This is a genomic window from Streptomyces sp. NPDC060366, from assembly GCF_042725135.1.
Lineage (GTDB): Bacteria > Actinomycetota > Actinomycetes > Streptomycetales > Streptomycetaceae > Streptomyces.
In genome coordinates, this window is record NZ_JBHXDC010000021.1 from 57,672 (window position 1) to 115,342 (window position 57,671).

Consider the following 57,671-nt stretch of genomic DNA (forward strand, 5'->3'; position numbering starts at 1 on the left):
GATCCCAGCGACAAGGGCACCGTGCCCTTCCGGGAGTACCGCACCTGGTACCGGGTGACCGGCGACCTCAAGGCCGGCCGGCCCGCGCTCGTCGCCGTGCACGGCGGCCCCGGCAGCACGCACGACTATCTCCTCGCCCTGGCAGCCCTCGCCGACGAGGGCTGGCCCGTCGTCCACTACGACCAGCTCGGCAACGGCGGCTCCACCCATCTCCCCGGCGAAGGCGCCGACTTCTGGACGGTGGACCTGTTCCTCGCCGAACTCGACAACCTCCTCGACCGGCTCGGCATCGCCGACGACTACGTCCTGTTCGGCCAGTCCTGGGGCGGCCCGCTCGCCGCGTCGCACGCGATGAACAACCCGGCCGGGCTGCGCGGACTCGTCGTCGCGAACGCACCCGCCTCCATGCCGCTGTGGCTCAGCGAGATGGCGGCGCTGCGGGCTGAGTTGCCGCCCGAGGTGCAGGCGAGCCTGCTGCGCCACGAGGCGGCGGGCACCACCGACACCGACGAGTACTACGCCGCCATGCGCGTCTTCTACGACCGTCATGTGTGCCGGATCCAGCCGTGGCCGCAGGACTTCCTGTCCTCGTTCATGGAGATCTACAACGACCCGACCGTCTACTACACGATGAACGGGCCGAACGAGTTCCATGTCATCGGGACCCTGCGCGACTGGTCGATCATCGACGATCTGCACCGGATCCGGACCCCGACGCTGCTGATCGGCGGCCGGCACGACGAGGCGACGCCCACCGTCATGCGGCCGTATGCCGACCTGGTACCCGGCGCGCGCTGGGAGATCTTCGAGGAGTCGAGCCATCTGCCGCACCTGGAGGAACCCGAGCGGTTCACCGAGGTGATGGTCGACTTCCTGAAGAGTCTGTAGAGCGACGGCGCGGCGCGTCCCTACGGCCCCTGCTCGCTCCCGTACGACGCCACGAGAGGGCCGTACGACCGCTGTTGAACCGCCGCACGACGCCGGGCGGCGCCACGTGCCGAGCCGTGGCCCCGTACGACCCGACCCATCACACGATCCGGTACGCGCCCCGACGCGCGCCCGGCAAGGGGAGGCCATGAAAAGCACAGCGAACGACGGCACGGCCGGCCCGGACGCCACCGCCATGGTGTTCCCCGGCATGGGCCCGTCGCCCTTCTCGGACGTGGGCCGCTTCATGGTGGTCAACCCGGAGGCCAGAGAGCTGGTCGCGATCGCCGACGACGTACTCGGCTACTCCCTCGTGGACACCTTCCGCGAGGCGGAGGGCGACTACTCGGAGGCCGCGCAGGTCGCCTTCCTGGTGAACTGCCTGGCGTCCGCGCGGTGGGCGGAGCGTGAACTCGGCATCGTCCCCGCGGTGGTGACGGGACCGAGCTTCGGCGAGAAGGCGGCCCTCGCCTACTGCGGCGCGCTCACCGTGCCCGACGCGATACGCATGACCGCCGAACTCGCCCGCTGCATGGACGACTACTTCCGCCACGCCCACCAGGACATCGTCACGCTGTCCTTCGTCCGCGCCCCGGAGGAGGGCCTGACGGCGATCTTCGCCGACCTGGACGCCGCGGGGGAGTGGCACGACATCTCCTGCTACATCGACGACGGCTTCTACATGGTGTCGCTCAGCGAACACCGGGTGGACTGGTTCCGCTCCCGGCTGCGCGACGTCGGCGCGCTGTCGCTCTACACCATGCGCCCGCCCATGCACTGCGCCGCGTTCGCCCCGCTCCGTGACCGCGTCGAGCGCGAGGTCCTGGCCGGTCTCGACTTCGCCGACCCGCGGCTGCCGGTCGTGGCCGACCAGGACGGCGCGCTCGTCGAGACCGGCGCCGGTCTGCGGGCGATGCTGCTGGACAGCTTCACCCGCCCCCTGAACTGGCCCGACGTCATCGACGGGCTGCGGTCCTTCGGCACCCGCCGCGTCTGCGTCGCCGGCCCGGACAACCTGTTCGGCCGGGTCGGCCGTACGACGGAAGCCTTCGAGGTCGTGCCCGCCAACCCGCGCGCCGCGATGACGCCGCGCCGTACGAACACCCGCCGCACGCACCAACGCCGTACCCGCGTCGGCGCCGCCTGAGCGACAGACACCGCCCGAGCGAGCGTGCGGCGCGGGCGACCGAGCCCTGGGCGGCAGCGCCGCCTTCGCGAGCGGCCGTACGACGACCACCCCTCACGACACCTTGGAGTCACCGTGCAGGACGACCGATTCGCGCCCCTGCTGCGCCAGTTCCTCCCCTTCGCGGCCCCCGACGAGCCGCTCGACGACGACGTCAAACTGCGCGACCTCGGGCTCGACTCGCTGGGCATGGTGCAGCTCCTCGGCGCGCTGGAGGACACCTACCAGATCCGCTTCCTCGGCGACGAGCTCACCATGGGGTCGTTCGAGACACCCGGCATCCTGTGGAAGACCGTCGACAGCCTGACCCAGCGCGACGCGGGCTGAGGGCGGGGCCCACCGTGAACACCTCCACCCTCACGACGGACGCCACGCTGCCGGGGCGGTTCCTGCGCGGCCTGGCACGCTCCGCCGACAGACCCGCCTTGCGGACGGGCGCCGGCACCCTGACCTACCGGGAACTGCACGAACGGGCACTGGGGCTGGCCGGTTCGCTGCTCGCCGCGGTGCCCGCCGGACCCCGCGCGGTCGGCGTACTCGTCGGCAAGGGCGTCTCCGCCTACCCGACGCTGCTCGCCGGCCTGTACACCGGCGTCACGACGGTGCCGCTCCAGCAGACGTTCCCCGCCGCCCGCACCCTGCGGATGATCGAGGCGAGCGGGGTGGATGCGCTGATCGCCGACGACGACTCGCTCCCCGCCCTCCTCGAACTCGCCGCCGTGGGCGCCCGCCTGCCGGTGCTCTTCCGCGCCCACACCGAACTGACGGCGGGCACCGAGGGCCTCGGCGGCAGTGAGGGGCCCGGCGGAGGCGAAGGCGTCGGCGGCGCGGCGGTACGGCCGGCCCTGATGCCGTGGATCCCCTACCGCGCGGACGCCGCCCTGGCCGAGCCCGTGCCCGCGCTGCCGCAGGACGTCGCGTACGTGCTCTTCACCTCGGGCTCCACCGGGCGGCCCAAGGGAGTGCCGGTCACCCACGCCAACACCGACCACTACTTCCGGCTGCTCGACGCGCGCTACGACTTCGGGCCGGGCGACGTCTTCACGCAGAACTTCGACCTCAACTTCGACTGCGGCATGTTCGACCTCTTCTGCGCCTGGGGCTCCGGCGGCACGCTCGTACCGCCGCCGGCCGCCGCCTACCGCGACATGCCCGCGTTCGCCGCCGAGCACGGCCTGACCGTCTGGTTCTCCACACCGAGCGCCGTCGCCCTGATCCGCCGCATGGGCGGACTGCGGCCCGGCGCCATGGACACGCTGCGCTGGAGCTTCTTCGCCGGCGAGGCGCTGAGCAGCCGCGACGCCGACGACTGGGCCGCCGCCGCACCCGGATCCGTGGTCGAGAACCTCTACGGGCCCACCGAACTGACCATCACCGTCAGCACCCACCGCTGGACGCCAGGACAGGACCGCGGGCTCAACGGCATGGTGCCGATCGGCGCCGTCCACGAGGGCCACGGCGTGCTGCTCCTGGCACCGGACGGCGAACAGGCCCCACCAGGCGGCCCCGCCTCCGAAGAGGGTGAACTCTGCATCGCCGGACCGCAGTTGACGGCCGGATACCTCGACCCGCAAGACGACGAGGGCCGGTTCTTCGACCGCGACGGGCACCGCTGGTACCGCACCGGCGACCGCGTCAGGCGTGACGCGGACGGTGTCCTGCACTACCTCGGCCGGGGCGACTCACAGGTCCAGGTTCACGGCGTACGGGTCGAACTCGCCGAGGTCGAGGCCGCGGCGCGGGAGTGCGACGGAGTCCAGGACGCGGTCGCCGTGGCCGTACCGAGCGGCGGCACGGTCGAGCTGGCCGTCTTCTACACGGGCCGTCCGAGCCCACCGGCCGAACTGGCCCGGGAACTGCGCCGGACGCTGCCCGTCGCCGTCGTACCCAAGCGCTACACGCATCTCGACGCTTTCCCGCTCAACTCCAACCGGAAGACGGACCGCAGGCAACTCGCCGTCCTGGCGGCGGGCGCCCCGGCGCCGGCCGCCGCGAACACCGGGACACGCGAGGAAACCCAAGAAAGGTCGTACGGGGCGAAGTGAACACTCAACGGGGCATCGGGGCCCGCTCGGACGTCATGGTGCACACGCTGCTCGACGAGGCCGTGGCACAGGCCGCGGACGCGTGGGCCGTACGTGACGCGGCCGGACGCTGGACCTACAGCCAACTCGACGATCACAGCCACGCGTTCGCCGCCTGGCTGGCCGCACGGGGAATCCGGCGCGGCGAGCGGATCCTGGTCCAGGTCCCCAGTACACGGGAACTGGTCGCGCTCTTCTACGGCGCGGCGCGCCACGGCGCCGTCCTCGTACCGGTGAACACCGGCATGAAGGACTACCACCTGCGGTCCGTGACCGAGAACTCCGAACCGGCCCTGGTCGTCGTCCCCCGCGACGCGGTGGAGCGGATCGACGCACTCGCGGACGCGCCGGTACTCGCCCTGGAGACCGTCTGGGACGAGGTGACCGGGCTGCGCGAGCGCGGAGCACGCGGACCGGCCACGCAGGAGTCCGCCGACGACATCGCCGTCCTCGTCTACACCTCCGGCAGCACGGCGGCGCCGAAGGCCGTCGTCTGCCCCCACGGCCGGATGGTCTTCGCCTCGGAGGCCATCCAGCTCGAACTGGGCTACCGGCCCGACGACGTCGTCTTCTGCCGCTTCCCCATCTCCTGGGACTACGGCCTCTACAAGATCCTGCTGGCCACCCTCGGCCGCAGCGAACTCGTCCTGGCCGACGGCGAGTCGGACCTCGTCCTGCTGGAGAGCATCCGCGAGTGCGGCGCGACCGTCGTACCGATCGTGCCGTCCCTGGCCGCCATGATCTGCGCGCTCGCCGAGCGCGAGCCGTACACGCGCGCCGACGGCCCCTCGCGCGTCAGGATGTTCACCAACACCGGCGCCGCGCTGCCCAAGACCACGGCGGACGGCCTGCGCGCCGCGTTCCCCTCGGTCGCCGTGGTGCGCCAGTTCGGGCAGACCGAGTGCAAGCGGATCTCCGTGCTGCCCCCGGAGTTCGAGGACAGCAAGGGCGGCTCCGTCGGCCGGCCGCTTCCCGGCACCCGGGTACGCGTACTCGGCGAGGACGGAAGCGAGCTGCCCACCGGCGCCACCGGCGAGATCGTCGTGGAAGGGCCGCACGTGATGCCCGGCTACTGGCGGGCCCCGGAGGTCACCGCACGCACCTTCCGCACCTCGCCCAGCGGTGAACCACGCCTGCACACCGGTGACTTCGGCCACCTCGACGAGGACGGATTCCTCTACTACGAGGGCCGGCGCGACGACATGTTCAAACGCCGGGGCGTGCGGATGAGCACCATCGAGATCGAGGCCGCCGCCACCGACATCCCCGGCGTGCGCGCCGCCGTCGCCGTACCGCCCGAAGGGGCCCGCGATCTCGCCGTCTTCGTCGAGGGGGAGATCGCGCCGCACACCGTCCTGCGCGAACTCTCCCTGCGTCTCGAACTCGCCAAGGTCCCCGCGACCTGCCAGGTCCTGGACGAGCTGCCGCTCACCCAGCACGGCAAGCACGACCGCAAGCAGCTCACCCGCCTCCTCGAAGGGACCCCGCGGTGACCGGCACCGACTTCCACGAGCTCGCCAAGCACTTCGGCACCCCGAGCTATGTGTACGACCTCGAACGCGTCGCCACCGCCCGCCGCGACCTGCTCGACGCGCTCCCCGAGGAGGTCGCGCTGTACTACGCGGCGAAGGCCAACCCGCACCCCGAGATCCTGCGGGAGATGCGCGGGGACGGCGGGCGCGGCTGCCGGGCCGAGATCAGCTCGACCGGCGAGCTGGACGCCGTGCTCCAGGCGGGCTTCCCCGGCTCCGACATCCTGTACACCGGCCCCGGCAAGACCGACGAGGAGCTGACCGACGCGCTCACGCGTGGCGTCGCCAAGTTCTCCGTCGAGTCCCTCGGCGACCTCCGGCGCATCGGCGCGCGGGCCGACGCGCTCGGCCTCGTCGCGGAGTGCCTGCTGCGCGTGAACAGCGCCGCGGCGAGCGCCCCCACCAGCATCAGGATGACCGGCGTCCCCTCGCAGTTCGGCTTCGACAGCGAGACGCTCCCGGAGCTGCGGCACGAGGTGACGGACGTGCCCGGCACGGTCGTGGAAGGTCTGCACTTCTTCCCGCTCAGCAACGCGGGCGACGAGTCCAGCCTCATCGCGGAGTTCCGCAACACCATCGAGACCGCGGCGCACCTCCAGCGCGAACTCGGCGTACCGCTGCGCTTCCTCGACATCGGTGGCGGATTCGCCGCACCGTACGCCGTCAGCGGTGAACGGCCCGTCTACGCGAACCTGCGCGCCGCGCTCTCCGCCGACCTGGACGAGCACTTCCCCGGCTGGCGCGACGGCGCCCCGCGCATCGCCTGCGAGTCGGGCCGCCATCTCGTGGGCGACAGCGGGTCGTTGCTCCTCGGCGTCGTCAACCTTAAGGAGAGCCGCGGCCGGCGCTTCGCAGTACTCGACGGCGGCATCAACGTCTTCGGCGGGATGTCCGGCCTCGGCCGTATCTTCCCCGTCACCGTCGGCCCGCTGGAGGCCGACCCCGCCGCCGAGCACACCACCAGCCTCGTCGGACCCCTGTGCACCCCCGGCGACCTGCTCGGACGTGATCTGCGCCTGCGGGAGCTCGCACCCGGAGACCTTGTCACCATCCCCAACTCCGGTGCCTACGGGACCACCGCGAGCCTGCTGATGTTCCTCGGCAGGCCGGCACCCAAGGAGATCGTCGTACGCGGTACGGAGCTGGTCTCCGTCTCCCGGATCGAACACATACGCGGCTACGAACACGGACAGGCCCTGTGACCTTGATGAGTACAACGACAGAGACCACCACCCCCTCACCCGCCGTCCCCGCCGGCGACGCGTCGACCACCGTCGTCGTCGCGGGCGCGATGTCCGACTCCCACACCTGGGGTCTGGTCTTCCTGCAACTGCTGCTGGAGGAGCACGGCCACCGCGTCGTCAACCTCGGCCCGTGCGTCCCCGAGGACCTCCTCATCGGCACGGTCCGCGCCGAGCGGCCCGCGCTCGTCGTCATGAGCAGCGTCAACGGCCACGGCTACCGGGACGGCATGCGCGCCATCACCGGCCTGCGCGAATGCGCCGACCTGGCGGACGTACCCGTCGTCATCGGCGGCAAGCTCGGCATCCACGGCGAACAGAGCGCGGACGAAACGGTCGGACTGATGGCCGCCGGTTACGACGCCGTCTTCGACGACACCGCCGAGGGGATCGTCACCTTCCGGCGCATGCTCACCTCGATGCCGCAGCGGGCCGCGGTGTGAACGACGCCGGGTCCGGTGCGCACGACCCCGGGCCCGGCGCGAACGACGCCGGATTCGGCGCGTTCGTCCACCGGGCCCACGGAGCGGGACGACTGGTGGTCCAGCCGCGCATGGGGATGAGCGACCCGGCCGTCATGCGGGCTGGCCTGCTGGCCACCAGGCAGGCGCGGGCCACCACGGTCGGCACCCTCACCCTGGACAGCTACACCAGGGTCGGGGATCTGGAATCCGCCGAACTGGCCCTGCTCGAAGGCGTCGCGCTCAACGGCTACCCCATCGTCAGCCACGGTCTCGACACCACCCACGGCATCCTCGACGGCATTCGCGACGAGGACTTCCCCGTCCAGGTCCGGCACGGCTCCGCCGTCCCCGAGGACATCTTCAAGGCGCTCATGGCGGCGGGCCTCGACGCCTCGGAGGGCGGCCCCGTCTCGTACTGCCTCCCCTACGGGCGCACCCCGCTCGCCCAGTCCGTCGCCAACTGGTCCCGCTCGTCCGCGCTGTTCGCCTCCGCCCGGCGCCCCGGCCTCGAACCGCACCTGGAGACATTCGGCGGTTGCATGCTCGGCCAGCTCTGCCCGCCCAGTCTGCTGGTCGCCATCAGCGCCCTGGAGGCACGGTTCTTCTACGAATACGGGCTCCGCAGCATTTCCGTCAGCTACGCACAGCAGACCCACCGCGGCCAGGACGAGGAAGCCGTCGCCGCGCTGCGCCGGCTGTGCCGGGAATTACTTCCCGGCGCGGAATGGCATGTCGTCGTCTACGCCTACATGGGGCTGTATCCGCAAACACCCGTCGGCACCTTCGCGTTGCTCGGACAGGCGGCGGAACTGGCGGTCACCACCGGGGCGGCACGGCTCATCGTGAAGACCGTCTCGGAATCCCTGCGCATTCCCACCATCGAGGAGAACGTCAGCGCCCTGGAACACGCCTCGGCCGTGGCCGCGAACACGGCGCGCGGCCCGGAGCCGGCGGCCGACTCCGAGACCTACACGGAGGCGTCCGCACTGGTCGAAGCGGTGCTGAACCTCGGATCCGACGTCGGACAAGGGCTGTTGACGGCGTTCGGACGCGGCTATCTCGACGTCCCGTACTGCCTCCATCCGGACAACGCGGGACTCAGCAGGAGTTATCTGGACGACGAAGGACGGCTCCGCTGGGCGACCACCGGGAAAATGCCGCTTCCCCGGCGCGCCGGGGCGGGCGCGGCGCGCGCGGTCTCGTCGACGGAACTCCTCTCCTCGCTGTCCTACATTCGCCGGACGTTCGATTCCGAACCCCCCGGTGATTCACCTGCCGACGAGCGGGTCACGCCCGGGGCCTCTCCGCGAGATCCAAGAGAAAGGCCCTAGGGGGGCGTAAGGGGTTATGGGCCCTCTTCGCGCGTAATTACGGTTCACGTCAAACAGGTGTCGACCGATTTGGACATGTGTCGATGAATGGAGATGCGTCGATGAACACGACCGGTTCGGGCTCGGCACTGTCACGGCTGCTGGCCGCCACTCCACCGTCGGAGCGCCGCAGGCTGGTCCTCGAACGGGTGAGCGCGCACGTCACTGCCGCGCTGCGGGCCGCCCGCCCCGAACTCGGCCGGATCGACACCTCCCTGCCGTTCGCGGACCTCGGCCTCGACTCGCTGGCCTCGGTCGACCTGCACCGCAGGCTGACCGCGGAGACCGGTCTGCGGCTGCCCGTGACCGTCGCGTACGACTGCCCCACCACCGAAGTCCTCACCGACCGGCTGATCGCGGAAGTCCTCGGCACCGCCGCCGACGAGCGGGTCGCCGCCGAGCACGTTGGTGACGACGAGCCGGTCGCCGTCGTGGGCATCGGCTGCCGCTTCCCCGGCGGTGTGAACACGCCCGACGACCTGTGGCAGTTGCTCGACCGGGGCGGCGAGGTGCTGTCCACGTTCCCCGACGACCGCGGCTGGGATCTGGGCTCGCTGTTCGAGGACGACCCCGAGAAGCCCGGCAGCAGTTACGCGCGCGCCGGCGGATTCCTGGACACGGCCACCGAGTTCGACGCCGACTTCTTCGGCATCAGCCCGCGCGAGGCGCTCGGCATGGACCCGCAGCAGCGGCTCGTACTGGAGACCGCCTGGCACGCCCTGGAGGACGCGGGCATCGATCCGCGCACCCTGCACGGCAGCGCGACGGGTACGTTCGTCGGCGCCGAGGTCCAGGAGTACGGGCCGCGTCTGCACGACGCCCCGGACGGACTCGACGCCTACCTGCTCACCGGCAACGCCTCCAGCGTCATCTCCGGCCGGGTCGCCTACGTCCTGGGCGCCGAGGGCCCCGCCGTGACCGTGGACACCGCCTGCTCCGCCTCGCTCGTCGCCCTGCACCTCGCCTGCCAGTCGCTCGCGCGCGGCGAGTCCACGCTCGCGCTCGCGGGCGGTGTGGCCGTGATGGGCGGGCCGGGCGTGTTCACCGCGTTCAGCCGGCAGCGCGGGCTCGCGCCCGACGGGCGCTGCAAGGCCTTCGCCGCCGGCGCCGACGGAACCGGCTTCGCCGAGGGCGTGGGCATACTCGTCCTGGAACGGCTCTCCGACGCCCGCCGCAACGGTCACCAGGTCCTCGCCGTCGTCCGGGGCTCCGCCATCAACCAGGACGGCGCGTCCAACGGACTGACCGCCCCCAGCGGCGCCTCCCAGCAGCGGCTCATCCGGCAGGCGCTCGCCAACGCGGGCCTGACCACCGCCGATGTCGACGTGGTCGACGCCCACGGCACCGGGACCAGGCTCGGCGACCCCATCGAGGCCGACGCGATCCTCGCCACCTACGGCCAGGACCGGCCCGAGAACGCGCCGTTGCTGCTCGGCTCCGTGAAGTCCAACCTCGGACACACCCAGGGCGCGGCGGGCGTGGCCGGGGTCATCAAGATGATCCTCGGCATGCGGCACGGCCGGGTGCCCCGGACCCTGCACATCGACGAGCCGACACCGCACGTCGACTGGGCCGGCGGCGCCGTGGAACTCGTCACCGAGGCACGGGCGTGGCCCGCCGCCGGCCGGCCCCGGCGGGCGGGCGTGTCGTCGTTCGGCGTCAGCGGCACCAACGCCCACCTCGTCCTGGAGGCCCCGGAGGCACCCGAGATCTCAGAGGCCCCCGAGGCCTCAGAGGCTCCCGGTGACGCCTTGTCGGACGAGAGCGGAGGGACGGACGGCGGGCCCGGTACCGACGTGCCCGCCGTGCTGCCGTTCGTGCTGTCCGGCCGGGGCGAGGAGGCGCTGCGCGCCCGCGCCGCCGACCTCCTCCCGCTGCTCGACCACGCCGCGTCCGCCGATCTCTCCGACCTCGCCTTCTCTCTCGCCACCACCCGTGCCGCCCTCGACGAGCGGGCCGTCGTCGTCACCGACGACCGGGAGGAGCTGCGCGCGGCGCTGGCCGCGCTCGCCGACGGCAGCGCCCCCGTCACCACGGCAGTTCCCGGAAAACTGGCGTTCCTCTTCACCGGCCAGGGCAGCCAGCGCCTCGCCATGGGCGCCGAACTCGCCTCCATCTACCCGGTGTTCGCCGACGCGCTGGACGACGCCTGCGCCTATCTCGACATGCACCTCGACCGGCCGCTCGGCGACGTACTGTTCGCGGATCCCGCCGACGAGGACGCGGCGCTGCTGCACCGCACCGATTACGCGCAGCCCGCCCTGTTCGCCGTCGAGACCGCCCTCTACCGGCTGCTGGAGAGCTGGGGGCTGACCCCTGACTATCTGGCGGGCCACTCCATCGGCGAGATCACCGCCGCGCACGTCGCGGGCATCCTCTCCCTGGAGGACGCGGCGATCCTCGTCGCCACGCGCGGCCGGCTCATGAGGGAACTGCCCGCCGGGGGAGCCATGGTGGCCGTACGCGCGACGGCCGACGAGGTCGAGCCGCTGCTCACCCCACGTACCGGCATCGCGGCCGTCAACGGGCCCGACGCGGTGGTGGTCTCCGGCGCCGAGGACGAAGTGCTCGCCATCGCCGGGCGGTTGGCGGAGCAGGGCCGGAACACCAAGCGGCTCAGGGTCTCCCACGCCTTCCACTCCCCGCTCATGGAACCGATGCTGGAGGAGTTCCGCCGCGTCGCCAAGGCGCTGAAGTACACCGAGCCCGCGCTCCCGGTCGTGTCGACCGTCACGGGCCGCCTCGCGGGCGAGGAGATGCTCGACCCCGAGTACTGGGTCGACCACGTCCGCGCCCAGGTCCGCTTCCACGACGCCGTCGGCGCCCTGGAGGACTCCGGCGTCACCACGTTCCTCGAACTCGGCCCCGACGCCGTCCTCAGCGTCATGGGCCAGGACTGCGCGCGCCACGAGGACGCCGCCTTCGCACCGCTCCTGCGCCGCGACCGGCCCGAAGTGCCGGAGGCCGTCGGCGCGTTGGCGTTCGCGTACGGCCGGGGCGTCCCCGTGGACTGGCGGCGCTTCTACGCCGACGCGGGGGCCCGGCGGATCGCGCTGCCGACCTACCCCTTCCGCCGCAGGCGCTTCTGGCTCGAACAGGGCGCGGGCACCGTGGACGCCGCCGGGCTCGGCCAACTGCCCGCCGGTCACCCGCTGCTGGGCGCGGTCGTCGCGGTCGGCGCCGTGGGTGTGGTCCTCACCGGACGCCTCTCCACCCGTACGCAACCGTGGCTCGCCGGCCATGTCATCGACGGGCGCCTCCTCTTCCCCGGCACCGCGTTCGTGGAGCTTGCGCTGCACGCCGCCGGTCACGTCGGAGCCGCGTCCGTCGAGGAGTTGACGCTCGGCGCGCCACTCGTCCTGTCCCCGGAGGGGACCGGCGTGGCCGTCCAGGTGGCGGTCGGAGAGCAGGACGCGAGCGGCCGGCTGCCGCTGACGATCCACTCGCGCCCCGAGAACGCCGCGGCCGAGCCGGGCTCCTGGACCCAGCACGCCGCGGGCGTCCTCGCCACGGCCCCGGCACCGCGCCCCGCCGGACTGGAGTCCTGGCCGCCGCCCGGCGCCGAACCCGTCGACGTGAGCGGCCTGTACGGGAAACTGGCCGGCCAGGGATACGCGTACGGTTCCGCCTTCCAGGGCGTCACGGCCGCCTGGCGGCTCGGCGACGAGGTGTACGCGGACGTCACCCTGCCGCCCGGAACCGCCGACCCCGCGGGCTTCGGCCTGCACCCCGCGCTGCTCGACGCCGCCCTCCACGCGTCCGACCCGGACACGTACGGCGCGGATACCCACGGCACGGACACCCACGGCTCTGAGACACCAGCCAAGGGCGGCGACATCCTCGTGCCGTTCGCCTGGACGGGCGTGACGCTCCACGCGTCGGGCGCCGCCGCCGTACGCGTACGCATCACCCGCACCGGCGACGACTCCCTCGCCCTGCTGCTCGCCGACGGCACGGGCGCACCGGTCGCCGAGATCACCGGCCTGGTGTCGCGACCCGTCCCGGGCGCCGACACGATGTACACGCTCCGAAGGCTCCCGGTCCCCGCCCCGGTGGGCGCGGACTCCGACCACCTCGCCGAACTGGACGCTCCGCACGACGAGTTGGGGGAAAGTGCGCCGTCCGCCGTTGTTTTCCGCGTCCCACTTGGCGACGAGGATCCCCTTTCGGGCGCCCGCGCCGCGACCGCCCACACCCTGCGGGTGCTCCAATCCTGGCTCACCGACGACCGGTTCGGCGCCGCGCCCCTCGCCGTCGTCACCTCGGCGTCCCTCGCACACGCGCCGATCGAGGGCCTGGTGCGCTCCGCCCAGGCCGAGAACCCCGGCCGTTTCGTACTCGTACGGCACGAGGGCGAGCTGCCCGACGCCCTGCTCAAGGCCGCCCTGGCCACCGGGGAACCGGAAGTGTTCGTCTCCGAGGGTGAGTTGACCGTCCCTCGGCTCGCCGCGCTGCCGGCGGGCACCGAGGCGCCGCCGGTCTGGGGCCGTGTCCTGATCACCGGTGGCACCGGTGGACTGGGCGGACTGCTGGCCCGCCACCTCGTCACCCGGCACGGCGTACGCGACCTCGTCCTCGTCGGCAGGCGCGGCAGCGCGCCCGAACTGGAAGCGGAACTGGCCGGGTTGGGGGCCGCCGTCACCGTCGCCGGCTGCGACGTCGGCGACCGCGCGGCCCTCGCCGAACTGCTGGACCGGCACCCCGTCGACTCCGTCGTCCACGCGGCGGGCATCGTCCACGACGGCGTGATCGGCACGCTCACCGACGAGTTGGTGGACGAGGTCTTCCGCGCGAAGGCCGACGGGGCGTGGCACCTGCACGAACTCACCCGCGACCGGCCCCTGTCCGCGTTCGTGCTCTTCTCCTCGCTGGCCGCCGTCCTGGACGGCGCGGGCCAGGGCAACTACGCCGCCGCCAACGCCTTCGTCGACGCGCTCGCCGAACACCGCGCCGCCCGGGGCCTGCCCGCCACCGCCCTGTCCTGGGGCCTGTGGGCGACCGACACCGGCATGGGCGCCGCCCTCGACGCCACGGCCCTGGAGCGCATCGCCGGCCACGGCCTGCCCGGACTGAGCGCGGCCCGGTCCCTCGAACTCTTCGACGCTGCCGTACGGACCGGCGAGGCGCGCGTCGTGCCCGTCGAGGTCGACGCGGCGGCCGTCCGCAGCCGCGCGGGCGGCGTACCGCCCCTGCTCAGCGCGATCGTCCGGCCGGCGCCCCGGCATACCACCCCCGTCGCCGCGCCGACCACGCACGGCGGCCCGGCCACCGCGTCACTGCCGCCCCAGGAGCGCGACCGCGCCCTGCTGGAGCTGGTGCGGACCGAGGTCGCCGCCGTACTGCGCCACGACGGCGCCGCCGCCGTCCCGCCCGGCCGCGCCTTCACCGAACTCGGCTTCGACTCCCTCGCCGCCGTCGAACTGCGCAACCGGCTGAACACCGCCACCGGGCTCCGTCTGCCGTCCACCCTGGTCTTCGACCACCCCAACCCCAAGGCGCTCGCCGCCCATCTCCGCGAAGCGCTGTACGGCACCGAGGACGACACGCCCGACGCGCCCGCCGCCACCACGTCCGCGCGGACGGACGAGCCGATCGCGATCGTCGGTATGAGCTGCCGCTTCCCCGGCGGCGTACGGTCCCCGGAGGAGCTGTGGCGCCTGGTCGCCGAGGGGACGGACGCGATCGGTGACTTCCCCGCCGACCGGGGCTGGGACGCCGAGGCGCTGTACGACCCCGAGCCCGGCAAGCCCGGCAGGACGTACGCCCGCGAGGGCGGATTCCTTTACGACGCGGCCGAGTTCGACGCGGACTTCTTCGGCATCAGCCCCCGCGAGGCCGCGGCCATGGACCCGCAGCAGCGGCTCCTGCTCGAAGTGTCCTGGGAGGCGTGCGAGCGCGCGGGCATCGACCCCGACACCCTGCGCTCCACCGACACCGGGGTCTTCGCCGGCGTCATGTACCACGACTACGCGAGCCGGCTCACCGACGTGCCCGACGACGTGGCCGCCTACCTCGGCAACGGCAGCCTGGGCAGCGTCGTATCGGGCCGGGTCGCCTACGCGCTCGGGCTCGAAGGGCCCGCGCTCACCGTCGACACGGCCTGCTCCTCCTCGCTCGTGACCCTGCACCTGGCGGCGCAGGCGCTGCGCGGCGGCGAGTGCTCCCTCGCACTGGTCGGGGGAGTCACCGTGATGTCCACGCCCGACACGTTCGTGGACTTCAGCAGGCAGCGGGGTCTCGCGAGCGACGGACGCTGCAAGTCCTTCGCGACGGCGGCCGACGGCACCGGCTGGGGCGAAGGCGTCGGCATGCTGGTGATGGAGCGCCTCTCCGACGCCCGCCGCAACGGGCACCGCGTACTCGCGCTGGTCAGCGGCTCCGCCGTCAACTCCGACGGCGCGTCGAACGGCCTCACCGCGCCCAACGGCCCCTCCCAGCAGCGCGTCATCCGCGCCGCCCTCGAAGCGGGCGGACTCCGGCCCGGCGACGTCGACGCGGTCGAGGGACACGGCACGGGCACCACCCTCGGCGACCCCATCGAGGCGCAGGCCCTGCTCGCCACGTACGGCCGGGACCGGCCGGCCGAGCGGCCCCTGTGGCTCGGCTCGATCAAGTCGAACATCGGACACACCCAGGCCGCGGCCGGAGTGGCCGGCGTCATCAAGATGATCATGGCGATGCGGCACCGTACCCTCCCGCGCACCCTGCACGTCGACGCCCCGTCGGACCAGGTCGACTGGGACGCGGGAGCGGTCCGGCTGCTCACCGAGGACCAGGCGTGGGACAGGCCCGAGGGGCCGCTGCGCGCGGGCATCTCGTCGTTCGGCATCAGCGGGACGAACGCCCATGTGATCATCGAGCAGCCCGGCGCCGAGCCGGAGCCCGAAGTCCTGGAGCCGGCCCACCCGGACCTCGTACCCATGCCCGTCCCGGTCCCCGTCTCCGCACGCTCCGCCGACGCGCTGCGCGGCCAGGCCACCGCCCTGCTCTCCGTCGACGCCGGCCCCGCCGACCTCGGCCCGGCCCTCGCCACCACACGCGCCACCCACCCGCACCGCGCCGTACTCCTCGCCGCCGACCGCGCCGAGACCGCCGCCGCGCTCGACGCGCTCGCCGGGGGACTCGACCACGACGGACTCGTCACCGGAACCGTCACCGAGGGCGGCACCGCGTTCCTCTTCTCCGGCCAGGGCGCCCAGCGCCCCGCCATGGGGCGCGCCTGGTACGACAACTGGCCCGTGTACGCGGCCCACTTCGACGCGGCGGCCGCCCTCCTCGACCGGGACCTCGAACACCCCCTGGCCGACGTGGTGTTCGGCGCCCGCTCCGATCTGCTGGAGCGGACCGCGTACACCCAGGCCGCCCTCTTCGCGACCCAAGTGGCGCTCTACCGCCTGCTGGAGTCCTGGGGCCTGCGTCCCGACGCGCTCGCCGGTCACTCCGTGGGCGAGTTCGCCGCCGCGCATGTCGCGGGGGTCTGGTCGCTGGAGGCCGCCGCCACGGCCGTCGGCGCCCGCGGCCGCCTCATGCAAGCGCTGCCCGAGGGCGGCGCGATGGTCGCCGTCCGGGCCACCGAGGAGGAGGTACGCCCCCTGCTCGACGGGCGCACGAGCATAGCCGCCGTCAACGGCCCCCGGGCCGTGGTCGTGTCCGGCGACGAGGACGCGGTCCTGGACATCACCGCACGCCTGGAGTCGCCCAAGCGGCTGCGGGTGTCCCACGCCTTCCACTCGCCGCGCATGGACGCCATGCTCGACGACTTCCGCGCTGTCGTCGCGGCCCTGCCGACCGCCGAGCCGAGCATCCCGGTCGTGTCCACCCTGACCGGCCGGACCGCGAGCGCCGAGGAACTCCGCTCCGCCGACTACTGGGTCCGGCACATCCGGGAGACGGTCCGCTTCGCCGACGCCGTCGCCACACTCCACGCACAGGGCGTCGACACCTTCCTCGAACTCGGCCCCGCCGCCGTCCTCACGGCCCTCGGCCCCGACTGCCTCCCCGAGACGGCGGAGACCGCCTTCGTCCCCGTCGCCCGCAAGGACCGCGACCCGCTGCGCGAACTGCTCGCCGCCGTGTCGTCCGTCCACACCCGCGGCATAGACGTCGACTGGCCCGCCCTGTACGGGGACCACCGGCCCCGGCCCGTCGAACTGCCCACCTACGCCTTCGCGCACCGCCGCTTCTGGCTCGACGCCCCGGCGGCCAGGGGCGACGCGGACGGCTTCGGACTGACCCCCGTCGACCACCCGCTGATCGGCGCCGTGGTCCGGCGGGCCGGCTCCGACGACGTCCTGCTGACCGGCCGGATCTCCACCGCCACCCACCCCGTGCTCGCCGAGCACGCCGTACTCGGCACGACCCTGCTCCCCGGCACCGCCCTGGTCGACCTCGCCATCCGCGCGGGCGACCTCGTCGGCCTGCCGGTGCTCGAGGAGCTCACCCTCCAGGCGCCGTTGGTACTGCCCGGAGCGGGCGCCGTGAAGCTCCAGGTGGCGGCGGGCTCCGACGGGACCGTGGAGATCTTCTCCCGCGCCGAGAGCGCGGGCGAGGACGCCGAGTGGACCCGGCACGCCACCGGCACCCTGACCCGGCAGACCACCCCCGCCGAACCGCTCGGCTCCTGGCCGCCGCCCGGCGCGACCGCCGTCGATGTCGGCACGCTGTACGAACGCATGGGCGCCGACGGCTACGACTACGGCCCCGTCTTCCGCGGCGTCGGCGCGGCATGGCGCAGGGGCGAGGAGGTCTACGCCGAACTCGCGCTCCCCGCCGACGCCCGCCCCGACGCCGCGCGCTTCGGGATCCACCCCGCGCTGCTCGACGCCGCGCTGCACGTCTCGTCGTTCCTCGACGCGGACGACGAGGGGCCCGGCGGCGAAGGGAACGGCGCCGAAGAGGGAGGCGTGCAGCTGCCGTTCGCGTGGAGCGGTGTCACACTGCACGCGGCCGGAGCGTCGGCGGCGCGCGTCAGGCTCGTACGGACCGGGAAGAAGGAGCTGCGGCTCGACCTCGCCGACGCCGACGGCGTCCCCCTGGTGTCCGTCGCGTCCTACCTCACCCGCCCGGTCACCGCGGGCGCGCTCACCGGCGACACCGACTCCCTCTACACCGTCGTCCCGGTACCGCTGCCCCCGTACACGGGAACGCGAACCGCGCTCAGCTACGCGGTACTCGGCGACGACGACCTGGGCCTCGGAGCCACCGTCGCCGCCACACCCGACGGACTCGACGAGCCCGCCGACGTCGTCGTCCTGCCCGTACCCGAGACGCACGGCGTGCCGAGCGACGTCCCGGCCGCGCTGCGTGCCGCGCTGGACACGGTGCTCCCCGTGCTCAAAGCGTGGCCGCGCGACGCCCGGCACGCCGACTCCACCCTGCTCGTCGCGACCGGACCGGGACTCGTGGGCGCCACCGTGCGCGGTCTCGTACGCGCGGCCCAGGCCGAGGACCCCGGCCGGACGGTGCTGGTCCGGATCGAGGAGGGCGGCCTCACCCGGTCCAAGATCGCCGCTCTGCTCGACACGGGCGAACCCGAACTGATCCTGCGCGGCGCCGAGTTGAGCGCGCCACGGCTGACCAGGGCCCGGCCGGAACCGGCGGCCGGGGAGACGAGGGACTGGGGCACCGTGCTGATCACCGGCGGTACCGGCGGCCTCGGCGCGCTCGTCGCCCGGCATCTGGTCGCCCGGCACGGCGTCACCCGCCTCGTCCTGGCGAGCCGGCGCGGCAACGACGCCACCGGCAGCGCGCCGCTCGTCGCGGAACTGGCCGAACTGGGCGCCCGCACCCGGGTGGTGAGCTGCGACGTGGGCGACCGTGCCGCGCTCGCCCGGCTGCTCTCGCGCCACCGCGTCGACAGCGTCGTGCACACCGCCGGAGTCCTCGACGACGGCACCGTCGCCACACTCACCCCCGAGCGCGTCGACACGGTGCTCCGGCCCAAGGCCGACGCCGCCTGGCACCTGCACGAGCTGACGAAGGTTCAGGACCTGGCGCACTTCGTCCTGTTCTCCTCGGCGGCCGGCACCCTGGACGCCAGCGGCCAGGGCAACTACGCCGCCGCGAACGCCTTCCTCGACGCGCTCGCCGAGCATCGCAGGGACGAGGGACTGCCCGCGCTCTCCCTCGCCTGGGGCCTGTGGGCCGAAGGCGGCGGCATGGGCGCGGGACTCACCGACGCGGACCTGCGACGCATCGAGCGATCCGGCACCGGCGCCCTGACGGCGGACGAGGGACTGGCGCTCTTCGACGCGGCCGTGACATCGGGGCTGACCACACTCGTTCCCGTACACCTGGACACCGCCGTGCTGCGCCGGCGCGGCGACGACCTGCCCGCCGCCCTGCGCGGCCTCGTGCCCACCGCCGCGCGCCGCGAGGTACGGCGGACCACGGCGCTCACCCTCGCCGAACGGCTCGCCACCATTCCCGTGCCCGACCACCCGTTCACCGTGCTCGAAGCCGTCAGGACGGAGGTCGCCGCCGTTCTCGGCCACGACGGGCCCGGGTCGGTCGAGCCCCGCAAGGCGTTCACCGATCTGGGATTCGACTCGCTGGCCGCGGTGGAACTGCGCAACCGGCTCAACACCGTCAGCGGCCTGCGGCTGCCCTCCACGATGATCTTCGACCACGCCACGCCGGCGGCACTGGCGGAGTTCCTGCTGGCCACGATCGCCCCCGAGCACGAACCGGACCCCACCGACGGCGAGTTGGGGCACCACGACGAGGGCACCGTCCGCGACCTGCTGGCCCGGATCCCGGTGGACCGGCTGCGGCACGCCGGGCTGCTCGACACGCTCATGGCGCTGGGGCGCGACGCGGGCTCGCCGGACGCCGCGCTGTCTGCACCGCCGACCCCGGTGGCGCAGACGGCCGACCGGAGCGACGAGATCAAGGACATGGCCGTCGCCGATCTCGTACGCGCCGCACTCGACCGCGGCGCCTCCGGCTGACCGCCACCCGACCGCCGAACGACCCCACGTCGTACACGAATCCACGCCACACGACCCGCGGCCGCGCGACACCGGCACGGTCGAGCAACCAGGGAGCGACCCGAACCGTGGACACATCCGTCGAACAGATCGTCGAGGCGCTGCGCGAGTCGCTGCTGGAGAGCGAGCGGCTGCGCCAGGAGAACGAGAAGCTGACCGACGCCGCGCGGGAGCCCGTCGCCATCGTGGCGATGAGCTGCCGCTACCCCGGCGGCGTGACCTCGCCCGAGGAGCTGTGGCGGCTGGTCGACGAGGGGTCCGACGCGATCGGTGACTTCCCCGCGGACCGTGGCTGGGACGCCGACGCGCTCTACGACCCCGACCCGGACGCGCCGGGCAAGACCCATGTGCGCGAGGGCGGATTCCTCCACCAGGCCCCCCTGTTCGACGCGGAGTTCTTCGGTATCTCCCCGCGCGAGGCCATCGCCACGGACCCGCAGCAGCGGCTGCTGCTGGAGACGTCGTGGGAGGCGTTCGAGCGCGCGGGTATCGACCCCGAGACCGTACGGGGCAGCCGCACCGGCATCTTCGCCGGTGTGATGTACCACGACTACGGAAGCTGGCTCACGGAAGTACCCGAGGGCGTCGAGGGCTACCTCGGCAACGGCAGCCTCGGCAGCGTGGCGTCCGGCCGCGTCTCGTACACGCTCGGTCTCGAAGGCCCCGCCGTCACCATCGACACGGCCTGCTCGTCCTCGCTGGTCGCCCTGCACCTCGCGGTCCAGTCGCTGCGCCAGGGGGAGTGCACGCTCGCGCTGGCCGGCGGCGTCACCGTCATGTCGACGCCCGACACCTTCGTCGACTTCAGCAAGCAGCGCGGGCTCGCGCTGGACGGCCGGTGCAAGTCGTTCGCCGCCTCCGCCGATGGCACCGGCTGGGGCGAGGGCGTCGGCATGCTGCTGCTGGAGCGGCTCTCCGACGCCCGCCGCAACGGACACCGCGTGCTCGGCGTCATACGCGGGAGCGCCACCAACCAGGACGGCGCGTCCAACGGCCTCACCGCGCCCAACGGCCCCTCGCAGCAGCGCGTGATCCGACAGGCCCTGGCCGGCGCGGGACTGACGGCCCGTCAGGTACACGCGGTCGAGGCGCACGGCACCGGCACCCCGCTCGGCGACCCCATCGAGGCACAGGCCCTGCTCGCGACGTACGGCCAGGACCGCGGCGAGGGCGAGCCGCTCTGGCTCGGCTCCGTCAAGTCGAACATCGGGCACACCCAGGCCGCCGCGGGTGTGGCCGGTGTGATCAAGATGGTCATGGCGATACGGCACGGCAGACTGCCGATGACGCTGCACGCCGACGACCGCACCCCCCAGGTCGACTGGGAGGCCGGCGCCGTCCGGCTGCTCACCGAGAACCGGCCCTGGCCCAAGACCGACGAGCCCCGGCGCGCCGCCGTCTCCTCCTTCGGCATCAGCGGCACCAACGCCCACGTCATCGTCGAAGCGGCGCCGGAGGATACCGAGGCGGAGCGGGAGAGCCAGCGGACCGCCCCGGCAGGTACCACGCACGGCCCCCTGCCCCTGGTCCTCTCCGGCCGCGGCGAGCGCGGAGTCGCCGGCCAGGCCGCGCGCCTGCTGGAGCACCTTGACCACACCGACACCCCACTGCCCGCCCTCGCGCACGCCCTCGCCACCTCACGCGCCGCCCTCGACCGACGCGCGGTCGTCGTCGGAGCCGACCGGCCCGCCGTCGCCGCCGCTCTCGCCGCCCTCGCCGCAGGCGAGAGCGCCCCCGGCATTGTGCGCGGCGAGCGCCGCAGCGAGTCCCGCACCGCCTTCGTCTTTCCCGGACAGGGCTCCCAGTGGACCGGCATGGCCCGCGAACTGCTCTACTCCTCACCGGAGTTCGCCGCCTCGATGACCGAGTGCGCCCGAGCGCTGGCACCGCTCACGGACTGGGACCTGCTCGACGTACTGAGGCGCGGCGAACCCCTCGACCGCGTCGACGTCGTGCAGCCCGCTCTCTGGGCCGTCCTCGTCTCGCTCGCGAAGCTGTGGCGCGCGCACGGCGTGGAGCCCGCCGCCGTGATCGGCCACTCCCAGGGCGAGATCGCCGCCGCCTGCGTGGCCGGTGCGCTCTCCCTCGATGACGGCGCGAAGGTGGTGGCCCTGCGCAGCCGCGCCATCGCCGACGAACTCGCCGGACACGGCGCCATGATGTCGGTGGGCCTGCCCGTCGAGGAGGTACGGCCGAAGCTCGCCGCCTACGACGGCCGCCTGTCGGTGGCCGCAGTCAACGGCGCCTCCTCCGTCGTGCTCTCAGGCGACGCCGATGCCGTGGACGAGCTGCGCGACGCCCTCGTCGCCGACGGCGCCCGCGCCAAGCGTCTCCCCGTGGACTACGCCTCCCACTCCGCCCAGGTCGAGACGATCCGCCACCGGCTCCTCGCCGAACTCGCCGACATCCGCCCCCGGGCCGCCGACGTGCCGTTCTACTCCACCGTCACCGGCGGGCTCCTCGACACCACCGTCATGGACGCCGAGTACTGGTACACCAACCTGCGCGGCAGCGTCCTGTTCGGCGACACGACCAAGGTCCTTCTCGGCGCCGGATACGGCGTGTTCGTCGAATGCAGCCCGCACCCGGTGCTGCTGCACAGCATCGAGGAGACCGCCGACGCCGCGGGCACCGAGATCACGGGTGTCGGCTCCCTGCGCCGCGACGAGGGCGGCCCCGCACGATTCCTCACCTCCCTCGCCGAGGCGTTCGTCCAGGGCGTACCGGTCGACTGGTCACCCGCCCTCGCGCCGTCCGGCGCCGGACACCCCGCGCACCCCGTCGAACTCCCCACGTACGCCTTCCAGCGCGAGCGTTACTGGCTCGGCGCCTCCACCGCCACCGGCGACCTGGGCGCGGCGGGCCTCGCCGCGACCGGCCACCCCCTGCTGGGCGCCGCCGTCACCGTGGCCGACGGAGGCATGCTCCTCACCGGCCGGCTGTCGGTCGCCGCCATGCCCTGGCTGGCCGACCACGGAGTCGGCGGGACCGTACTGCTGCCGGGCACCGCGCTGGTGGAACTGGCCGTCGGCGCCGGCTACGAGGCCGGCTGCGGCCACCTCGAAGAACTCACCCTGGAAACCCCGCTGCCCGTCCCGGCCCGTGGCGCCGTCCAGCTCCAGGTACGGCTCACCGAACCCGACCAGGCCGCCCGCCGCGAGCTGAGCGTCCACGCGCGCCCCGACGACCACGACGCCGACTGGACGCGGATCGCCACCGGCCTGATGGCACCCGAGGCGGCGGAGCCCGGCTTCGACCTGGCCGCCTGGCCCCCGGCCGGCGCCGAACCCGTGCCTCTGGACGGTCTGTACGACGGCCTCGCCGCGCAGGGCTACGACTACGGCCCGGCCTTCCAGGGACTGCGCGCCCTCTGGAGGCGCGGCGACGAGACGTTCGCCGAGGTCGAACTCCCCGCCGATGTCGAACCGGACACCTTCGCCCTGCACCCCGCGCTCTTCGACGCGGCCCTGCACGCCGTGGGCGCCGGCGTGCCCACGGAGGGGCCGGCCAGGCTGCCGTTCGTCTGGAACGACGTGGCGCTCCACGCGACCGGCGCACGCGAACTGCGCGTCCGTATCGAGGGCGGTGACGCGCCCACCCTGTACCTCGCCGACACCACCGGCGCGGCCGTCGCGACCGTGGGCGCCCTGCACTCCCGCCCGGTCGACACCGGCGCCCTGGACACGGCCGCCCGTTCCGACGCGCTGTTCGCGCTGGAGTGGGTCCCGGCCCCGGCGGTCCAGGAGCAGCCCCCCGCCTTGTACGCGGTCCTCGGTGCACCCGGCGACGGCGACGGCCCGGCCGACGGTGCCGGAGACCCGGTGGCCGCCCTTGAGTCACTGCTCGAACAGAGCGACGAACAGCGGTTCCCCGACGTCGTCGTGCTGCCCGTCACCCCCGGCGCGGCCGACGCCGTCACCGGCCTGCGCAGTGCCGCCCGACCCGTACTCGCCGCCCTGCGCACCTGGCTGGCCGACGGACGCACCGGCTCGGCCCGACTGCTCGTCCTCACCGACCACGCCGTACCGGCCGGTGGGGAAGACGTACGCGACCCGGCCGCCGCCGCCGTATGGGGACTCGTCCGCGCCGCGCAGGAGGAGAACCCGGACCAGTTCCTCCTCGTCGACGCCGACTCCACCACCCCGTCGGCGGAGATCGTCGCGGCGGCCGTGAACTCCGGCGAACCCCAACTGGCCCTGCGCGACGGGGCGGTGCTCGTCCCGCGCCTCGCCAGGCCCGCCCGCCCCACGGAGGCCACGCCCGACAGCGCGACCGCCGACCCCGCCTTCACCGCGAACGGCACCGTCCTGATCACCGGCGGCACCGGCGTACTCGGCCGCCTCGTCGCCCGCCACCTCGCCGAGATCTACGGCGTACGCCGTCTGCTGCTCGTCAGCCGGGGCGGCGGCACCGCCGACGACCTCGCCGATCTCGAAGACCTCGCCGGACTCGGCGCCGAGGTGAGCGTCGCGCGCTGCGACGTCGCCGACCGGGACCAACTGACCGCCCTGCTCGCCTCCGTACCGGCGGACCGGCCGCTGACCGGTGTCGTCCATCTCGCGGGCGCGCTGGACGACGGACTCGTCACCGCGCTCACCGACGAACGGCTCGACGCGGTGCTCGCGCCCAAGGCGGACGCCGCCTGGCACCTGCACGAACTCACCCGCGATCTCGGCCTGTCCGCGTTCGTGCTGTTCTCCTCCGCGGCCGGCACGCTCGACGGCGCCGGCCAGTCCGGCTACGCCGCCGCCAACGCCTTCCTCGACGCGCTCGCCCACCACCGCCGTGGGATCGGCCTGCCCGCCGTATCACTCGTGTGGGGCTACTGGGAGCAGCGCACCGGCCTCACCGGGCACCTCACCGACGCCGACGTCGAGCGTATGCGCCGCTCCGGCGTACGCCCCCTGCCCACGGCGGAGGGGCTCGCCCTGCTCGACCGGGCGCTGGCGGGCGACGATCCCGTCGCCCTGCCGATCGGCCTCGACCTCGCCGTGCTGCGCCGCGCGAGCCGGGTACCCGCCGTACTGAGCGCCCTGGTGCCCCCGCGGATCCGCAGGCGGACCGCCGCGCACGGCGGCGGCGCCACCCTGAGCGACCGCCTCGCCGCCCTGGCGCGCACCGACCAGGACGCGCTGCTCCTCGAACTCGTCCGCACCCACGCGGCCGACGTGCTCGGACACGGCCGCGACATGGTGCTCGACCCGCGCCGCTCCTTCCGCGAGTCCGGCTTCGACTCGCTGACGGCGGTCGAACTGCGCAACAGGCTCGGCGCGGCGGCCGGGCTCCGGCTGCCCGCGACGCTCGTCTTCGACTACCCGGACGCGACGGCCCTGGTCGGCTTCCTCCGGGAACGGCTGGTCGGCGCCGACGACCTGCCGGCCCTCGCGGGCACGCCGGTCTCCCGAGCCGCCGGACCGGAAGAGGCCGTCGCGCTCGTGGCGATGAGCTGCCGATTCCCCGGCGGCGTCCGTACGCCCGAGGAGCTGTGGGCCCTGCTCGCCGAGGGCGGCGACGCCATCTCGGCCTTCCCCGCCGACCGCGGCTGGGACCTCGACACCCTCTACGACCCGGAGCCGGGCAAGCAGGACCGGAGCAGCACCCGCCACGGCGGATTCCTGCACGACGCCGCCGACTTCGAGCCCGACTTCTTCGGCATCGGCCCCCGCGAGGCGCTGGCCATGGACCCGCAGCAGCGGCTGCTGCTGGAAACGTCCTGGGAGGCGCTGGAGCGCGCGGGCATCGATCCGCACTCGGTGCGCGGCAGCCGTACGGGCGTCTTCACCGGCGTCATGTACCACGACTACGGCAGCAGGCTCTCGCGCGTGCCCGACGCCGTGAAGGACTACCTCGGCAACGGCAGTCTGGGCAGCGTCGCCTCGGGCCGGGTCGCCTACACACTCGGTCTGGAGGGACCGACCCTGTCGGTCGACACGGCGTGCTCCTCGTCGCTGGTCGCGCTGCACCTCGCGGTCCAGGCACTCCAGCGCGGCGAGTGCGATCTCGCCCTGGCCGGCGGTGTGTCGGTCATGTCCACCCCGGACGCCTTCGTCGACTTCAGCAGGCAGCGGAACCTCGCCGCCGACGGCCGCACCAAGTCCTTCGCGGCGGGCGCCGACGGCACCTCCCTCTCCGAGGGCGCGGGCATGCTGCTGCTCGAACGGCTGTCGGACGCACGCCGGTTGGGCCATGAGGTGCTCGCAGTCGTACGCGGTTCGGCGGTGAACCAGGACGGTGCGTCGAACGGTCTGACGGCGCCGAACGGCCCCTCGCAGCAGCGGGTGATCCGCGCGGCCCTGTCACGGGCCCGGCTCTCCGCCACCGAGGTCGACGTGGTGGAGGGTCACGGCACTGGCACGGTGCTGGGAGACCCCATCGAGGCGCAGGCGTTGCTCGCGACATACGGTCAAGGGCGCCCGGACGGCGAGCCGTTGCTGCTCGGTTCGGTGAAGTCCAACCTCGGACACACCCAGGCCGCCGCCGGTGTCGCGGGCGTCATGAAGATGGTGCTCGCCATGCGCCACGGCGTCGTACCGGGATCGCTGCACGTCGACGAGGCGTCGGGCGAGGTCGACTGGGCCGCCGGCGCAGTGGAGTTGGTGCGGGAGGCGCGGAAGTGGCCCGAGGCCGACCGGCCGCGCCGCGCGGGGGTGTCGTCCTTCGGGATCAGCGGCACCAACGCCCATGTCGTCCTCGAAGCACCGACCGAGCCGGACGTACACGAGCCCGCCACCGGTCAACCGACCCAACCTGCCGATGAGCAGCGCCCGTTGCTCCCCGTACTCCTCTCCGGAAGCACCCCCGAAGGACTCGCCGCCCAGGCCCGGAGCCTGCTCGCCGTCGCGGACACCCCCCTGCCCGACCTCGCCCACGCGCTGGCCACCGGCAGGGCGGCCCTCGCCCACCGGGGCGCCGTCGTCGCGCGTGACCGGGACGAACTCGTCGCGGGCCTCACCACCCTCGCCGAGGGCGGCGTCTCACCCCTGGCGGTACGGGGCAGGCCCGCCCCCGGCACCCTCGCCTTCCTCTTCACCGGCCAGGGCGCCCAACGCGTCGGCATGGGAAGGGAGTTGTACGACACCTTCCCCGCCTACCGCGACGCGCTCGACACCGTGTGCGCGGAGTTCGACCGCCACCTCGACCTGCCGCTGCGCGACGTGGTCTTCGCCGAGCCCGGCACCGACGAGGCCGCCGCGCTCGACCGCACCCTCTGCACCCAGAGCGCCCTGTTCGCCGTCGAGACCGCGCTGTTCCGGCTGGTCGACTCCTTCGGCGTACGCCCAGGCCTGCTCGCCGGCCACTCGATCGGAGAGCTGACCGCCGCCCACGTAGCGGGCGTGCTGACGCTGCCCGACGCCGCCCGGCTCGTCACGGCCAGGGGCCGGCTCATGCAGGAACTGCCCGAGGGCGGCGCCATGCTCGCCATCGACGCCACCGAGGACGAGGTGGCGCCCCACCTCGGCCCGCTGGTCGGCATCGCCGCCGTGAACGGCCCGAGCGCCGTCGTCGTCTCCGGCGACGAGGACGCGGTCGAGAAACTCGCCGCACACTTCACCGGACGCCGGACCAAACGGCTGCGCGTCAGCCACGCGTTCCACTCCCCGCTCATGGACCCGATGCTCGCCGCGTACGAAGAGGTGGCCCGCGGCATCGAGTTCGCGCCGCCCACCGTGCCCGTCGTCTCGGCCCTGACCGGCGCCCTCGCCACGGACGAGGAGCTGACCTCCCCCGAATACTGGGTGCGGCACGCCCGCGAGGCCGTCCGCTTCCACGACGCGGTACGCACCCTGGAGGCCGAAGGCGCCCGGACGTTCCTCGAACTCGGGCCCGACGCCGTCCTGACCGTCATGGGCACCCAGAGCCTGGCCGACCCCGAGCGCTCCACCCTCGTCGCCGCGCTGCGCCGCGACCGGGACGACTCAGTCGCCCTCGCGACCGCGCTGGCCACCCTCCAGGTGCGCGGCGTCCCGCTCGACCGCGAGCGGGTGTTCACACCTACGGGCACACACCGTGTGACCCTGCCGACCTACCCGTTCCAGCGACAGCGGTTCTGGCTCGACGACGGGCCCCTCGCGCCGTCGGACGCCCGGAGCCTGGGCCAGGACGCCGCGTCCCACCCGCTGCTCGGCGCGACGGTCGCCCTCGCGGAGAGCGACACCGTGCTTCTGACCGGCCGGCTCGCCACGGACACCCACCCCTGGCTCGCCGACCACACCGTGGCCGGTGTGACACTGCTGCCGGGCAGCGCGTTCGTGGAACTCGCCGTCCAGGCCGCCGACCGGGCGGGCTGCGCCGGGATCGACGAACTCACCCTGGAACGGCCGCTCGTACTCGCCGCCGACGGCGCCGTACACATCCAGGTGGTCGCCGGGGCGCCCGACGGCACAGGACGCAGGACCGTCACCGTCCACGCACGCCCCGACGACCCCGACGCCGCCGACGCACCGTGGAACAGGCACGCCACCGGCTTCCTGCTGCCCGAGGCCCCGCCCGTACCCGACCCACTCCTGGCATGGCCGCCCACCGGCGCCGAGCCCGTCGACGTCACCGGCACCTACGCACACCTCGCGGAACAGGGTTACGACTACGGCCCGGCCTTCCGCTGCCTGCGCGCCGCCTGGCGGCACGGCGACGAGGTGTACGCGGAACTCGCCCTGCCCGACCACATCCCCGCCGACGCCTTCGGCCTCCACCCGGCGCTCCTCGACTCCGCCCTGCACGCCATCGACCTGCTCGCCGGGCAGGACCCGACCGTCATGACACTGCCGTTCTCCTGGGAGGGCGTGACCCTCCACCTCGCGGGCGCGACCGCGCTCAGGCTCCGACTCACCCCACACGGCACGGAGCGGATGGCACTGCGGCTGTACGACGGCGCCGGCGCGCCCGTCGCCGAAGTGGCCGCGCTGCGCATCCGCCAGATCACCGCCGAACAGCTCGACGCCGCCTCGCCCGCACGGACCGGCGGCCTGTACGAGCTGAACTGGACCCCCGCACCCACCCCGGCGGCCCCCGCTCCCGACGCCCCCGCACCCACCCTGCTGCGGCTCCCCGCGACAACCGGCACCCCGGCCGACATACCCGCCGCAGCGCGGGAGGCCGTCACCGGCGCCCTCACCGCCCTCCAGGAACGACTGTCCGACAGCGACGGGCCGAGCGGTCCGCTGGTGGTCGTCACCCACGGCGCCGTCGGCGTCGAGGGACCCGCGGACCTCGCCCTCGCGGGCATCTGGGGCCTGATCCGCTCGGCGGCCGTCGAACACCCCGGGCGCCTCGTCCTGGTCGACACCGACGGCGACGCCGCCTCCGAGGCGGTGCTGCACGCGGCGGTGGCCACCGGGGAACCGGAGATCGCCCTGCGCGCCGGCCGCGTGCATCTGCCGAAGCTGGCCGAACCCGCCCCGCCCGCCGCGCCGTTCGGCGGTTTCGCGCCCGACGGCACAGTGCTCGTCACCGGCGGCACCGGCACACTCGGACGGCTGCTCGCGGCCCATCTCGTCACCGAGTACGGCGTACGCCACCTGCTGCTGTGCGGGCGGGGCGGCGACACCTCCGGCGTCCGGGAACTGCGCGACCTCGGGGCCGAGGTGACGGTCGCCGCCTGCGACGCCGCCGACCGCGACGCACTGGCCGCCCTGCTGGCGGACATCCCGGCGCAGCACCCGCTGACCGCCGTCGTACACGCCGCCGGTGTCCTCGACGACGGCCTGGTCACCGAATTGACCCCGGAACGGCTCGCCACCGTGCTGCGCCCCAAGGTCGACGCGGCCTGGCATCTGCACGAGCTGACGCGCGACCTGGACCTGACGGCGTTCGTCCTCTACTCGTCGGCCGCCGGCACGCTGGGCGCCGCCGGACAGGCCAACTACGCCGCCGCCAACGCCTTCCTCGACGCGCTCGCCGCACACCGGCGGGACACCGGCCTCGGCGCCCTCTCCCTGGGATGGGGCCTGTGGGACACCGGCACGGGCATGGCGGGCGGCCTCGGCGACGCCGAACTGCGCAGGCTGGCCAGGGACGGCATCGAACCGCTCACCCCCGGCCACGCGCTCGCCCTCTTCGACCGGGCGCTCGCGACCGACGCGCCCGCCCTGCTGCCCGTACGGCTGCGTGCCACCAAGGACGCGCCGCCGCTGGTCCGCGGGCTTCTGCCGGCACCGACGCGCCCCACGGCGCGCTCCGCCGACGTCACCGCGGCGCCCGCCGCCGACACCCGGGCGCTGCCGGACCGGCTCGCGTCCCTGGGCGCCGCCGACGCGATGAAGCTGTTGCTGGACACCGTGCGCGGACACGTCGGTGACGTACTCGGCCACACCGGGGCGGACGCGGTGGACACCGACCGAGGCTTCGGTGAGCTGGGTGTCGACTCGCTCTCCGCGCTCGAACTGCGCAACCGACTGGGCGCGGACACCGGCCTGCGTCTGTCGACCACCCTCACGTTCGACTACCCGACACCGACCGTCCTCGCCGCCCACCTCTTCGAGGAGCTGGGCATCACGCCGGACGACATCCCCGAAGCCCCGGACGCGGAGGCGGAGGTCATCCGGCTCGAAGCCCTCGTCGACCCGGAGTCGGTCGACGCGGAACAGCGGTCCAGGGTGGCGCTCAGGCTGCGGGCGCTGTCGGCCAGGTGGGCGGGGTCCGACGAACCGCAGGACACGGAGAGGTCCGAGGCCGGCCGGCCCGAACTGTCCTCCGCGTCCGCCGAGGAACTGCTCGGCATCCTGGACGACGAGCTGGGAAGCTTCAACTGAGCTGTATATGAACAGGATCGACGGTGCTGACGCTGCATCAGAGACCCGCCGAACGGACCTCCGTGTCCGGGCCCCGCGCCCGGACACGGAGGTCCGGGGTAGGCGGACCGCCACGCGGACCGGGGGAGTGGTCCACGCCCCGGCCCCGCGCGCGTACGCCGAAAACGGCGACGGCACGGGGCCGTCGCACGCCCCCGTGCCGTCGCCGCCACCCCTACCGTCGTCGTTGCCACCCGGCGGCCGGGCGCCGACCGCGCTACACGGCCGGCGCGGCCGTCTCGCCGGACGCGAAGTGGTCCGACAGCGTCGGGATACGGTGCTCCAGCATCTTCGACGGCAGATCCGCCCGGCTGGCCACCTTCAACTTCCGGTACACACGCGTGAGGTGCTGCTCGACGGTGCTCATGGTGACGTGGATACGCCGACTGATCTCGCGGTTGCTGTAGCCGAGCGCCGCCAGCCCCGCGACCCTGCACTCGGCGTCGGTCAGCAGCATCGCCGCCCCCGGCTCCTCCGGCAGACCGAGGTGCTCCAGAGCCACGAGCCTGCTGCCGACGGCCGCCTCCACGGGGCCGGTCGCGGACACCTGTGCGGCATGCCGGGCGACCAGCCGGGCGCGTGCGTAGTCGCCCAGTTCGTAGTGTGTGGCGGACAAATCGGAGAACGCCACGGCGAGTTCACGACGGTCGCCCGAGGCCCTGAGCAGATCGATCGCCTCGTGCAGCAGCGACGTCCGGACATTGGGCCTGCTCATCTGCGCCAGCAGCCGAAGCGCGACGCCCCGCGCGCGCGAACTGGGCCTGCTGCCGCCCACCTCGACCTGAGCCTCGGCCCACTCACGCGCCGTCTTCGTCCTGCCGATGCGCAGGTTCGCCTCGGCGAGGTCGGCCCGCCACGGAATGCCCTTGTGCAGCTCGGCGTTGGCGTCGCGCAGCAGCCGACCGCACGTCTCGAAGTCACTGAGCCCGGCGAACGCCCGGTCGGTGGCGAGGTAATGGTGGCCGCGGGCGCGCAGGTACTGCACACCGAAGACCGTACGGAAGACGGCGTCGGGCAGCTCCCGCTCCAGGAGTTCGGCGGCCCGGTCGTGCCGGCCCAGAGCCGTGTTCGCGAACACCGCGGTACCCAGCGGCAGTCCGATCAGCACACCCCAGCCACGGGTGTGCATCATGTCCAGCGCCTCGGCGGACTTGGCGTCCGCGGTCTCCAGATCCCCCTGCAACAGCGCGATCTCGGCGCGCACGGCGGTCAGCAGCGCGTGCCAGGTGGTGGCCTTGCGTCGCGCCGCGTACGCGAGCAGCGTCTCGCACACCTCCGCCGCGGTCCCGCCGCGATCCGTGTGCGCGATGGCGAGCAGCGACATGGCGACCAACTCGGGCTTCATCCGGTCGAGTTGGAGTCCCTGGAGCGACTGGACCACGGAGGCGACCACCTCGTCCGACGCGCCGGCGATGAGCTGCGCCAGCTTGGGGCTGAGCCCCGCCAGTCCCACCTCGCCGTTCGCCGCCGGACCGCCGTCGCAGTGGTCCGAGGCGGTGCCGTCGCTCTCGTCGGGCCCGCCGGGGCGGCGCACACCGGGGACGCCGTAGAACCACTGCCTGATGAACTCCACCTCGGCGATGGACTGGTTGTCCCGGTCCGAGGCGACGGGGCTGCTCAGCGCGCCGATCGCGATGGCGACCTGGTCGGAGTCCTCGCCCTGCCACAGCATGTACCGCAGGACGGTCGCCGCGTCGTCCGCGTCCAGGCAGCCGTCGAAGACCGCCCGGCGCAACTGCGCCAGGGACGCCTCCGCCGCGGCGGGATTCACCCGCCACGCCGCACGGCCCAGGGCGGCCAGGAGCCGGTGCCGATCGTGCTCGTCCGTCCGGTCGCGCAGCGCCAGACGCAGATAACTCATCGACTCGCGTACGTTGTCGGCCCCGAGCGCCAGATCGGCGGCGCCGCGCAGCACCTTCGGCCCCCAGGGCTGGACGACCTCGTCGGCGGCGAGCAGTCTGGCCGCCACGTCACGTTCGGGCGCCCCGGACTGGTAGAGCAGTTGCGCGGCGGCCGTGTTGATCCGGGCCAGGTCGTTCTCCGGCAGTTCGTTCAGCACGGCCTCGGCCGCCGCCGGATGACGGAAGCCGTAGTCCGACAGCAGACCACTGGAGTTGAGGACGCTGACTGTCTCCAGCACGGTGGTGGGGGAGTCACCGGACACCAGGGCCACGGTGCGGGCGGAGGCGAAGTCGCCGAGCACGGCGATCGCCGCGCCGATCCGCGTGTGCGCGGGACTGGTGCTGCCGAGGCAGGTGAGTACGGCCTGCCGATAGGCGGAACTCGCGACGGGCTCTCCCGGCTCCGAGCCGAAACGGGCGCTGTCGTCGAGGAGCGCGTGGACGAGCATCGGATTGCCACCGGTGGCGCGGTGATAGGCGTCACTGGTCTCACGCGGGACCGGCCCGCCCGCGTGCCGGCCGAGCAGCGCCGCGACGCCGTCCTCGGTCAGGGGGGCGATGCGTACGCGTTCGTGCGGCTGTCTGATGAGCTGCCGGTGCACGACCGGCCCCCGGACGCCCGACTGCTCCCAGCTCACGCAGAGGACAAGGATTCTCTTCTTCCGTATTCGGTGCAAAAGGCTCAGCATTGCCGCGAGCGAATCGTCGTCCATCAGATGCGCGTCGTCGACCGCGATGACCAGCGGGCGTTCGGCCGACAGTTCGATCAGTGCCGCCGTGGCCTCCTCGGCCGCACGGGCGACAGCTCTTTCACTGTCCACATTCGGCCAATCCCGTTCTTCAATGACGCCCGTCCCGCCGCCGTCCTCCTGATACCATCCGGGGTGCGTCGATGCCAGCTGTTCGAGTGTGGCGCAAGACACCTCCGCATCCCGCAGTAATTGCCGAAAGACGCTGAGCGGTTGCTCCGTCCGGGCCGGCGACGCGGTGGCGAGAAGAACGGTCGCGCCGACTTCACCAACCGTTTTCAGTGTGTCGTGGACGAGTTCACTCTTCCCTGAGCCAGGGCCGCCCGTAATGATTACGAATTGCCCTATTCCAGCCGAGCAGGCGTCAAAGGCCTTTGCGAGCGTGTTTGCTTCCCTGGATCGTTCGAACAGACGCATACTGGCCCTTTGGCTGGATCCGGCGGTGGCGTTCGTTACGAGGCCGCTGCTGCGGCACTCGGTGGGGAGTGCAGGGGTGCGGTGGTGATCGGCTGCCCTGGCGTGTGTCGCCCTGCCGCCGGTACCGCCCCGAACGTGAGTGACACGCGGGGCGGAAAAAGCTTTCCGTTCGGCATATGCCGTCGAACTGTTTACTGACCGCTATTTGTTGCCGCGATGTGTCCGATTGCGGAGTCCGGGTTGGCCGACCCGTGCGGCGCCCCCGAGTTAAGGAGGGGCGGCGGCATGCTACGACTGTGTGAATTTTCCGTGCCATCGGTGAGTTCACAATATTCGACCATGCGGTGAGTGGGGGATTTCAGCTGCGGTGCTGTATGCGGGAAGAGTATGGATACCACTAATGAATGTCAACGTCACTCCTCCGAACGCTATTGGCGTCGAGGAGGCATTGCCCTTTGCTCAGAAATTACCAATGACAGCTGTTTGCCATGACTGCCACCTGTTCCGGGCGTGAAAGGAGCCGGAAACGGGCAAGCGCCCGCCCGTTTCCGGGCTCGAAAGAGCGGACCCGCGCTCCGACCGGGCGCGGGACTGCGGCGGACATCACAGCGAGAATGCGTGCGCTCCGCTTCTCGTAACCCGCCGGACATAGCGCCGCCCGCACAATGACATCGGCTCCACGCGAGTACGCCCGGGGGCCCGCACGGGTACGCCCGGACGCGTCCCCGCCCGCCCACCGACACCCCAATCGCCCCACCGCAACGCCCCGCTAGGGTTCGGCCGTATGACCGACCGCGTACTGCGTCTGCTCCGCACCCGCCCCGATCTGGCCGCCCTCGCGGCGTTTCCCTTCGATTTCGATGTGGACCGGGCATACCACGTCGAGGAGGTCCATCTCGCCTCCGGAGCCTCCCTGGAGCCGATCGCGGGGGACGACACGGGTGGCACGTACTTCCTGTGCGGAGGCACAGCCGTACTGCACGCATCCTCCGAGGGCGACGCGGTGCTCATCGCCGACAGCGTCTCCGAGGCACTGGAGATGCTTGTCCGGCTGCCCTGGTACTGCGAGGGCATCTCCGGCGACCTCGACGAGGAGCAACTGCGGGCGGCGGTCGACGCGGGCGACGCCGAGGCGCGCGCGGAGTTCGCCCCCGAACTGGACACGCACCGCACCGCGTTGCTCACCGGACTCGGGCTTCCCGACCGCCCCCTGACCGAGCTCGTCGCCCTGATGGAAGCGGCGGTCGACCGCACGGAGCCCGACCATCTCCTGCTCAACTCGACGGAGCTCGGGGCCTATCGGCTGACGGACGAATCGCGGCGCCGGCCGTTGCGGGACGTCGTGCTCGCTCCGGGACGGGCGGCGCTCGCGCGCGTACGGGCGGGCGAAACCGGAGCGTGCGACGAGGCCCTGGCCGACCCGGTGCTGCGCGCGGGCGTGGTGCGGGCCGCACAGTACGACCGCCGGGACGGCGACCTGCCCCTGCTGCGGCTACTTCTGGAGCGTGAGACGTCCGAGCGCACCGAGTGGTACACGGAGCGGCGGATCGCCGCGATGCTCGTGGCGCTGCACGGCGAGCGGGAGGATCTGCCGCTGGTGAGGGCCGCGACGGACGGACAGGCCGCGGGCGCCGAGGGTGCCCGCGACTGGGCACGAACCATGGACGCCGGCCGCCACGGCCGGGACCCGGAGACGGAGAGCGCGTTCACCTGGATCGAACTGGCCCGCCGCCAGGGCCGGATCGAACACGCCCGGGTCGCCCTCATCCGCCTGCTGGACGACACCGGCCCCGCCGACGCCGAACTGCTCGGCCGACTGGGCGAGGCGCTGGAGCGACTCGGCGACCACGCCCAGGCGGCCCGCGCCCAGTTCCTCTTCCTCTCCCTCCAGGACACCGACCGCGACCGGGCGGCGGCGGCCCACGTCCTGGCCCGGCTGGAGCGCCGCAAGGGTGATCTGGCCGCGGCACGAAGGGCGTTGGAGCGGGCACGGACGGCGGTGGGGACCGTGCCGCAGTGGCACCGTCGCGGCCTCGGTCGCCTGATCACCGAGCAGCACCTGGAACTGGCGCTCGCGGCGGCCGAGGCCGGCGACGCCCCACTGGCCCGCGAGACGATGGCGCACGGCAGGGAACTGCTGTCGACAATCGCCCGGCAACACGCCAAGGCACTCAGCGAGTTGTCCACCCGGGCGAAATGGGCCGTGGCCGCGCTCGGACGGGATCCGGGCTGACGCCTCCGCCTTCGGACGGCGTCACGTTCTCATCCTGAAGGCTCGCCTCAACGCCACGCGTGGCGGATCTTCAACCGTCCGTACCCCATGACACCGGTGATCCGGATCGTCGGCCCGCCGGGGCCGGAAGGCCGACGAGGCTTGTACCGCACGTCCTTCCACCCACTATGCAGACCCTCGATGTCGACGATCGCGTCACGAGGCACCGTGATCCTGGCCCCGCCGGTGCCCATCTGCAACTCGATCTCGATCAAGGGGTGTTCGATGATCGCCCGGGACAGATCCAGACGCACCCTGCCGAACGCCGACTCGACCTTCAGGGTCCGCGGCACCCGCCATGCGCCACGCCTCTTTATGCGTCCGCCGGCGGCGGCGATCGTGGACGTGGTGGGCGCCTTCTCCGCCGGGAGCGAGTCCAGCGCCGGCGCGAGATCGCCCCGAGTCCTGGCGGTGAGCGCGTGGTTGAGGCGTTCGTCCATCTCCTCGTGCGAGATGTGCCCTTCGGCGTACGCCTCTTGCAGACGCCGCACAGCGGTGTCGCGGTCTTCGTCGCTGATCAGTTGCGGCCGGTCTTCCGGCAGAGAGGTCACCGCGTCACTCTAATGCCGCGCCGCCGCCCCCCACCTGCCTGCCCGCCCACCCGGCAGCTCCGGGTCGAGCGAGACGTCCGGAGACGGTCTTGAATGGCGGCGCGCGGAAGGCGCGCGGACCGAGTGCCTTTAGGGTGACCTCCATGTCTGCCTCGTTGAACTCCGCGAAGAGCCGCGCCGCGCTACGTACCTCGGCCCGCATTTCCGTTGAATTGCTGGTCGTCCTCGTCATGACGGGGGTGGCGGTGTGGCTGCTGGGGCAGATGTGGTCGATCATGTGGCCGCTCGTGGTCGGCCTGCTCCTCACCACGCTCACCTGGCCCGTGGCCCGCTTCCTGCGCCGGCACGGGTGGCCCCCGGCCCTGGCCGCCTCCACGGTGACGCTGCTCTTCCTCCTGGTCGCGGCGGGTGTGGTGGCGCTGATCGCGGTACCGGTGGCATCCCAGTCGGGCGAGCTGACGGACGGTGTGAGCGACGGAATCGACAAGGTACGGGAGTGGGCGGCGGGGCCGCCGCTGAACATCGGGGAGGACCAGATCTCCGGTGCGCTCGACACCGGGGTCGCCCGTGTTCAGGACAGTGTCGGCAGCATCGTCACAGCTGCCGTCACGGGCGTGGGCACCGTGGTCAATGGTGTTGTCACCGCTGTTCTGGCGCTGTTCCTCATGTTCTTCTTCCTGAAGGACGGGCCGCGGTTCCTGCCGTGGCTGACCCGTCAGCTGCCCGGCCGGCTCGCCACCCACCTCCCGGTCGTCGCGGAGCGGAGCTGGGACACGCTGGGAGCGTTCGTACGGTCGCAAGCGTTCGTCGGTCTGCTGGACGCCGTCTTCATCGGTCTGGGGCTCTGGATCGTGGGAGTACCACTGGTGCTCCCGCTCGCGGTGCTCACCTTCGTCTCCGCGTTCGTGCCGGTCGTGGGCGCGCTGTTCGCCGGACTGGTCGCGGTGCTGATCGCGCTGGTGTCGAACGGCCCGACGGACGCGCTGATCGTGCTGGCGATCATCATCGTGGTGCAGCAGCTCGAGGGCAATGTGTTCCAGCCCATGATCCAGAGCCGGGGACTCGGCCTCCACGCGGCGGTGATCCTGCTGGCGGTGACGTTGGGCGCCAGCCTGGCCGGCATCGTCGGCAGTCTGCTCGCCGTACCGGTCGCCGCGCTCATAGCGGTGGTCTGGAACTACATGCGGGAGCAGCTCACCGACCCGGAGCAGGAGCCGCCGGCCGACCCGTCCCCGTCTCCGTCCCCGGAACCGGCCGCCGGTGCCACTGTCCCCTCGCAGTAGGCGGTAGCCGGCACGTGGCCGGGACGGCGATGCTCCCGTGGCGCCTGCGGCGGGAGGGCGCTAGGCGGCCGACTCCTCCGCCGCGCGGGCCCTGGGTGACTTGCCGTTGATCATGATGGCGCCGAGGATCGCGGCCGCGAGGAGAATGATCGCCGCCCAGGCGATCGCCACCGTGAAGCCGTGCACCGTGCCGGTGTTCACGATGCGCGTCCGCTCCGCCGGTGTCAGGCCGCCCTCGCGCGCTGCCGCGGCGAGATGGCTGGTCAGATACGAGGCCGTGACGGTGGTCGCGATCGTGTTCAGCAGGGACGTACCGATGGAACCGCCCACCTGCTGCGCGGTGTTCACCGTCGCCGACGTGACGCCCGAGTCCTTCGGGGCGACCCCACTGGTGGCCGTCGAGATGATGGGCAGGAAGGTCAGTCCGAGCCCGAAGCCCAGCAGGATGGTGCCCGGCAGGATGTGCCCCGCGTAGGTGGAGTGGGTGTCGAGGAAAGTCAGCGAGAACATGCCGCCCGCGCTCAGCAGCAGACCGGGGACCAGCAGCAGGCGCGGCGGTACGAGGGGGAGCAGCCGGGCGGAGATCTGGGTCGAGCCGATGATGATTCCCGCGGACAGCGGCAGGAACGCCAGGCCCGCGCTGAGCGGCGAGTACCCGAGGATGGTCTGCAGGAAGTACGTCAGGAACAGGAACGCGCCGAACAGGCCGATCGTCGTCATCGCCATCACGATCATCGAACCGCCGCGGTTGCGCTCCCGGACGATGTGCAGCGGCAGCAGCGGGCCGGAGGACCTGGTCTGCCACCAGGCGAACGTGACGAGCAGCGCGACGCCGATGCTCAGCACGGTGAGCACTTCCGTGGAGGTCCACCCGATCGCCTCGGCCCGGCTGAATCCGTACACGATCGCGACGAGACCCCCGCAGCCGAGGAAGACGCCCAGGATGTCGAGGTGCGCGCCCTTGGTGCCCGCGCGCTCCTTGAGCAGGGTGAACGCGCCGATGACGGCGAGGAGGGCGATGGGGACGTTCACGTACAGGCACCACCGCCAACTGAGCCATTCGGTGAGGATGCCGCCGAGCAGCAGCCCGATGGCTGAGCCGCCGCCCGCGATGGCGCTGAAGATGCCGAAGGCCTGGGCGCGCTCCTTGCCCGCGGGAAAGGTCGTGGTGAGCAGGGAGAGCGCGGAGGGCGCCAGCAGGGCGGCGAACACGCCCTGGAGCGCGCGGGAGAGATAGAGCATCTCCTGACCGATGGACGCGCCGCCGATCGCCGAGGCACCGGCGAACCCGATGAGGCCGATGATGAACGTACGCCTGCGGCCCACGAGGTCGGCGATCCGTCCGCCGAGGAGCAGGAGACCGCCGAAGGCGAGGGTGTAGGCGGTGATCACCCACTGACGGTTCCCGTTGCTGATGCCGAGCGCGCGCTGTGCCGAGGGAAGCGCGATGTTCACGATCGTCGCGTCGAGCACCACCATGAGCTGCGCGGTCGCGATGACGGCCAGCGCCCACCAGCGGTGCGGATCGGGTTCGTCGGCCGTGGGTCCGGGGTCGGAGGTCTGCGAGCCGCCCGGCCTGCCGCTCTGTGTCCCGCCGGGCGGACCGGGGACCGACGGATCGCTCATCGATGTCTTCCTTCGCAGTGGACCTCTGCGGCCATACCTCAGCCGCTCGGCGCTGAGGTCAGAACACCATGAATCGGACTTCCTTGCCTGTCCGACCCCGTGGTCCTCGCGGCCCGCGCCCGTGCCGCGGCACTGCTCCGAGTCCGTAACTATACCTTTCGTAAGGTACAGTTACGGAGTCGGAGCAGTGCTGATGAAGAGGTGTGCGCGGATGGTTCTGAGTACGAAGAGACGCTGGTCGCTGCTGGCGGTGGTGAGCGCGGGGCTCCTGTTGATCACGCTGGACAACTCGATCCTCTACGCCGCGTTGCCGACGCTGGTGGAGGATCTCGGCGCGAGCAGTTCCGAGAGCCTGTGGATCATCAACGCCTACCCGGTCGTGATGGCCGGTCTGCTGCTCGGCAGCGGAACCCTGGGCGACCGCGTGGGGCACCGGCGGATGTTTCTGACCGGTCTGGCGATCTTCGGTGTCGCCTCGCTCGCCGCGGCGTTCTCCACGAGTCCGGAGACCTTGATCGCGGCGCGTGGTCTCCTCGCGGTCGGCGCGGCCTCGATGATGCCCGCCACGCTCGCCCTGATCCGCGTCACCTTCGACGACGAACGCGAGCGGAACATCGCGATCGCGGTCTGGGGCAGTCTGGCGGTCGTGGGCAGTGCGCTGGGCCCGATCATCAGCGGACTCCTGCTCCAGAGCTTCTGGTGGGGCTCGGTCTTCATCATCAACGTCCCCGTCGTCGTCGCGGCGATCGTCGCCACCGTGATCCTCGCGCCGCCCAACGACCCGGATTCCTCGAAGCGTTGGGACCTGCTGTCCTCGCTCCTGGCGCTCGTCGCCCTCGTCGGCCTGGTGTTCGCGATCAAGGAGACCGCGAAGACGGACCCCTCGCCCTCGGTGATCGCTCTCGCCGTACTCGCAACGGCCCTCGGCGGGTGGGCATTCGCCCGGCGGCAGCGCCGACTGCCCTACCCCCTGCTGGACTTCACGATCTTCCGCAACCGGGCGTTCCTCGCCGGAGTCCTCGCGGCCGGCTTCTCCCTGTTCGCCATCGCCGGCATCCAGCTGATCACCACTCAGCGCTTCCAACTCGTCGAGGAGTTCACCGCGTTGCGTGCCGGGCTCCTGGTCGCCGCCGTCGCCCTGGGCGCACTGCCGACGGCCATGGTCGGAGGCGCGATCCTGCACAGGGTCGGCCTGCTGCCCATCATCGCGGGCGGTCTCGCGCTCAGTACCGTCGGCGCCGTCCTGATCCTGCTGAATTTCGACACCAGTACGGGTCTGCTCGTCACCGGACTGATCGTCACGGGCGCCGGCCTCGGAGCGGCCATGTCCGTCGCGTCCAGCGCGATCATGGGCAACGTCCCGGCCCGCCGGGCCGGCATGGCCTCCTCCGTCGAGGAGGTCTCCTACGAGTTCGGCAGTCTCATCGCGGTCGCGCTGCTCGGCAGTCTCCTCACCGCCGTCTACACCGCGACCGTCGACCTTCCCGCCGGGGTGCCGGACACGGCACGTGACAGCCTCGACAGCGCACTCGCACTGGCCGGGCAGGGGGCGGAGCCGGACACGGCACTGATCACCGCCGCGTCGGAGGCGTTCGACGGTGCCTACTTCGCCGCGATGATGGTGGTCGTAGCCGTTCTCACCGTCGGCGCGGTCGTGACCGGCCTTCTCCTGCGCCGCCACGGTCCCGGATCGGCTCTGTCCGCCCTCACCGCGCCCGCGGACCACGACACCCCGGACCAGGAGCACCAGGAACACCATGCGCACCAGTAAACGAACCCAGATCCTTGAGGCGGCCACCCGCGTCGTGCAGCGCGAAGGCGTCAAGAGCGTCACCTTCGACTCCGTCGCCGCGGAGGCCGGTCTGACCAAGGGCGGGCTCCTCTACCACTTCGCCTCCCGCGACGACCTCGTCCAGGCCATCCATCAGCACCTCGCCGACCAGTGGGAGGACGACATGATCGCGGCGGCGGGAAAGCCCGCCTCCGAGGCGACACCCACCGAACGGCTCGCCGCCTACGCCCGCGTCGCCATCCAGAGCGCCACCCGCGCCGAGTTGCTGTTCATGCTCGAAGGGTCGACCACCGCCCAACACGCGGCCCCCTGGGACGCGGTGATGGAACGCTGGACCCCGCCTGCGGCGGCCGCCGACGACCCTGCCGCGCTCGACCGGTTCATCGCCCGCCTCGCGGCCGACGGCCTGTGGCTGTACGAGTCACTCACCGACGCGCGACTGGACCCCGCGCTACGCCGTGCCGTCGCCGAACGCATCGCCGGCCCCCTGGCCGGCGGCGACGACTGACCCCGGTCCCTACGGCCTACGTACGGCCCGCTCCACGCGTGGCGCCGGGCGCCGCCGGAGCGGAACCGTACGAGCTGCCCGTGCAACCGAGTGCGACTTTCGCGCTCCGGCGAATGGAGCAACGGACGCTGGGCCGCGCTCACCAAGATCAATAATCTGACGCCCGGCGCGTGATCTCGCGTCAGCGGACGGAGAAGGCGAGCCACCCGGTGAAACTCCCGATGACCCAGCGCACGGCCTTGATGAGCGCGGCGACGGCGCTGTTGACGATCCTCGGCACCGTACCGGCCGGTGCGGAGGGTGAGTGGCACAAGGTCGGCAGCGACGCGCGCAGCGGTGTCAGCGGTCTCGCGTACGAGGGCCCCGCCGCGGACGGGGCCGGCGTGAACGCGCTGATCGTCCACGACAACAAGCGGTCCGGCCAGCAGCGCCTGTCCCGGATCATCCATGGGGAGAACTCCTCGGACGTCACCCCGATCGCCTGGGACGGGGCGGAACCCGTCGATTTGGAAGCCATCGAGGCCGTGCCCGGCATGCCGGGGGAGTATCTGGCACTCACCAGCCGCGGCATCGTCTACCGCCTCAAGGTCTCCGCCTCCACGGCGACCGTCGTCGACTACTCACCACTGCCGGCGATCGGCGAGGGAGACGACTTCGAGAGCTTCGCCCTCGTCGCTCAGCAGGGGAAACTCGCCGTGCTGTGGGCGGACCGGGGAGCCGGCGCGGAGCGTCCCGCCACGCTGTACGCGGCGCCGCTGACGTTCGCCTCGTGGGGGCAGCCGCTGTTCGGCGCCGTCACGCGAAAGGCGTACCGGGCGCCGTACCCGACGGGCGACGGCACGCGACACATCTCCGACATCTCGGTGACCGGCTCCGGACGGATCATCGTCAGCTCGGCGACGGACGCCGGAGACGACGGCCCGTTCGACTCCGCGGTGAGCGAGGCGGGCCGGGTGGGCGTGTCGGCGGCGGGCCGGGTACGGGTCACGCTCGCGGCGTCCCCCGCCGTACTGGGGACGTTCCCGCAGTACAAGGTCGAAGCGGTGGAGTGCCTGCCCGGCTCCGCCGACGCCGTTCTGGGCACCGACGACGAGAACCTCGGCGGACTCGTGCGGACGGTGCCGGTCTGCGGCAGCTGAGCGGGGCGCCGTAACCAACGGCGGGCGTACGCCTTGCGCGTACGCCCGCCGCGTATGCCCACCGCACGGACCTACCGCGCGGCCCCGGGAGCCGCGCCCGTAGCCCGTCTGCGCGCTCGATAGGCGGCGGCCTTCACGCGGTTGCCGCACTCGTCCATCCCGCACCAGGTGCGTCGGGCGCCGCGCGAGCGGTCGAGATAGATACGGGTACAGCCGGTGCGACCGCACTCCTTGAGACAGGCCTGCGGATCGGCGAGTACGGCGACACCGCTTCTGGCCACGTGGGAGAGCACCGCGGCGAGGTCTCCCGCCATGCGCAGTCCCGCGTCGCTCAGTTCGATCGTGAGCGTCGGTCCGGTGGCCGCGGCGTTGACGATTTCGAGGCTGCCCGGATCGAAGGGCCGGTCGAGCACGCGGTCGTGAGCCAGCCGGTAGATCGCTTCCCGCAGTGACCGCGCGGACTGGAAGGCCGCGACATCGGCGGTGACGGGGCCGGGAAGCTCGTCGCATTCGGCCACCCACCGTTCGAGGTCCGCAGGTGTGGCCAGGGTGTCGACGGGCTCGTCCCGGCGAGAGCCCACGGTGCCGGCCAGATCGAGGGCCGGGTTGCCGCTCACGTACGCGAAATTCACGTCACCATCTTGACCGGTGACGGGGCTGATGGCAAGGTCGTCACCTGCTGAGCCGGTGACGAACCGGCGCGAACAGGAGGACGTATGGCCGGCATCCGCGACATCGAGGTCGTCGTCTTCGACGTCCTCGGAACACTGGTCGACGAACCAGGCGGGCTCCGAGCGGAGATTCGTGCCGCCGTGCCTACGTCCGGCGATTCCCTCGTCGACGAGTCGCTCTCCGTGTGGCAGAGGCACCGTGAGCGCGAGCAGCGACGTGTCGGGCAGGGCCGGCGCGCGTACGCCAGTACCGACGTCATCGACGCGGAGGCCGCCCAACTGGTCGCCGACCACGCGGGACTCACCGAACCGGCGGCCATCGCCCGCCTGGCCACGGCGAGTCGGCGCCTGCCACCCTGGGACGACTCCGTCGCCGGTCTCGACCGGATCGCGCGCCGGTTCCCCGTGGTCGGCCTCTCCAACGCCGGCCGCACCACCCTGCTGCGGCTCGGAGCACATGCCGGGCTGCGCTGGCACCAGGCCCTGTCCGCCGAATCCGTCCGGGCCTACAAGCCGGCGCCGGAGGTCTACCGGCTCGCCATCGACACCGCCGGCTGCCCACCGGAACACGTGCTCATGGTGGCCGCCCACGCCTGGGACCTCCGGGCGGCCCGGGCGAACGGCATGCGTACCGCCTACGTCCACCGACCCGGCGGGGATCCGCCGACGAACACCGACGAATTCGACCGGCGCTTCGACGAACTGGACGAACTGGTCACCGAATTGACGGGGACATAGTTCATCACCACTGCTCCCACTGGCCCGACGGGCATCGGAGGTGGGGGCCGAGGGCATCACCGCTGCCCGTTCCGTGGGACCTGTCGGGCCGTCACCTCTCGTGATCGTCGTGGTCAGCGACCGCCCGTCGGCGGCCAGTCCGATCGCCGCTTCCTGTGCGATGCGGTATACGTGCCCCTGAGCCTCCGGGGTGAGTTCCGAGGCGCGCTCGTCCCACTCATCGCTCTGTTCGTTCCGCACAGCGGGGGCGTACCTAGGTCCTGTCGTTCGGATCATCAGGCGGACCAGAGGAAGATGCCTGCGATGTGGAGTCCGGCGAGGTAGATGGTGGCGGTCTTGTCGTAGCGGGTGGCGATGCCGCGCCATTGCTTCAGCTTGTTGATGCAGCGCTCGACGGTGTTTCGCTGCTTGTATGCGTTGCGGTCGAAGGCAGGTGGCCTGCCGCCCTGGCTTCCCCGGCGAAGCCGGTGGCCCTGCTGGTCCGCCGGGACGGGGATCACCGCCCGGATGCCGCGCTTGCGCAGGTGGTCGCGGATGGCGCGTGATGAGTACGCCTTGTCGGCCAGGACCACGTCTGGCCTGGTGCGGGGCCGTCCTCGTCGGCGGGGAAGGCGCAGACGGGCCATTACGTCGGTGAAGGCGGGCGCGTCGCCGGCCTGGCCGGCGGTGAGGACGAAGGCCAGGGGGCGGCAGTGGCCGTCGGCGGCAAGGTGGATCTTCGTGGTCAGTCCGCCGCGGGACCGACCGATGGCGCGGTCGTGCGGTTCGCCGGCCGGGGCCCCTTTTTGCGGGCACCGGCGGAGTGCTGGTGAGCGCGCACAATCGTGGAGTCCACCGAGACGGCCCAGTTGAGGTCCTCATCCGCGTCGGCCTGGGCCATCAGCGCGGTGAAGACCCGCTCCCAGGTGCCGTCAATGGCCCACATCCGCAGCCGGTTGTAGACGCCTCTCCAGTTGCCGTACTTCTCCGGCAGGTGGACCCACTGTGTTCCGGTCTGGAACTTGAAGGCGATCGCGTCGATGACCTCCCGGTGATCCCTCCATCGACCACCCCGCTTCGGCGTCCGGTCCGGGAGCAACGGCTCAATCCGCGCCCACTGCACGTCAGTCAACGGCACACCCGGACCAACGATCAGATGATCCGAACGAAACGGCCTAGGGCCTGTCGTTCGGATCTTGCCGGGGTCGCGGTCCCTGGCACGCACGCCCGCCGCGTTGTCGTCGGTCGCCAACGCTCCGCGTTGTCTCCCTCCTCCGCCTTGCGACCGCACGCACCAGACCCCACTCCCTGATCCGGCCTGATCCAAACGACAGGCCCTAGGCGTCGATGCCGCAGATCTCCGTGGTGAGGCGACCACGCGGGTGGGTCGGCGAGCGCGCAAATCGTGAAGAACGGTTGACCTTGACGTGAGCGCGTTTCGGCCAAACAATGACCCTCACCCCCCTGACAACGTTGTCGAGAAGAGGTCGTGTCACATGCCTGAACAAGCGACGGGGCTCACACGCCGCCATCTGATTCATCTCATCGGCATGTCCGGCGCGCTGACCGCCCTGCCCATGGCGCTCGGTGCGGGCCCGGCCTCGGCCACTTCGGCGAGTCGGGGTGGCGGGAAGAAGCCGGAGCCGGCGGGCGCCGTCGCCGAGGCGTACTACAACGTCCTCCTCTCCCACACCCGTTGGTCGGAGACCCAGTGGGACGCCGCGCAGGGGCACTACACCAACAAGGATTTCGGTTTCGCGGTCGTGCTCGGGAACGCGATTCTCCTGAGCCGGGGCACCTACGACGCCGAGCGCACCGGGGTCGACAAGGACACCTTGCGCACGCGGACCCTGGCCACGCTGAAGCACTTCGCGGCGTCCAACCGGCTGACCGGCGGCACCCAGTGGGGCCGCAAGCTGTTCTTCGACACCACCTTCCAGTCGTACTTCGTACTCGCGGCGCGCCTGCTGTGGGACGACCTGGACGAGACGACGCGCCGCAACGTGGACACCATCGCCCGCGAACAGGCGCAGTACACCGCGAACTTGGGGACGAAGAACGACCCGGACTCCGGCGGCTGGACCCCGAACGGGGCGGTCGGCGGGTTCGACGGCGACACCAAACTGGAGGAAATGGGCGTCTACGCCCAGTCGTTGGCACCCGGTCTCGCCTGGGGCGCCGGGGACGAGCGGCACGCGTCCTGGAGTGCCGCTTTCGGCCGCTGGAGCCGTAACGAGGCGGGCCTGCCCGCCGCGGACCTGGCGAATCCGGCACGCGTGGACGGGGTGGCCGTCAGCGCCAACACCGCACGGAACCTGTACGACACGTTCATCGTCGAGAACCACGGATCGTTCGGCCCGCACTACCAGGAGGAGCTCTGGCGCACCTCCGCCCGCAACGCCGCCCATTTCCTGATCGCCGGGCAGGAGTTGCCCGAGGTGCTGACCTCGCAGCCCAACGCCGGTCCGCTGTGGCGCACGCTGCTCGGCGTGATGAGCGACGCCGGTGAGCCGTTGATGCCGATGGTCGACGACCGGGAGCACCTCTACGGGCGCGACGTCATCCCTCTCGCCTTCCTCGCCCAGGTCGTCGGCGACCGCGCCGCGGCACGCTGCGAGGTCGCGCTGGCCGAACGGCTCGCCGCCTACCAGGAGTATCCGCCGCAGTACCGGATCGCCAAGTTCTCGGGCGAGCCCAAGTACGAGCCGGAGGCGCGTGCCGAGCTGGCGATCAGCTACCTCCTGCACGAGTGGCGCGCCGCGTCCGGCCGTCCGGCCGTAAAGCCCTTCTCCGAGCGTGAGTTCTTCGAGTACGCGAGCGGCGTCACCGACCACGGCACAGGACCGGGGCTGGTCTCGCACCAGTCGGCCGGGGCGTGGGCCGGGGCGGTCAGCAAGGCGGGCTTCGTGAAGTTCGCCTGGCAGCCCGCCCATGACGACTGGCTGTTCGAACTGAGCGGCACGACACCGATGTTCCTCCCGACGACAACGGGCAAGGTCACGGGGCGGTCGGTGACCGCGTACACCCGGCTGAGAGACGGCTTCGACGGCAGTTCGAGCCTCCTCGCCCTGGGCGGCGCATACGCCGGGTTCACCACGCTTCCCTCCGGCGCCGTCGTGTACGCGACCTCCGGAACCGCCGCGGGAGAGGGCCACCTCGCGGTCCACAACCTCGACATGCCCGGCATGCCGGGACTGGACGGCGCCCGCACCTACCGGGTGGCGGAGGGAAGCGCGACCGTCGTCGCGAACGCGCCGGGATCCCCGTCGGCCGGACCTCGTGTCGACGAACTCTCCTTCCCCCGTGCCCCGTTCCGGCATCTGCGCATGCTGGGGGTGCGGCCCGATCCCTCGTACGGCTATTCGCTGTACGCCTTCGAGATCCGGGACGGCGCCTCGGGGAGCGACCTGGCTCGCGGCGAAGCGGCGAGCGCGTCCGCGTCCTCCTTCGACGCGGGCAAGGAACCCGTACGCGCGGTCGACGGCGACGGTGCGAGCCGGTGGGCGGTCTCCCGCGCGGACCGGCCGAAGGCCGACAGCTGGATCGCCGTGGACCTGGGGGAGTCCGCGGAGGTGGACCGGGTGACGCTGCGCTGGGAGAGCGCCGCGGGCCGCGCGTACCGGCTTCAGGGGTCGGCCGACGGAGAGCGGTGGACCGACCTCGTCGTCTGGCCGCGGCCGGACCTCACCAGCCGGGGCGGCTGGCTGGATGTCGACGGTCGCGCCGGCCTCGTCGTACGCGGGGGAGCCAACCCGATAGCGGTGTACGGCGACACGGTCGTCCTCTCCGACGGGCCCGCCGAAGGCCTACTGGTCGAGGGGCTCGTGGACGCGGACGCGAAGGAGTTGCGCGCCGCGGCCGGCGCCAAGACCCCGTCGGCCAGGTCCGCGGACGTGAAGGCCGCCGTGACCGACCACTTCCTGAGTCTGTTCAACCTCTCGGCGGACGCCGTCACCACCACGGTCTCGGTTCCGGGGCACGCCCACGACGACGTGCGCCTGTACGAGGGGGACCAGACCGTCACCGAGGCGGGCACGGACTACAAGGCCGAACTCGCCGCCGCGTCGGCCGTGTTGCTGCCCCCGCGGATCACCCTCTCCGGAGTCGGCGCCCGCGCCGGGGTTCCAGTCGGGCTGCGTGCCGAGGTGGTCGACGGCCGCACCGTACGGCTGAGCGGCCCGCCCTGCCGGGTCGTCGTCTCGGCCCAGGGCCACCGGGTGGTGGCGACGGTCCGGGCCGGCCGCACCACGACCGTGACCGTGCCGCGCGCGACCGGCTACCCGCTGGCCGATCTCGCACTCGGCCGCACCACCTTCCCCACCGCGCCGCTGCCGTCCGGGATGACAGACCCCGGGGCCGCGGTCGACGGCGACCCGCGCACCTCCTGGAGGCCCGGACCGGGTGGCCGGATGGTGGTCGATCTCGGCGACGTACGGCGTGTCACCGAGATCCGCGTCGAGTGGCGAGGCGGCCACGGGCCGGTGTCCCACGTCGAGTTCAGCTCGGACGGCCTCACCTACAGCGGTTCGGCGCGGATGCCCGCGCGCGGTGCACTGCGTACCTCCACCACCGCCCGGTACGTGGCCCTCGCGGTCGGTGCCCCGGCCGGCAAGGACACCGCTCTGACCTCCCTCACGGTCACCTCCTGAGCGGCACACGTCAGGCGCGGGGAGGCCCGTCGAGACCAACGGGCCTCCCCGCGCGGCAGGCTGGCACCGCCGTCACCGCATCCGGCGTCGCGGTCGCTACGATCGGCGGCGTGTGCGCAAACATCGTGGTCGCCGAAGACGACGTGAAACAGGCCGAACTCGTGCGCCGCTATCTGGAGCACGAGGGGCACTCCGTCACGGTCGTCGCGGACGGCCGCGCGGCACTGGAGGAGGTCCGGCGCGGGGAACCCGACCTGCTCGTTCTCGATGTGATGATGCCCCGCGCCGACGGCCTCGACGTGGTGCGGATCCTGCGCGCCGAGTGCCGGGAGGTGCTGGTGCTGATGCTCACGGCCCGCAGCACCGAGGACGATCTGCTGCTCGGCCTGGATCTGGGCGCCGACGACTACATGACCAAACCGTTCAGTCCCCGGGAGCTGATGGCCCGGGTACGAACGCTGCTGCGCCGCAACCGGCGTTCCGGCGGCCCAGCCACCGGCCCCGCGCCCGCCGTCGTCGTCGTCGAGGACGAGACGCTGTCGGTGGGCACGCTCAGGATCGATCCGGCCCGGCACGAGGTGTCGGTCGCGGGGACGCCGGTCGTGTGCACACCCGGCGAGTTCCGGATTCTCGCCGCGATGGCGACGGAGCCCGACCGGGTCTTCTCCCGGCAGCGGCTCCTGGAGGAACTGCACGGCTTCGACAAGTACATCAGCGACCGCACCGTGGACGTGCACATCATGCATCTGCGCAAGAAGATAGAGCACGCCCCACGGCGCCCGGCCCGGCTGCTGACCGTGTTCGGCGTCGGCTACAAGCTGACGGACCCCGCGAAGAACGCACGCCATGCCCAGTCCTGACCAGCGGCGGCGGTCGCCGCTGCGCCGGAGCCGGGAGAGGCCCCGCCTCCCGATCCGGCGGAGCCTGCTCGGCCGACTGCTCATCGTCTCGGCGCTGGTGGCCTCGTGCTCGGTCGCCGCCACCGCCTGGCTCGCCGTGCAGACGACCTCCGGAGCGATCCGGCAGGAACAGGGACAGGACCTCAGCTCCGACGCCGAGATCTACAACACCCTGTTGGGATACGCGGCTTCCCACCCCGGCTGGGAGGGCGTCGAGGACACCGTGCGCGAACTGGCCCGGAAGTCGGAGCGCCGGATCGCGCTCACCACCGAGGACCGCCGACCGCTCGTCGACTCCGCCGGCGCCTCGTCCGCCGACCCTTTGCCCGCCCAGGCATCGGCGGTCGTCGACCCGCTGTCCGTCGACACGCTCCTGGTACCCGATGCCACGCCCGCCGGCGCGGACCGCGTCGATCCGCGGGCGGTCGGCCCCTTCCTGCTGCCCGCGAAGGAACGTGCCGACCTGCGGCGGACCACCACCGAGAACGTGGCGTGCCTGAGCGCGGTGGGCATCGCCGCGGATGTCGTCGAGAGCCCGAGCGGACGGCCCCGTGTCGAGTTCGTGAGCAACGACACCGACCGCCAGTTGGAACGCAAGTGCCTGACCGCCGAGTTGGGCCCCACCCCGACCGAGAAGAAGGCTCTCCGGGAGCTCGACCAACTCGCCGACGCCTGTCTGAAACGCCAGGGGCGTACGGGCGTGACACTCAACCTGGACCTCTCCTGGGACCGGGGGTACGGCCAGACCGAACCTCCCGGGTTCGACGCGGACATCAGCAAACAGCAGACGGCCGAAGAGAAGGCGGCCACGGACAGGAAAGCCGCCGCGGCCGCCGAGGCCGCGGGCGGCGTGCCCCGGGCCCGCGACAGCCGGCACGACCGCGCCATCGCCTCCTGCGTGGGCAGCGCCCGGCGCGAGCAGCTCACGGCCTATGTCGCCGCGCCCGCGCTGCTGTTCATCGACGGCCCCGGCGCGGTCGGCGTGCCCGGCTTCGACCTCTCACCGGCGAACACCGCACGCATCGTCGGGGTCACCGCCCTCGTCCTGGCGCTCACCGTCGGCGTCTCGGTCATCGCCGGGGCCCGGCTCGTACGGCCCCTGCACGCGCTCACCGGCGCCGCCCAGCGGATGCGGGACGGACTGGACTCGGCGCCGGTGCCCGTCGGCCCGGACAACGAGATCGGACGCCTGGCGGCGGCCTTCAACGACATGGCCGTACATCGCGCCAGGCTCGAAGAGCAGCGCAAGGTCATGGTCAGCGACGTCGCCCACGAACTGCGCACCCCGCTGAGCAACATCCGCGGCTGGCTGGAGGCGGCACAGGACGGTCTGGCCGACCCGGACCCGGCTTTCGTCTCCTCGCTCCTTGAGGAAGCGGTACAACTCCAGCACATCATCGACGATCTCCAGGACCTGGGCGCGGCCGACGTGGGCGCCCTGCGCCTGCATCCCGAGCCGGTCGTCGCCGACGATCTGCTCACCCAGGTCGCCGCGGCGTACCAAGGACCGGCCGAGACGGCGGGCGTCGCACTCACGGTAACCGGGGCGACGCCCGGCCGGCCCGGTCCGTCGCTGCACGCCGATCCGGTCCGGCTGCGCCAGGCCGTCAGCAACCTCGTGTCCAACGCCCTGCGTCACACACCGTCCGGTGGCCGGGTGACGCTGCGCTCGTACCCGACCGGTCCCGGGGGCGGTCCCGGAGGCGGGGGCGGAGGCGGGGGCGAAGGCGGGGGCGAGGTGGCCCTGGAGGTGTCCGACACCGGCGCGGGTATCCCGGCGGACGACGTTCCGCACGTGTTCGACCGCTTCTGGCGGGCGGAGAAGTCCCGCAACCGGAGTACCGGTGGCAGCGGCCTCGGCCTGGCGATCGTGCTCAAGCTCGCAGAGGCGCACGGTGGAACGGCGAGTGTGGTGAGCACCGAGGGACAGGGCTCGGTCTTCACCCTTCGGCTGCCGGCCGTGCCCGGTGGTGGCGCGGAGGACGGGGACACCGGCGGCGGTACGGCGGCGAGCGACGGGACCGGAGGGGCCGGAAGGGCCAGAGGGGCCGGGGAGACCGCAGAGACCGGAGAGACCAGAGGGACCGAGGGTGCCGCAGAGGGCACCGCCCGGCCCTGATGCGATCAACATGACGTCCTGACATCTTCTTCATAAGTGGTCGCCAGCCTGGAGCCCTGCCCGGAACCTGGTGCGATTCGGCACTCAGGTACCACCGAGACCGGGCTGGAACTGGAGCCGTACATGTCCCACCGTCATCGCGCGCGTCTCGTCGTCCTGTCCGCCGTCGCGGCAGGCGCGATGCTTCTCCCCGTCTCCGCCGCCGTTGCCTCCGAGCGCGCCTCGACGCAGCCCGCGTCGGTGGCCGACGAGTCGCCGAAGGACAAGGCCGCCGCCGAGGAGAAGGCCGAAGCCGCGAAGAAGGCAACAGACGACAAGAGGGCCGAAGCCGCGAAGAAGGGCGCCGACGCGAAGGCCGAGGCCGCGAAGAAGGCCGCGGCCGCCGACCAGGCTCCGCGCGGTGGCGTCGCCGCGGGCGAGGCCCCGGCCGAGGACACCGGAACGGCGCCCCTCGTCGGCCCGGCCATCGGCGTGCTGCTGCTCGCGGGCGCCGGCACCTATGTGCTGCGCCGCCGCTCCGCCGAGGGGCACACCGCCTGACGTCGCATCGCGGTGGCGCCACCCTTCACAGGGCGGCGCCACCGCGTCATCACGCCATGTCCGCTCTCTGCCCCGCACCGGACTCGCCCGTCCCGATCCGAACGACAGGCGCCTGGTCCCGCGCCCTGCCCTGGAGCCCGCTGTGTCCCCTGCGCACCACCCGGTACGGAACTTCGGCGCCCTGCCGGCCCCCGTCCGCCTCGCCCTCGTCGCACCCGCGGTCCTCGCCCTGCTGGGCGGTTGCGGGTCGGGCCCGGACACGACTGCGCCGGTCCCCGCCCCTGGCAGCGAATCTTCACAGCCGACCGTGCCGGAGAGCGCGGGCGAGCCTGCGGCTCCCGCGGCTCCCACCGAGGTGGCCATCCCCTCGATCGGAGTCAACAGTTCCCTGATGGAACTCGGTCTCAACGCGGACGGAACCGTAGAGGTCCCCCCGGCCGAGAAGGGCATGACCGCGGGCTGGTACACCGGCGGCGCGGTGCCCGGTGAGGCCGGTGCCGCGGTCATCATCGGCCACAACAACACCCGCTTCGGCAAGGCCGTCTTCCACGATCTCAAGGAGATCACCAAGGGCGCGGCCATCACGGTCAGCAGGAGCGGGGGAGAGCCGGCCCGCTTCACCGTCACGGGCACCGAGACCGTCGGCAAGGATTCCTTTCCCACCGAGAAGGTCTACGGCCGGACCGAGGACCGCGCTCTGCGGTTGATCACCTGCGACGGCGAGTTCGACGCCCAGGGGCACCCGGTGAACAATCTCATCGTGTACGCGACTTCGGACTGAGTCGCATTCATTTCGCCGACGGGGCAGGGGACTTGGACATGGGCGCGAGCAGCGGCGGCTACCCCGCCCCGGCGGCTACCCCGCCCCGGCGGGACTGCCGCCCGGTTATGTCCTGCGGCCGTATCGCGGCCAGGAGGACCACGGTGCGATGGCCGCCGTGCGGCTGGGCAGCGCCGAGCGGGATCGCGTCGACGTCCGCTCAATCGTGGAAGGAGTCCCGACAGCGGCCGAAATCGGCGAAGCCTGCGCCGAGTTGGACGACCCGTCCGAGAATCAGGTCCTCGCCGAGCACCCTGATGGCTCCGTCGGCTACGCGACCGTCCGGTGGTGGCAGGAGCGGGACGGGACGTGGCTGTACCTGCACCGTGGCTATCTGCTGCCCGAGCACCGCGGTCGGGGCTGTCGCCCTGTGCTCCCTCCGTCATCAGGACCCCCTCGGTCATGAGGGCTCCTCTCTCGGCGAAGTCGGAGAACTTAGCGTCCGGGCGGAGTCGAGGCGACTGGGACTCGGCCGGGCCCTGCTGCTCGACGGGTTGCGATGCCTCCGCGAGCACGGTGCGCGTACCGCCCGCCTGTACACCGGCAGCGACAATCCGTACCGCTCCTACGATCTCTACGAGAGCGTGGGGTTCCGGCGCCGGAACGAGTACGTGCGCTACCGCAAGCCGATCGATATCTGAAGAGACCGTCGTCGTCACCTTTCTTGGTCGAGTTATTGGTCGAGGCGTGGTGCGCACGGCCGCTACAGCGGTCTGTCGAATCCTCGCTCCCTCTCCTCTTCGGTCGGCTGTTCGTCGGCCGACGCCTTCAACAGCCGTTCCAGCTCGTTCCCGGCCTCGTCGTACCCGGCGTCCGAGATCCGTCGCAGCTCGCGCAGGTCGCCGGTCGCGACCGCGCGTCGAGTGAGCAGGAACCCGGCACGCACGGATCCCTCGTCCAGCAACTCGCTCAGCCCGACGATGTCACCGGCCGCGTCGGTGAGGTCGGCCAGCCGGTCCAGAGCCGTCTCGTTGCCGTCGTCGGCCAGTTCGCGCAGAGTCTCCCGATCGACATTCATGTTCGCCATGACGCCATCGTGCGGCCCTGCCCCTGGGGGAAGGTCAAATGGCAGGATGGCCGGGTGATCACCATCGGGCAGCTGGCCAGGTACATCGGTGTGTCGATCAAGACCGTCCGCGTCTATCACGACAAAGGGTTGCTCCCCGAGCCGGACCGCGATGCCTCCGGCTATCGGAGGTACGGCGCGAACGACGCCGTCGACCTGATCAAGATCCGGACGCTCGCCGAGGCCGGCGTCCCCCTGTCCCGTATCAGGGACCTGAGATCAGCGACCGACGAGGAGTTCCAGCGGGCGCTGCACGACATCGACGGCGAGCTGACCGCCCGTATCCGTGGCCTTCGCGCAACACAGTGGCGCTTGCGCCAACTCGCCGGCGGGCGGCTGTCGCCGCTGCCCACCGAGGTCGAGGCGCATCTGCGGGACCTGGCCGGCTGGGGGTTCACGCCTCGGTGGGTGGACCTCCAACGTGACCTGTGGATCCTCGTGTTCGCCACCCACCCGGACCGCGCGGTCGCCCTGTTCGACGACCAGCGCGAGACTCTGGCCGACCCGGCGCTGCGGCAGCTGTTCCTCGACTACGACGACGCGTACGGCCTCGGCGCCGACGATCCCCGTATCGACGACCTCGCCGACCGGATCACCGCGGCGACCCGGGAACGCTACGGATCCGGCGAACCGCCCCAGTTGGATGCGGCCTCCGAGATCCCCGCCCTCATCCAGGACACGGTCAACGCCTCGTCCCCGGCGTGGCGGCGACTCGACACGCTCATCCGCGCACGACTGGACGCGTGATTCGAGGACGGACGCCTTACGGATGTGTCGGTGTCGCTATCGGTGCCGCAGCGGGTGCCGGTGCGAGTCCGTCAGCCACCAACCCGGCGAGTACGGCTTCGCCGAGGGCGTGGACGGCGGACTGGGGCCGGACCATGACGGTGAATTCCTTGATCCGCCCGTCGTCGTCGAAGTGCAGCAGATCGATGCCGTGGATCTCCTTGCCGTTGACCGTGGCCCGGAACAGCAGAACCGCGGACGGGGCGGACGTGCCGTCCGCGCTGGTCTGCGCGGTGCCGGTGTGGTCGCCGACGTAGCGGAAGTCCTCGAACGTGCGCAGCAGGACTCCGAAAAGGCCGAGCACCATCGGCTTGCCTTCGAACGGTGTGAACTTCACTGGGCTGTAGAGGCGGATGTCCTCGGTGAACAGGCCCTCCAAGGACGACAGGTCGCGGTTGTCGACGGCTTCGCGGAATCGGTCTGCGGTGCTCATGGTGTGGCCCCGACCTCTGGATAGTCATGGATGGTACTAGTCAGTTTCATGACTATCATGGACGGTTCCGGCCCGGCAATGACCCGGAGGTGGAGCCGTTCTGGCGGTGCCGCCCGCCGAGGGGGCCTTATTGACCTCGCCAGATGTTGTCGAAGGCCGCGTCCTCGATGGACCGCCGTTGCCGTTCGGCTTCCAGGTCCCTCACAGCGTTGTGGACGACGGCCAGCACCGTCTCCACTGCCTCGTCCGCCACATCGGGGGGACTTCCGAGTTGCTGGTCCGGCCTGTCCTGCGGGTCCTCCTGGTGCTGCTGGCGCTCCTGGTCGCGGATTCCGAGGGTCGTACCGAGGGAGGCGAGGACGGGCTCGTTCGATGTCCAGCGTTCGCGCGCCGAGCGGCGGGCGGGCGTATCGGTCAGCACGGTCCGCCCGGTTCCGAAAGGCGTCCAACGGGAACGGCGTCGCCGGGTTATCTGCCCCTCCTCCTTGAGGGCAGTGAGGTAGACGGCCGCCAGGCCGCGGCCCCTGCGCCACAGCCAGTCCTCGACCGACTCGTACGGCGCCTGCCGGACGAGGGCTGCCGACGCCTCGTTCAACAGACGGTCATCGACTGCGCCGCTCTCGTCCGGCACGATGTGATCGCCGTCCAGTGCGGCGGCTCGCGCGTTCAGCAGATCGATCAGCTCGCCCCCGGCGAGTGCGAGCGACAGATCACCCTGTCCCGGAAGGCGGCTTGACGCCACTTCCAGCGTGGTGAGCAACAGGTCCCGTGGTGTGGTCATCAACGACTCCACGTCGGGGGCACAGTCGCTGTCGGTGACTGGGTAGCTGGCCCGACATCCGGCATGGCAACGGGACGAGGGTGCCGCGCCCGTCCTGCCACGCACTACCGATTTTCAGCCTACGGATCGGGAGCGACGGCTGCATCCCGCGCCCTTCCCGCCAGGCGCAGCAGCGCGGGAAGGGCGCCGGCGCGACCGCGTGGCCCTACGGACCCGTCGTTCAGCGCGTCTGGTCGGTCGGCCGGACGAGGATCTCGTTGACGGCGACGTGCGCGGGCTGGGTGATCGCGTAGAGGACGGCGCCGGCGATGTCCTCGGCCTGGAGGGTCCGCATGGAGTCGGCCATTCCCTTGGCCGCTGCCTGCATGGCCGGGTCGGTGAGATGGGTGGTCAGCTCCGTCGCGACGAAACCGGGCTCGATGACGACGACGCGTACGCCCTGGGCGGTGACCTCCTGCCGGAGCGCTTCCGAGAAGGCGTTGACGCCGAACTTGGTCGCCGCGTACACACCCCCGCCGGCCGACGCGGTACGCCCCGACGTCGAGGAGATCTGCACCACGGCGCCCTTGCGCGGCAGCAGATGAGGCAGGGCGGCGTGGACCGCGTACATGGATCCGAGCAGGTTGGTCTCGACCATGCGTGTCCACTGCGCGGTGTCCGCACCGAGGATCGGGCCGCTGAGCATGACGCCCGCGTTGTTCACCAGGACGTCGAGGGCTCCGTAGTGATCGACGGTCGTCGCGACCGCGTCCTGCACCGACCGGCGGTCGGTGACGTCCAGTTCGAGAACCAGTATCTCGCCGGGGGCGTCCTGCGCGAGGGACTTCAGCCGGTCGGTCCGGCGAGCCCCGACGGCCACCCTGGCCCCCGCCTTCGACAGGGCGAGCGCGGTGGCCCGCCCGATGCCGGAGGACGCGCCGGTGACAAGGGCGATCTTTCCATCAAGGGTGTCGTTCACGATTTTCTCCAAAGAATGTGTGGTGCGACGCGGGTATGCCGCCGGACGGCAGAAAGTGACCGCCGGGTCATGTTGAGCGTAACAGCTAAAATGACCGGCCGGTCACGTTGGTGGTAGGATCGGTGCCGGTGAAGGGGAGGAACGCGTATGACCGGGACGACAGCCGCTTCGGGCCGCAGAGCGGACAACGTGCGCAATCGGCGGCTGCTCCTGGAGGCCGCGAGCGCGGCGTTCGCCGAGCAGGGGACGGAAGCGTCGATGGGTGAGATCGCCCAACGCGCCGGACTCGCCAAAGGCACGGTCTTCCGGCACTTCGCCTCGAAGGACGATCTGCTCGCGGCGATCATGCTTCAGATGCTCGACCGGCTCATCGGCGCGGCGGACCGCCTTCTGGAGGCCGACGACGCGGCGGCGG

General features: G+C 72.1%; 32 protein-coding genes and 1 pseudogene (2 of these 33 cut by a window edge). 24 read left to right on the forward strand and 9 right to left on the reverse strand.

All coding sequences use genetic code 11. The features are described 5' to 3' along the window. From ACFWHU_RS33200 to ACFWHU_RS33245, 10 genes are all read left to right on the forward strand, one after another. Nucleotides 1–888: the 3' portion of a proline iminopeptidase-family hydrolase gene (locus ACFWHU_RS33200; protein ID WP_387229528.1), read on the forward strand. It extends 9 nt beyond the left edge of the window; 888 of the gene's 897 nt are visible here — the last part of the coding sequence; its start codon lies beyond the left edge, outside the window; the stop codon is at nucleotides 886–888. Nucleotides 889–1,075: 187 nt separating this feature from the next. Continuing rightward, nucleotides 1,076–2,074 carry an ACP S-malonyltransferase gene (locus ACFWHU_RS33205; protein WP_385801545.1) on the forward strand — a complete coding sequence of 333 codons (999 nt, stop codon included), beginning with the start codon at nucleotides 1,076–1,078 and terminating at the stop codon, nucleotides 2,072–2,074. 114 nt (nucleotides 2,075–2,188) lie between these two features. Next, a complete protein-coding gene (locus ACFWHU_RS33210; protein ID WP_164247782.1) occupies nucleotides 2,189–2,440 on the forward strand; it encodes a phosphopantetheine-binding protein in 252 nt (83 codons plus the stop codon). Nucleotides 2,441–2,454: 14 nt separating this feature from the next. Further along, the gene (locus tag ACFWHU_RS33215) at nucleotides 2,455–4,158 is read left to right on the forward strand and encodes an AMP-binding protein (protein ID WP_387229531.1); all 1,704 of its coding nucleotides are present in this window, start codon (nucleotides 2,455–2,457) and stop codon (nucleotides 4,156–4,158) included. Continuing rightward, on the forward strand, nucleotides 4,155–5,690 hold the full coding sequence (locus tag ACFWHU_RS33220; RefSeq protein ID WP_387229533.1) for an AMP-binding protein: 1,536 nt from the start codon (nucleotides 4,155–4,157) through the stop codon (nucleotides 5,688–5,690). Before ACFWHU_RS33215 ends, ACFWHU_RS33220 begins: the two co-directional genes overlap by 4 nt. Next, complete coding sequence (locus tag ACFWHU_RS33225) at nucleotides 5,687–6,931, forward strand: type III PLP-dependent enzyme (RefSeq protein ID WP_385801551.1); 1,245 nt, start codon at nucleotides 5,687–5,689, stop codon at nucleotides 6,929–6,931. Before ACFWHU_RS33220 ends, ACFWHU_RS33225 begins: the two co-directional genes overlap by 4 nt. 5 nt (nucleotides 6,932–6,936) lie before the next feature. Further along, complete coding sequence (locus tag ACFWHU_RS33230; RefSeq protein ID WP_385801553.1) at nucleotides 6,937–7,413, forward strand: cobalamin B12-binding domain-containing protein; 477 nt, start codon at nucleotides 6,937–6,939, stop codon at nucleotides 7,411–7,413. Beyond that, nucleotides 7,410–8,765 carry a methylaspartate mutase gene (locus ACFWHU_RS33235; RefSeq protein WP_387229536.1) on the forward strand — a complete coding sequence of 452 codons (1,356 nt, stop codon included), beginning with the start codon at nucleotides 7,410–7,412 and terminating at the stop codon, nucleotides 8,763–8,765. The genes ACFWHU_RS33230 and ACFWHU_RS33235 overlap by 4 nt, the downstream gene beginning before the upstream one ends. A gap of 101 nt (nucleotides 8,766–8,866) precedes the next feature. Further along, on the forward strand, nucleotides 8,867–19,753 hold the full coding sequence (locus tag ACFWHU_RS33240; protein WP_387229538.1) for an SDR family NAD(P)-dependent oxidoreductase: 10,887 nt from the start codon (nucleotides 8,867–8,869) through the stop codon (nucleotides 19,751–19,753). A 128-nt stretch (nucleotides 19,754–19,881) separates the two neighbouring features. Further along, entirely contained in the window at nucleotides 19,882–30,540 is a 10,659-nt protein-coding gene (locus ACFWHU_RS33245) for a type I polyketide synthase (protein ID WP_387229587.1), read from the forward strand. A 256-nt stretch (nucleotides 30,541–30,796) separates the two neighbouring features. Here ACFWHU_RS33245 and ACFWHU_RS33250 read toward each other — a convergent pair whose 3' ends face one another. Then, the gene (locus ACFWHU_RS33250; RefSeq protein ID WP_387229540.1) at nucleotides 30,797–33,646 is read right to left on the reverse strand and encodes an AAA family ATPase; all 2,850 of its coding nucleotides are present in this window, start codon (nucleotides 33,644–33,646) and stop codon (nucleotides 30,797–30,799) included. Nucleotides 33,647–34,430: 784 nt separating this feature from the next. On the opposite strand from ACFWHU_RS33250, the gene ACFWHU_RS33255 reads away from it, so the two are divergent. Further along, nucleotides 34,431–35,879 carry a hypothetical protein gene (locus tag ACFWHU_RS33255; RefSeq protein WP_387229542.1) on the forward strand — a complete coding sequence of 483 codons (1,449 nt, stop codon included), beginning with the start codon at nucleotides 34,431–34,433 and terminating at the stop codon, nucleotides 35,877–35,879. Between the two features lie 47 nt (nucleotides 35,880–35,926). Here ACFWHU_RS33255 and ACFWHU_RS33260 read toward each other — a convergent pair whose 3' ends face one another. Next, entirely contained in the window at nucleotides 35,927–36,469 is a 543-nt protein-coding gene (locus ACFWHU_RS33260; RefSeq protein WP_387229544.1) for a DUF1707 domain-containing protein, read from the reverse strand. A gap of 143 nt (nucleotides 36,470–36,612) precedes the next feature. On the opposite strand from ACFWHU_RS33260, the gene ACFWHU_RS33265 reads away from it, so the two are divergent. Next, nucleotides 36,613–37,752, forward strand: coding sequence for an AI-2E family transporter (locus tag ACFWHU_RS33265; protein WP_385803844.1), 1,140 nt, complete (start codon nucleotides 36,613–36,615; stop codon nucleotides 37,750–37,752). Between the two features lie 60 nt (nucleotides 37,753–37,812). Here ACFWHU_RS33265 and ACFWHU_RS33270 read toward each other — a convergent pair whose 3' ends face one another. After that, nucleotides 37,813–39,378 carry an MFS transporter gene (locus ACFWHU_RS33270; protein ID WP_385803845.1) on the reverse strand — a complete coding sequence of 522 codons (1,566 nt, stop codon included), beginning with the start codon at nucleotides 39,376–39,378 and terminating at the stop codon, nucleotides 37,813–37,815. A gap of 211 nt (nucleotides 39,379–39,589) precedes the next feature. On the opposite strand from ACFWHU_RS33270, the gene ACFWHU_RS33275 reads away from it, so the two are divergent. From ACFWHU_RS33275 to ACFWHU_RS33285, 3 genes are all read left to right on the forward strand, one after another. Beyond that, entirely contained in the window at nucleotides 39,590–41,149 is a 1,560-nt protein-coding gene (locus ACFWHU_RS33275) for an MFS transporter (protein WP_385803847.1), read from the forward strand. Next, a complete protein-coding gene (locus ACFWHU_RS33280; RefSeq protein ID WP_387229546.1) occupies nucleotides 41,136–41,678 on the forward strand; it encodes a TetR/AcrR family transcriptional regulator in 543 nt (180 codons plus the stop codon). The genes ACFWHU_RS33275 and ACFWHU_RS33280 overlap by 14 nt, the downstream gene beginning before the upstream one ends. Before the next feature lie 221 nt (nucleotides 41,679–41,899). Continuing rightward, nucleotides 41,900–42,817: a hypothetical protein gene (locus ACFWHU_RS33285; RefSeq protein WP_387229548.1), complete on the forward strand. Its 918-nt coding sequence runs from the start codon at nucleotides 41,900–41,902 to the stop codon at nucleotides 42,815–42,817. Nucleotides 42,818–42,888: 71 nt separating this feature from the next. Here the strand turns inward: ACFWHU_RS33285 and ACFWHU_RS33290 are convergent, their stop codons facing one another. After that, nucleotides 42,889–43,449, reverse strand: coding sequence for a CGNR zinc finger domain-containing protein (locus ACFWHU_RS33290; RefSeq protein WP_387229550.1), 561 nt, complete (start codon nucleotides 43,447–43,449; stop codon nucleotides 42,889–42,891). Nucleotides 43,450–43,533: 84 nt separating this feature from the next. On the opposite strand from ACFWHU_RS33290, the gene ACFWHU_RS33295 reads away from it, so the two are divergent. Beyond that, nucleotides 43,534–44,226: a haloacid dehalogenase type II gene (locus tag ACFWHU_RS33295; RefSeq protein ID WP_387229552.1), complete on the forward strand. Its 693-nt coding sequence runs from the start codon at nucleotides 43,534–43,536 to the stop codon at nucleotides 44,224–44,226. A gap of 275 nt (nucleotides 44,227–44,501) precedes the next feature. On the opposite strand, the gene ACFWHU_RS33300 is transcribed toward ACFWHU_RS33295, so the two are convergent. After that, nucleotides 44,502–45,358 (reverse strand): IS5 family transposase gene (locus ACFWHU_RS33300; RefSeq protein WP_387229589.1). Its coding sequence is split into 2 segments (ribosomal slippage): nucleotides 44,502–45,004 and nucleotides 45,004–45,358, totalling 858 coding nucleotides; the frame shifts between segments, so codons are not numbered across the junction. 343 nt (nucleotides 45,359–45,701) lie between these two features. On the opposite strand from ACFWHU_RS33300, the gene ACFWHU_RS33305 reads away from it, so the two are divergent. The 6 genes and pseudogenes from ACFWHU_RS33305 to ACFWHU_RS33330 all read left to right on the forward strand — a co-directional run bounded on the left by ACFWHU_RS33305 (nucleotide 45,702) and on the right by ACFWHU_RS33330 (nucleotide 53,873). Beyond that, nucleotides 45,702–48,854, forward strand: coding sequence for a discoidin domain-containing protein (locus ACFWHU_RS33305; protein ID WP_387229554.1), 3,153 nt, complete (start codon nucleotides 45,702–45,704; stop codon nucleotides 48,852–48,854). Between the two features lie 110 nt (nucleotides 48,855–48,964). Next, a complete protein-coding gene (locus tag ACFWHU_RS33310; protein ID WP_387229556.1) occupies nucleotides 48,965–49,714 on the forward strand; it encodes a response regulator transcription factor in 750 nt (249 codons plus the stop codon). Beyond that, nucleotides 49,701–51,872 (forward strand): sensor histidine kinase, encoded by a 2,172-nt coding sequence (locus ACFWHU_RS33315; RefSeq protein WP_387229559.1) that lies wholly within the window; start codon nucleotides 49,701–49,703, stop codon nucleotides 51,870–51,872. The genes ACFWHU_RS33310 and ACFWHU_RS33315 overlap by 14 nt, the downstream gene beginning before the upstream one ends. Before the next feature lie 123 nt (nucleotides 51,873–51,995). After that, entirely contained in the window at nucleotides 51,996–52,412 is a 417-nt protein-coding gene (locus ACFWHU_RS33320) for a hypothetical protein (RefSeq protein ID WP_387229561.1), read from the forward strand. 142 nt (nucleotides 52,413–52,554) lie between these two features. Then, the gene (locus ACFWHU_RS33325) at nucleotides 52,555–53,193 is read left to right on the forward strand and encodes a class F sortase (RefSeq protein ID WP_387229563.1); all 639 of its coding nucleotides are present in this window, start codon (nucleotides 52,555–52,557) and stop codon (nucleotides 53,191–53,193) included. 148 nt (nucleotides 53,194–53,341) lie between these two features. Next, a pseudogene (locus ACFWHU_RS33330) lies at nucleotides 53,342–53,873 on the forward strand (GNAT family N-acetyltransferase). Nucleotides 53,874–53,935: 62 nt separating this feature from the next. On the opposite strand, the gene ACFWHU_RS33335 reads toward ACFWHU_RS33330, so the two are convergent. Further along, nucleotides 53,936–54,259 (reverse strand): hypothetical protein, encoded by a 324-nt coding sequence (locus tag ACFWHU_RS33335; RefSeq protein ID WP_387229565.1) that lies wholly within the window; start codon nucleotides 54,257–54,259, stop codon nucleotides 53,936–53,938. Between the two features lie 54 nt (nucleotides 54,260–54,313). Between ACFWHU_RS33335 and ACFWHU_RS33340 the strand changes: the two genes are divergently transcribed. Then, nucleotides 54,314–55,045: a MerR family transcriptional regulator gene (locus ACFWHU_RS33340; protein ID WP_387229567.1), complete on the forward strand. Its 732-nt coding sequence runs from the start codon at nucleotides 54,314–54,316 to the stop codon at nucleotides 55,043–55,045. Between the two features lie 16 nt (nucleotides 55,046–55,061). On the opposite strand, the gene ACFWHU_RS33345 is transcribed toward ACFWHU_RS33340, so the two are convergent. The 3 genes from ACFWHU_RS33345 to ACFWHU_RS33355 form a co-directional block, all read right to left on the reverse strand. Continuing rightward, complete coding sequence (locus ACFWHU_RS33345) at nucleotides 55,062–55,517, reverse strand: nuclear transport factor 2 family protein (protein WP_387229569.1); 456 nt, start codon at nucleotides 55,515–55,517, stop codon at nucleotides 55,062–55,064. A 127-nt stretch (nucleotides 55,518–55,644) separates the two neighbouring features. Beyond that, on the reverse strand, nucleotides 55,645–56,298 hold the full coding sequence (locus ACFWHU_RS33350) for a GPP34 family phosphoprotein (protein WP_385803885.1): 654 nt from the start codon (nucleotides 56,296–56,298) through the stop codon (nucleotides 55,645–55,647). Nucleotides 56,299–56,518: 220 nt separating this feature from the next. Continuing rightward, the gene (locus ACFWHU_RS33355) at nucleotides 56,519–57,256 is read right to left on the reverse strand and encodes an SDR family NAD(P)-dependent oxidoreductase (RefSeq protein WP_387229571.1); all 738 of its coding nucleotides are present in this window, start codon (nucleotides 57,254–57,256) and stop codon (nucleotides 56,519–56,521) included. A 147-nt stretch (nucleotides 57,257–57,403) separates the two neighbouring features. On the opposite strand from ACFWHU_RS33355, the gene ACFWHU_RS33360 reads away from it, so the two are divergent. Next, a protein-coding gene (locus ACFWHU_RS33360; RefSeq protein WP_387229573.1) for a TetR/AcrR family transcriptional regulator crosses the window boundary here: on the forward strand, nucleotides 57,404–57,671 show its 5' portion. The gene runs 374 nt beyond the window's last position; only the first 268 of its 642 coding nucleotides appear in the window; it begins with the start codon at nucleotides 57,404–57,406; the stop codon falls past the right edge of the window.

Coding starts and splice junctions, on each gene's coding strand:
- ACFWHU_RS33255 (WP_387229542.1), top strand. CDS start 34,431: ATGACCGACCGCGTACTGCGTCTGCTCCGCACCCGCCCCGATCTGGCC.
- ACFWHU_RS33305 (WP_387229554.1), top strand. CDS start 45,702: ATGCCTGAACAAGCGACGGGGCTCACACGCCGCCATCTGATTCATCTC.
- ACFWHU_RS33285 (WP_387229548.1), top strand. CDS start 41,900: ATGACCCAGCGCACGGCCTTGATGAGCGCGGCGACGGCGCTGTTGACG.
- ACFWHU_RS33295 (WP_387229552.1), top strand. CDS start 43,534: ATGGCCGGCATCCGCGACATCGAGGTCGTCGTCTTCGACGTCCTCGGA.
- ACFWHU_RS33205 (WP_385801545.1), top strand. CDS start 1,076: ATGAAAAGCACAGCGAACGACGGCACGGCCGGCCCGGACGCCACCGCC.
- ACFWHU_RS33270 (WP_385803845.1), bottom strand. CDS start 39,378: ATGAGCGATCCGTCGGTCCCCGGTCCGCCCGGCGGGACACAGAGCGGC.
- ACFWHU_RS33230 (WP_385801553.1), top strand. CDS start 6,937: ATGAGTACAACGACAGAGACCACCACCCCCTCACCCGCCGTCCCCGCC.
- ACFWHU_RS33315 (WP_387229559.1), top strand. CDS start 49,701: ATGCCCAGTCCTGACCAGCGGCGGCGGTCGCCGCTGCGCCGGAGCCGG.
- ACFWHU_RS33320 (WP_387229561.1), top strand. CDS start 51,996: ATGTCCCACCGTCATCGCGCGCGTCTCGTCGTCCTGTCCGCCGTCGCG.
- ACFWHU_RS33240 (WP_387229538.1), top strand. CDS start 8,867: ATGAACACGACCGGTTCGGGCTCGGCACTGTCACGGCTGCTGGCCGCC.
- ACFWHU_RS33350 (WP_385803885.1), bottom strand. CDS start 56,298: ATGACCACACCACGGGACCTGTTGCTCACCACGCTGGAAGTGGCGTCA.
- ACFWHU_RS33335 (WP_387229565.1), bottom strand. CDS start 54,259: ATGGCGAACATGAATGTCGATCGGGAGACTCTGCGCGAACTGGCCGAC.
- ACFWHU_RS33275 (WP_385803847.1), top strand. CDS start 39,590: ATGGTTCTGAGTACGAAGAGACGCTGGTCGCTGCTGGCGGTGGTGAGC.
- ACFWHU_RS33250 (WP_387229540.1), bottom strand. CDS start 33,646: ATGCGTCTGTTCGAACGATCCAGGGAAGCAAACACGCTCGCAAAGGCC.
- ACFWHU_RS33280 (WP_387229546.1), top strand. CDS start 41,136: ATGCGCACCAGTAAACGAACCCAGATCCTTGAGGCGGCCACCCGCGTC.
- ACFWHU_RS33265 (WP_385803844.1), top strand. CDS start 36,613: ATGTCTGCCTCGTTGAACTCCGCGAAGAGCCGCGCCGCGCTACGTACC.
- ACFWHU_RS33345 (WP_387229569.1), bottom strand. CDS start 55,517: ATGAGCACCGCAGACCGATTCCGCGAAGCCGTCGACAACCGCGACCTG.